This window comes from Halomonas rhizosphaerae, assembly GCF_030010555.1.
GTDB classification, from domain to species: domain Bacteria; phylum Pseudomonadota; class Gammaproteobacteria; order Pseudomonadales; family Halomonadaceae; genus Halomonas; species Halomonas rhizosphaerae.
This window is the reverse complement of sequence record NZ_JASCQP010000031.1, coordinates 1-48,257: the sequence shown is the minus strand read 5'-3', so window position 1 is coordinate 48,257 and position 48,257 is coordinate 1. Positions and strand designations below refer to the sequence as shown.

At 64.3% G+C, this 48,257-nt stretch carries 45 protein-coding genes and 2 pseudogenes; 16 read left to right on the top strand and 31 right to left on the bottom strand.

Annotated elements, in window-relative coordinates; all coding sequences use genetic code 11:
• Window positions 1-60 precede the first annotated feature (60 nt).
• Window positions 61-1,223 (top strand): IS3 family transposase gene (locus QLQ83_RS14990; RefSeq protein ID WP_282734270.1). Its coding sequence is split into 2 segments (ribosomal slippage): window positions 61-319 and window positions 319-1,223, totalling 1,164 coding nucleotides; the frame shifts between segments, so codons are not numbered across the junction.
• A gap of 407 nt (window positions 1,224-1,630) precedes the next feature.
• On the opposite strand, the gene QLQ83_RS14985 is transcribed toward QLQ83_RS14990, so the two are convergent.
• The 7 genes from QLQ83_RS14985 to QLQ83_RS14955 form a co-directional block, all read right to left on the bottom strand.
• Window positions 1,631-2,665, bottom strand: coding sequence for a DEAD/DEAH box helicase family protein (locus QLQ83_RS14985; RefSeq protein ID WP_282736322.1), 1,035 nt, complete (start codon window positions 2,663-2,665; stop codon window positions 1,631-1,633).
• Window positions 2,650-4,215, bottom strand: a complete 1,566-nt coding sequence (locus QLQ83_RS14980; RefSeq protein WP_282736321.1) for an ATP-dependent nuclease — start codon at window positions 4,213-4,215, stop codon at window positions 2,650-2,652. Before QLQ83_RS14980 ends, QLQ83_RS14985 begins: the two co-directional genes overlap by 16 nt.
• Window positions 4,216-4,381: 166 nt before the next feature.
• A complete protein-coding gene (locus QLQ83_RS14975; RefSeq protein WP_282736320.1) occupies window positions 4,382-5,065 on the bottom strand; it encodes a hypothetical protein in 684 nt (227 codons plus the stop codon).
• Window positions 5,066-5,189: 124 nt separating this feature from the next.
• Window positions 5,190-5,738 (bottom strand): hypothetical protein, encoded by a 549-nt coding sequence (locus QLQ83_RS14970; RefSeq protein ID WP_282736319.1) that lies wholly within the window; start codon window positions 5,736-5,738, stop codon window positions 5,190-5,192.
• 785 nt (window positions 5,739-6,523) lie between these two features.
• Complete coding sequence (locus tag QLQ83_RS14965; RefSeq protein ID WP_282736318.1) at window positions 6,524-7,024, bottom strand: VOC family protein; 501 nt, start codon at window positions 7,022-7,024, stop codon at window positions 6,524-6,526.
• 204 nt (window positions 7,025-7,228) lie between these two features.
• The gene (locus QLQ83_RS14960; protein WP_282736317.1) at window positions 7,229-7,930 is read right to left on the bottom strand and encodes an aspartate/glutamate racemase family protein; all 702 of its coding nucleotides are present in this window, start codon (window positions 7,928-7,930) and stop codon (window positions 7,229-7,231) included.
• Between the two features lie 11 nt (window positions 7,931-7,941).
• Entirely contained in the window at window positions 7,942-8,547 is a 606-nt protein-coding gene (locus QLQ83_RS14955) for a LysE family translocator (protein ID WP_282736316.1), read from the bottom strand.
• Between the two features lie 95 nt (window positions 8,548-8,642).
• Between QLQ83_RS14955 and QLQ83_RS14950 the strand changes: the two genes are divergently transcribed.
• Window positions 8,643-10,040, top strand: coding sequence for an aminotransferase-like domain-containing protein (locus tag QLQ83_RS14950; RefSeq protein WP_282736315.1), 1,398 nt, complete (start codon window positions 8,643-8,645; stop codon window positions 10,038-10,040).
• Window positions 10,041-10,169: 129 nt separating this feature from the next.
• Complete coding sequence (locus QLQ83_RS14945; protein ID WP_282736314.1) at window positions 10,170-10,526, top strand: antibiotic biosynthesis monooxygenase family protein; 357 nt, start codon at window positions 10,170-10,172, stop codon at window positions 10,524-10,526.
• A 205-nt stretch (window positions 10,527-10,731) separates the two neighbouring features.
• Here QLQ83_RS14945 and QLQ83_RS14940 read toward each other — a convergent pair whose 3' ends face one another.
• From QLQ83_RS14940 to QLQ83_RS14925, 4 genes and pseudogenes are all read right to left on the bottom strand, one after another.
• Window positions 10,732-11,739 (bottom strand): chemotaxis protein CheB, encoded by a 1,008-nt coding sequence (locus tag QLQ83_RS14940; protein ID WP_282736313.1) that lies wholly within the window; start codon window positions 11,737-11,739, stop codon window positions 10,732-10,734.
• A 348-nt stretch (window positions 11,740-12,087) separates the two neighbouring features.
• A pseudogene (locus tag QLQ83_RS14935) lies at window positions 12,088-12,215 on the bottom strand (LysE family translocator); the annotation flags it as partial.
• A 29-nt stretch (window positions 12,216-12,244) separates the two neighbouring features.
• Entirely contained in the window at window positions 12,245-13,117 is an 873-nt protein-coding gene (locus QLQ83_RS14930; protein WP_282736312.1) for a DMT family transporter, read from the bottom strand.
• Between the two features lie 61 nt (window positions 13,118-13,178).
• On the bottom strand, window positions 13,179-13,661 hold the full coding sequence (locus QLQ83_RS14925; RefSeq protein WP_282736311.1) for a GNAT family N-acetyltransferase: 483 nt from the start codon (window positions 13,659-13,661) through the stop codon (window positions 13,179-13,181).
• Between the two features lie 199 nt (window positions 13,662-13,860).
• Here QLQ83_RS14925 and QLQ83_RS14920 point away from each other — a divergent pair, with 199 nt between their 5' ends.
• The gene (locus QLQ83_RS14920) at window positions 13,861-14,808 is read left to right on the top strand and encodes a threonine ammonia-lyase (RefSeq protein ID WP_282736310.1); all 948 of its coding nucleotides are present in this window, start codon (window positions 13,861-13,863) and stop codon (window positions 14,806-14,808) included.
• Window positions 14,809-14,991: 183 nt separating this feature from the next.
• Here the strand turns inward: QLQ83_RS14920 and QLQ83_RS14915 are convergent, their stop codons facing one another.
• Entirely contained in the window at window positions 14,992-15,360 is a 369-nt protein-coding gene (locus tag QLQ83_RS14915) for a truncated hemoglobin (protein ID WP_282736309.1), read from the bottom strand.
• 103 nt (window positions 15,361-15,463) lie between these two features.
• On the opposite strand from QLQ83_RS14915, the gene QLQ83_RS14910 reads away from it, so the two are divergent.
• Window positions 15,464-17,509 carry an ATP-binding protein gene (locus QLQ83_RS14910; protein WP_282736308.1) on the top strand — a complete coding sequence of 682 codons (2,046 nt, stop codon included), beginning with the start codon at window positions 15,464-15,466 and terminating at the stop codon, window positions 17,507-17,509.
• 46 nt (window positions 17,510-17,555) lie between these two features.
• Here QLQ83_RS14910 and QLQ83_RS14905 read toward each other — a convergent pair whose 3' ends face one another.
• The 4 genes from QLQ83_RS14905 to QLQ83_RS14890 all read right to left on the bottom strand — a co-directional run bounded on the left by QLQ83_RS14905 (window position 17,556) and on the right by QLQ83_RS14890 (window position 21,301).
• Window positions 17,556-19,784, bottom strand: coding sequence for an OsmC domain/YcaO domain-containing protein (locus QLQ83_RS14905; RefSeq protein WP_282736307.1), 2,229 nt, complete (start codon window positions 19,782-19,784; stop codon window positions 17,556-17,558).
• 245 nt (window positions 19,785-20,029) lie between these two features.
• On the bottom strand, window positions 20,030-20,608 hold the full coding sequence (locus QLQ83_RS14900; RefSeq protein WP_282736306.1) for an acyloxyacyl hydrolase: 579 nt from the start codon (window positions 20,606-20,608) through the stop codon (window positions 20,030-20,032).
• Window positions 20,609-20,798: 190 nt separating this feature from the next.
• Window positions 20,799-21,062 carry a Txe/YoeB family addiction module toxin gene (locus tag QLQ83_RS14895; RefSeq protein WP_282736305.1) on the bottom strand — a complete coding sequence of 88 codons (264 nt, stop codon included), beginning with the start codon at window positions 21,060-21,062 and terminating at the stop codon, window positions 20,799-20,801.
• Window positions 21,059-21,301 carry a type II toxin-antitoxin system Phd/YefM family antitoxin gene (locus QLQ83_RS14890; RefSeq protein WP_282736304.1) on the bottom strand — a complete coding sequence of 81 codons (243 nt, stop codon included), beginning with the start codon at window positions 21,299-21,301 and terminating at the stop codon, window positions 21,059-21,061. Before QLQ83_RS14890 ends, QLQ83_RS14895 begins: the two co-directional genes overlap by 4 nt.
• Before the next feature lie 173 nt (window positions 21,302-21,474).
• On the opposite strand from QLQ83_RS14890, the gene QLQ83_RS14885 reads away from it, so the two are divergent.
• Window positions 21,475-21,897: a DCC1-like thiol-disulfide oxidoreductase family protein gene (locus QLQ83_RS14885; RefSeq protein WP_282736303.1), complete on the top strand. Its 423-nt coding sequence runs from the start codon at window positions 21,475-21,477 to the stop codon at window positions 21,895-21,897.
• A gap of 85 nt (window positions 21,898-21,982) precedes the next feature.
• Here the strand turns inward: QLQ83_RS14885 and QLQ83_RS14880 are convergent, their stop codons facing one another.
• From QLQ83_RS14880 to QLQ83_RS14860, 5 genes are all read right to left on the bottom strand, one after another.
• Window positions 21,983-22,948, bottom strand: a complete 966-nt coding sequence (locus QLQ83_RS14880) for a universal stress protein (RefSeq protein WP_282736302.1) — start codon at window positions 22,946-22,948, stop codon at window positions 21,983-21,985.
• Window positions 22,945-24,609 carry a cation:proton antiporter gene (locus QLQ83_RS14875; protein ID WP_282736301.1) on the bottom strand — a complete coding sequence of 555 codons (1,665 nt, stop codon included), beginning with the start codon at window positions 24,607-24,609 and terminating at the stop codon, window positions 22,945-22,947. The genes QLQ83_RS14880 and QLQ83_RS14875 overlap by 4 nt, the downstream gene beginning before the upstream one ends.
• Before the next feature lie 282 nt (window positions 24,610-24,891).
• A complete protein-coding gene (locus QLQ83_RS14870; RefSeq protein WP_282736300.1) occupies window positions 24,892-25,689 on the bottom strand; it encodes an alpha/beta fold hydrolase in 798 nt (265 codons plus the stop codon).
• A gap of 114 nt (window positions 25,690-25,803) precedes the next feature.
• Window positions 25,804-26,592, bottom strand: coding sequence for a CPBP family intramembrane glutamic endopeptidase (locus QLQ83_RS14865; protein ID WP_282736299.1), 789 nt, complete (start codon window positions 26,590-26,592; stop codon window positions 25,804-25,806).
• On the bottom strand, window positions 26,592-27,620 hold the full coding sequence (locus QLQ83_RS14860) for an Acg family FMN-binding oxidoreductase (protein ID WP_282736298.1): 1,029 nt from the start codon (window positions 27,618-27,620) through the stop codon (window positions 26,592-26,594). Before QLQ83_RS14860 ends, QLQ83_RS14865 begins: the two co-directional genes overlap by 1 nt.
• A gap of 127 nt (window positions 27,621-27,747) precedes the next feature.
• On the opposite strand from QLQ83_RS14860, the gene QLQ83_RS14855 reads away from it, so the two are divergent.
• Both QLQ83_RS14855 and QLQ83_RS14850 read left to right on the top strand, forming a co-directional pair.
• Window positions 27,748-28,248: a CIA30 family protein gene (locus QLQ83_RS14855; RefSeq protein ID WP_282736297.1), complete on the top strand. Its 501-nt coding sequence runs from the start codon at window positions 27,748-27,750 to the stop codon at window positions 28,246-28,248.
• 105 nt (window positions 28,249-28,353) lie between these two features.
• A complete protein-coding gene (locus tag QLQ83_RS14850) occupies window positions 28,354-29,661 on the top strand; it encodes a peptidoglycan-binding protein (RefSeq protein WP_282736296.1) in 1,308 nt (435 codons plus the stop codon).
• Window positions 29,662-30,032: 371 nt separating this feature from the next.
• Here QLQ83_RS14850 and QLQ83_RS14845 read toward each other — a convergent pair whose 3' ends face one another.
• A complete protein-coding gene (locus QLQ83_RS14845; RefSeq protein ID WP_282736295.1) occupies window positions 30,033-30,731 on the bottom strand; it encodes a TVP38/TMEM64 family protein in 699 nt (232 codons plus the stop codon).
• A 635-nt stretch (window positions 30,732-31,366) separates the two neighbouring features.
• Between QLQ83_RS14845 and QLQ83_RS14840 the strand changes: the two genes are divergently transcribed.
• From QLQ83_RS14840 to QLQ83_RS14820, 4 genes are all read left to right on the top strand, one after another.
• Window positions 31,367-31,525 (top strand): DUF3309 family protein, encoded by a 159-nt coding sequence (locus QLQ83_RS14840; protein ID WP_282736294.1) that lies wholly within the window; start codon window positions 31,367-31,369, stop codon window positions 31,523-31,525.
• Between the two features lie 609 nt (window positions 31,526-32,134).
• On the top strand, window positions 32,135-33,724 hold the full coding sequence (locus QLQ83_RS14835) for a BCCT family transporter (protein WP_282736293.1): 1,590 nt from the start codon (window positions 32,135-32,137) through the stop codon (window positions 33,722-33,724).
• 122 nt (window positions 33,725-33,846) lie between these two features.
• Window positions 33,847-34,557, top strand: coding sequence for an SIMPL domain-containing protein (locus tag QLQ83_RS14830; protein WP_282736292.1), 711 nt, complete (start codon window positions 33,847-33,849; stop codon window positions 34,555-34,557).
• A 586-nt stretch (window positions 34,558-35,143) separates the two neighbouring features.
• The gene (locus QLQ83_RS14820) at window positions 35,144-36,295 is read left to right on the top strand and encodes a YncE family protein (RefSeq protein WP_282736323.1); all 1,152 of its coding nucleotides are present in this window, start codon (window positions 35,144-35,146) and stop codon (window positions 36,293-36,295) included.
• Between the two features lie 439 nt (window positions 36,296-36,734).
• Here QLQ83_RS14820 and QLQ83_RS14815 read toward each other — a convergent pair whose 3' ends face one another.
• Together QLQ83_RS14815 and QLQ83_RS14810 are read right to left on the bottom strand one after the other, a co-directional pair.
• Complete coding sequence (locus QLQ83_RS14815; RefSeq protein WP_282736291.1) at window positions 36,735-37,715, bottom strand: AraC family transcriptional regulator; 981 nt, start codon at window positions 37,713-37,715, stop codon at window positions 36,735-36,737.
• A 136-nt stretch (window positions 37,716-37,851) separates the two neighbouring features.
• Window positions 37,852-38,120, bottom strand: a pseudogene (locus tag QLQ83_RS14810) (transposase); the annotation flags it as partial.
• Between the two features lie 277 nt (window positions 38,121-38,397).
• Here QLQ83_RS14810 and QLQ83_RS14805 point away from each other — a divergent pair.
• On the top strand, window positions 38,398-39,768 hold the full coding sequence (locus tag QLQ83_RS14805) for a tetratricopeptide repeat protein (RefSeq protein ID WP_282736290.1): 1,371 nt from the start codon (window positions 38,398-38,400) through the stop codon (window positions 39,766-39,768).
• Window positions 39,769-39,869: 101 nt separating this feature from the next.
• On the top strand, window positions 39,870-40,775 hold the full coding sequence (locus tag QLQ83_RS14800) for a cation diffusion facilitator family transporter (RefSeq protein ID WP_282736289.1): 906 nt from the start codon (window positions 39,870-39,872) through the stop codon (window positions 40,773-40,775).
• Window positions 40,776-40,817: 42 nt separating this feature from the next.
• Here QLQ83_RS14800 and QLQ83_RS14795 read toward each other — a convergent pair whose 3' ends face one another.
• The 6 genes from QLQ83_RS14795 to QLQ83_RS14770 form a co-directional block, all read right to left on the bottom strand.
• Window positions 40,818-42,461 (bottom strand): MBL fold metallo-hydrolase, encoded by a 1,644-nt coding sequence (locus QLQ83_RS14795; RefSeq protein WP_282736288.1) that lies wholly within the window; start codon window positions 42,459-42,461, stop codon window positions 40,818-40,820.
• Between the two features lie 14 nt (window positions 42,462-42,475).
• Window positions 42,476-42,922, bottom strand: coding sequence for a PaaI family thioesterase (locus QLQ83_RS14790; protein ID WP_282736287.1), 447 nt, complete (start codon window positions 42,920-42,922; stop codon window positions 42,476-42,478).
• 141 nt (window positions 42,923-43,063) lie between these two features.
• The gene (locus tag QLQ83_RS14785) at window positions 43,064-43,417 is read right to left on the bottom strand and encodes a DUF1428 domain-containing protein (RefSeq protein WP_282736286.1); all 354 of its coding nucleotides are present in this window, start codon (window positions 43,415-43,417) and stop codon (window positions 43,064-43,066) included.
• Window positions 43,414-43,788, bottom strand: a complete 375-nt coding sequence (locus QLQ83_RS14780) for a YciI family protein (RefSeq protein ID WP_282736285.1) — start codon at window positions 43,786-43,788, stop codon at window positions 43,414-43,416. Before QLQ83_RS14780 ends, QLQ83_RS14785 begins: the two co-directional genes overlap by 4 nt.
• Window positions 43,785-44,030, bottom strand: coding sequence for a hypothetical protein (locus QLQ83_RS14775; protein WP_282736284.1), 246 nt, complete (start codon window positions 44,028-44,030; stop codon window positions 43,785-43,787). The genes QLQ83_RS14780 and QLQ83_RS14775 overlap by 4 nt, the downstream gene beginning before the upstream one ends.
• Before the next feature lie 79 nt (window positions 44,031-44,109).
• Window positions 44,110-45,339, bottom strand: coding sequence for an RNA polymerase sigma factor (locus QLQ83_RS14770; RefSeq protein WP_282736283.1), 1,230 nt, complete (start codon window positions 45,337-45,339; stop codon window positions 44,110-44,112).
• A 225-nt stretch (window positions 45,340-45,564) separates the two neighbouring features.
• Here QLQ83_RS14770 and QLQ83_RS14765 point away from each other — a divergent pair, with 225 nt between their 5' ends.
• Window positions 45,565-45,981: a RidA family protein gene (locus QLQ83_RS14765; RefSeq protein WP_282736282.1), complete on the top strand. Its 417-nt coding sequence runs from the start codon at window positions 45,565-45,567 to the stop codon at window positions 45,979-45,981.
• 15 nt (window positions 45,982-45,996) lie between these two features.
• On the opposite strand, the gene QLQ83_RS14760 is transcribed toward QLQ83_RS14765, so the two are convergent.
• Window positions 45,997-47,019 carry a GlxA family transcriptional regulator gene (locus QLQ83_RS14760; RefSeq protein WP_282736281.1) on the bottom strand — a complete coding sequence of 341 codons (1,023 nt, stop codon included), beginning with the start codon at window positions 47,017-47,019 and terminating at the stop codon, window positions 45,997-45,999.
• A 108-nt stretch (window positions 47,020-47,127) separates the two neighbouring features.
• Here QLQ83_RS14760 and QLQ83_RS14755 point away from each other — a divergent pair, with 108 nt between their 5' ends.
• Window positions 47,128-48,213, top strand: coding sequence for a methyltransferase domain-containing protein (locus QLQ83_RS14755; RefSeq protein ID WP_282736280.1), 1,086 nt, complete (start codon window positions 47,128-47,130; stop codon window positions 48,211-48,213).
• The last annotated feature ends 44 nt before the right edge of the window (window positions 48,214-48,257 follow it).

Genomic DNA, 48,257 nt, shown 5'->3' with positions numbered 1-48,257 from the left:
TGATCTTGCCCAGCAACAGTGGACACCCCGTTAAGGCAGTACACTGAACGAGGTGACCCCATGGCAAGGCAAGCAGCGGCGATGAAGAAGACCCGTACCCGTTACTCCCAGGCCTACAAGGACGAGGCCCTGGCACTCGCTGATCGTGTTGGCACCAGTGCCGCCGCTCGCGAGCTGGGGCTTCAGTCCAGCCAGCTCTATCAATGGCGAGCCAAGGCCCAGCAGCAGCAAACCGTCTCGGCTCGCGAGCAGGCCTTGGCTGACGAGAATGCGCGGCTCAAGCGTCAGCTGGCTGAGAAGTCGGAAGAGCTTGAAATCGCAAAAAAAGCCGCGGTGTACTTCGCGAAGAGCCTGAAGTGAAGTACGCCTTCATCGAGCAGCACCGTCAGGCCTTCAGCGTTCATCGGATGTGCGCGTTTCTCGGTGTCGCCCGCAGCGGCTACTACGCCTGGCGACAGCGTGGTGGTGAACCGTCTTCCCGCCGCCGCCGACAAACGATCACGGATCAGCGCGTGGCTCAGGCCTTCGAACAGGGCAAGGGGCGCTCAGGCGCCCCCAGGCTGACCCGCGACCTGAACGATGCTGGCGTACCCATCTGCCGTAATACTGTGGCCGCCAGCCTCCGTCGGCAAAACCTGCGGGCGAAAGCCGCTCGCAAGTTCAAGGCCACCACGAATTCACGGCATGGCCTGCCAGTCGCACCGAACCTGATGGAGCAGGACTTCACCGCTACGGCACCGAATCAGAAATGGGTCGGCGACATCACCTACCTGGCAACGGGTGAAGGCTGGCTCTATCTGGCGGTGCTGATTGATCTGTACTCACGCAAGGTGATCGGCTGGGCGATGAGCGAACGCATGACGGCTGACCTGGTCAGCGATGCCCTGAAAATGGCCCTGTGGAGCCGGAAGATGCCCAAAGGCGTAATTGTCCATTCAGACCGCGGGAGCCAGTACTGCTCGACGCTGTACCAGTCGCTGCTGATGCGTCACGGTCTCAAGTGCAGCATGAGCGCCAAGGGCAACTGTTACGACAATGCCTGCGCTGAGAGCTTCTTTCACAGCCTCAAGGTCGAAGCCATCCACGGCGAGCGGTTCGTGACCCGTGAGGCGATGCGTCGGCAGGTATTCGAATACATTGAGTTGGACTACAACCGGCAACGCCGACACAGTGCAATCGGGATGATCAGTCCAGAGGCCTTTGAGGCCCAAATGATCGCTTAGACCGGTGTCCACCAATGCTGGGTAAGATCAAAAGCTGCCACTCCAATTTAACTTTTCGACTCGATGACCGTTTCGCGGAAAAATGCCGATGCCGCGACTTTTTGACTCGCCCACCCACAGGTAAGAACCGGCCCACTCTCTATATTCGGGGGTCGACAGCGCAGGATCTTCACATTCCTGAACCACCAAGACATCAGCTCGCAAGCTATCTGCTTCTGCAAGCTTTCGTCTGAGTGCGCCATTACAGTTCCAGGTTACGACTTTCATTGATAGAGACAGTTAACGCCGCGCTCTGCGGCAGATTTGGAGCGCAGCGGAAAATTTGTCCGACAGCAGCGCCTTGTTATACGGGACGTATGTAATGACCTTATCCATTCATTGTCTATCAAAATATAGCGATCACAAAATCACACCCTGTACTTCTTTAACATTTTTTCGCTTACAAAGTACAAGTTACCTTTAGCTCTGGTACAGGCTACATAAAGCTTATTTCTAGTAGTTGGAGGCAACTGAGCTAGCTGACCAGACTCAAAGGCTCTAAAAGTCGTTGGGTTAAGTACCACACATACGTCCTGAAAGTGATCAAGACCTTTAGTATTCCCCCAATTTTCATTGTACCCATAGTAGGAATTGCTTTTCTGATAAAACAGCTTAACTATGGAATCATTAAAATAGATATCTTCAACCTCCTGACTGTCGTCAACGAGGCGGACTTCTACTTGATCTTTACGATTAGACTGAATTTCAATTTCCAACTCGCTTTCCACAAAAGAACATACGCTTGGGCTACAACGATAACTGTGAGACAGTGATTCCAAGTCAACAGAAAATCCGGCATTAGATATCTTTTTACAATATTTACGGAAGCAGCCGTGTAGATTTTTTTGAGTATTTCCGTCTCTGCTGGTATCGAATGTGTGTTGAAAGAAATCCCCTACAAGAAGCATCTCAACATTTATATTAGCTAGAGTACATATAAAGTTAAAATCGTTAGCTGCAAAATCCTGAACTTCGTCGATGCATACGAGATCAAAAAATGTCTCTATTCGTTCTATCACTTCAGGAACAACGTCAAATTCGATTAACAATTTGGCTACACGGCTTGCAAAAAGTCGATCGTTTTTGTCAAAGTAGTGTTTCCTAGTATCTTTGGCGCTTCGCTGAGAATCCATTGGCAATGGATAGTTAAAGTTGATCCCTTTTGTTTTCACTTCGTAGCCGCATAAGGGCCTATAGCAAAATGAGTACAAAAATGTAAAATAAGAATATACTCGAACTCCTGCCGGAATTTTTCCTAACTTTTGAATTATTCTGTTTCTAAGGTGCTTAGTATTATTGTCGGTATACGTCACAATGAGACATCGACTGTCTTCTTCTACTCTATCAATGATGCTTGATGTTTTACCTGAACCAGCGACAGCAAAGATTACTCGTTTATCCATGCAATGGCCTGCTTAATATATCTTGGTATATCTAAATTTTCTTCATAATGGTCTACAAGTCTAAATGCAGCCTCAGCCTTATTGTCTAGCATAAACTCAAGAGGTTGCTTTTTTATGTTTCCTCCTGAAAACAATTTATCGCAAATGGATTTATTGTCTTGATACATGCAGACCTCAAATGTGTATCGGGTATTGTCTGCATCTGAAAATACCTTGATATGGTCAGCAACATGATCCTCATAATTGTCTACACAATTGGATTGATAATCTTCGTCATTATCACGAATCACTGCGACTCTTATCCCCAACGTTTTTGCTAACTCCATGTACCGTTTAAAACTAGTCCCGCCAACAGAAATTACATGAACAGAGTCTTCATCGAGACTTCTACCCGTTTCTCGAGAATATAGTGTATCCAACAGCATGTATTCGGCATCGCCTTCTACCAGGATAACCTTGGCTGAAAGAACAAACTCTAGAATATTGTTGTCAGGGGCCTTCATAAAAAACTTGGCTGTTGACGATGAAAGGTTTTTAAGCATTAGAGGGCTATCACTAGAGCTATTGAGTAGTATCGAATATCGCAAATCTAGGCGTGTGCTGATTAGGCTATTGTGTGTAGCAATAATGATTTGATTTTGGTGAGAGTCCGATATTTTTGAGATCAGCCTCTTCATGTTGGAATGGCTTAAATGATTTTCAGGCTCTTCTAACAACAGAGTGTCTATAGATTTCTTGTCTGCATTTCTACTTAACGCGAACTCGGTTTTTATGAAGCATTGCTGACCCTTTCCTCTTTCATCTATCGGAATTTGATCTTGAATAAGAGCTATATCAGTCTCTAAATTAAACTTTGACCCAGAGCGAACTGAAAATTCATAGTCCCCTAGCCTATCGTTAACTTCTTTTAAATTGTTTTCTTTAAACTGAGTCTTATGATGGCGGTATTCGTTTTTTAGCCTAACTCTAGTTGCATGATCAACAGTTGAATCATATACGGACTTTGTATATTCCCTGTTTGCATATTCGCTATTGATTTGTGAGCCATCAATAGTTAAACACTTTAGGAAACGGCGATATCCAGAATAGGCCTCTCCATTAAATGTCACAAACTTGACCACATAATATTCAAACGGAAAATTTTCGTTTTCTTCAGCAAGGACCTGATTTATCTCGGCAGCAAGATCTTCACTCGGATGGCAAATCATGTGCAATCCGCTTAAGCTAGCATTATCTGAATTGTGCTTTCCCACGAGATCGGGATTGCCATCATTACTTAAATAAATTTCTACATGTATTTCTGGAAGCTTTTCAAAAGACTTGTCGGTAGTAAAAAATTCAGCGATAGCATCTTTATTTAGGATTGATTCAATGCCAATGGTCTCTACCTTGTTTCGACTACCACTCGCCACTAGCTCTATCGCTTGAAGAATCGAGCTTTTTCCTGACTCATTATCACCAATTATCGTATTAGTCTCAGAGCTAAACTCAACCTCAAATTGTCTAAATCTTTTAAAGTTGAAAAGCTTGAGCTTTTTAATATATTGCATTTCTCACTTCCTCATGAGTCATCAAGGCAATACACGCACATGTTTCGGTTGCCCGTATAACAGGCATTAGGCAACGTGCCTTCACTCGCGCATTTTGTTCGCCGCCGCTCCAAATCCTGAATGGGGCAGCGAACAGGTCTAGGACGATGCAGGATTAACCGCGACTTCACGAGCGCGCGGAGATGCAGAACGGTTCAATGTGAGATCCTAGATAGCGTCGGTACTCCTCTTCGATGACCGCCTTGGCTTCAGACAGTTCCCCCTCTATTTGATTGAACAGGCGTTGCAGCTCTGGCGCAGGTTCGCCTCCATCAAAGCGTGCGCCGTTCTGCCACAAGACGCGCGCCTCAGTCAGGGCATTGAACACCTCTAAGAGATACCCGGTAACCTTTTGAGCCGTTTCTTTCGTGATGTAGATTTTGTTCCGATCGAAGTGAGCCTTGTACTCGTCGAACTTAGGCAAGGCGGCCTCGTAGGCTTCTTTAGTGCCAAGCTTCTTCCGCCCGAAGTAGTCGGGCTCCAGAGTGTCTCTACAGGCTTTGTACAGAGCCACGAGCAGCTTGTAGTTCTCGTCGATGATCTCGCCTCGGCGCTTTATGAGCTGCTCGAACAACGCCTTGTCCTTGTCAGCCAAGCTGGCAAGTAGTAGCTCGCTTTCCTTCCTCTTATGAGCAACCTCTGACTTTGCAAGGTCAAGTTGATGTTGCAAAACGGCGGATTGTCGTTCGAACGAGTGCTGATCCCGCAATTTGATCCGGTTTTGCCAGACAGCGGCTAGAATGCCTGCGAGACCCCATACGGCCCCCTTCACTCCAACGTACTGGTCGAAGAATACGGTAAACCACTCCATCAATCCCTCCCCTGCCTAACGCCCGCTTCAGCTGCGCCAAAGCCGAAGCTTTTTTGTGTTATTGTTTGAGCGCAGCGAGTAACACAAAAACGCGTAGGTTTTGGCGTCAGTCTGGAAGCGCTTGTTAGCCATACCCAATCATCCGAGTAATTACATTTACCGCCGTACTTGCCGCAACTTGCAGGGAGGTATCTGATGATTTTTCAAATATCGTTTTCAGAATGGCTATATTCGATCTTCTATCGTCAGATATTTTACCGCTCTCGAACACCATGTTCAGATGGGAGAATCCCTTTGATGTCAGTTGATAGCCTCCGGATTCGAGCTCTCTCAATAGTTGTTCAGAGATCAGGAATTCGAGAGTCCCTTCGTATATTGCTTCTTGGCGGTGCCTGTCGTAGCGCTGCTCATTCTCTAATACATTAATTTTTTCTTTAACAGCCGGAATTTGTTGCCTAACCCTGCTTTTCAACTCTTCGTCATCTGTCATTTCGACGATATCGGCGAAGTCGTTCTTCATTTTGAGATTCTTCAACTCTTCGCTCTGATCAAAAGTAAGATATTCAGAGATTATTGAATTCCTATCGAGTCGAGCTGAAATTGGAAACGAGTCATAGAGAACCTCAAAAATCTTGGCTGCGTATATTGCGAATTGATCTATATGTACTGACATCTCGATACTCTTTCTTCTGGCTAACAGGTATTAGACAGCTCGCACGTTTATTGACTTGAACGAGCATGCGTGTTCAACAATCTTATCAGCGCAACCTTTCCTCAGCTAACCCTTTGATTTCATGAAACCCAAAGGAAACCTTGGCCACCTATACAGAATTCGCACGCTTGCGCGTTTTGCCAGTGCCAATAATACTGTATGTACATCCATGCATCGAGAGGATAGGAGTATGGATACGCACAGCAAACCGACGAAGCTGATGGACAGGGTCAAGACCACCTTGCGGGTGAAACGCTAAACCCTCACAACGAAGAACAAATTGTGATTGGATACATAAGTAACGAAGTGAGCTTCGGTGGTAAGATCGCCCGATAAATCGGGCTCCTACCAGAGTGCAAATGCCCCAGTGTTATCGTCAGGCAGAATGGCTCGAGCAATTGCGGCAACAAGAGTGGCCATCGGGCACGCTACCGCCCCTACCAGGCAAGCCATGATGGCTCCCTGCCATCCCTGCGGTAGTCCCTGCGCTGCTTGTTGGTGGCATATCGCCTGATCGTCTAAGCGACCTTAAACACTCAGCGTATGCGAGAGTGCCGATGGATGCCACACCGCGATTGGTCGCAGGTGAGGCTCAACTGGTGTCGGCATCCATACCGGCCGCCGAAGCATCAGGCGCCCAAACGCAAGGCCCCCGAGCCAGGTGACTGACTCGGGGGCTTGGTGTGTGAGCGGTTTAACACTCAGCCTCAGCGGCGGCACGCAGCCCCTTCCCCAGCATGTAGGGGTTAGCCCGCCGGCTTCTCGCCACGAACCGCCGCTTCGATCACGGCGATGTCGATTTTCTTCATCGTCATCATGGCATCGAACGCCCGCTTGGCGGCGGCGCGGTCGGGGCTGGTGTAGGCCCTGGTCAACGCGATGGGGGTAATCTGCCAGGAGATGCCCCACTTGTCCTTGCACCAGCCGCACTCGCTTTCCTGGCCGCCGTTTCCGACGATCGCCTTCCAGTAGCGGTCGGTCTCGGCCTGGTCCTCGGTGGCCACCTGGAACGAGAACGCCTCGTTGTGCTGGATGCCTGGCCCACCGTTCAGCCCCAGGCAGGGTATGCCCATCACGGTGAACTCGACGGTCAGGACATCACCCTGCTTGCCCGCCGGGTAGTCTCCCGGTGCGCGATGGACCGCACCGACGGCGGAGTCGGGAAAGGTGCTGGCGTAGAACCTCGCCGCCTCCTCGGCATCGCGCTCGTACCACAGGCAAATCGTGTTCTTGGCAATCGTCGTCATGGTTTCCTCCCTCATGGCTGCAGGTCGAGTATTGCCCGGTGGCTTTCCTCCAGGCACAGGGCCACTGCCAAGTGGCCGACGCCGATTCACCCTGGTGCGCTACCGGGACCTCTCACCCTCTAGTCGCGCGACGACGGCCCAGATCGACAGCCGGCGAGGATTTTTTCCATGGAGGCCGATCCGACGGGGCTTCGCCGGCATGCGCTATGGCTCCGGGGTAGCCAGTGCGGCCTCTACCGTCTGCTCGGCGTGGATGGCGGTGGTGTCGAAGAGGGGCACGTCCGTATCGCCTGCCTGGATCAGCAGCCCGATTTCCGTACAGCCGAGGATCACGCCCTGGGCGCCCTGCCCGGCCAGCGAGGCCACGATCTCCAGATAGGCGGCTCTGGAATCTGCCCGGATCTCACCGCGGCACAGTTCGTCGAAGATGACGGCGTGCACCCGCTCGCGCTGGGGAGCATCGGGAATCAGCACCTGGATGCCCTGCGCCTCCAGGCGCTCCCGATAGAAGGCCTGCTCCATGGTGAAGCGGGTGCCCAGCAGTCCCACCTGGGTCACGCCCTGCCGGTGCAGCGCGTTGGCGGTGGCATCGGCGATGTGCAGCAGGGGAATCGCCACGGCCTGCTCGAGCTGCGGGGCGACCTTGTGCATGGTGTTGGTGCACAGCACCAGGAAGTCGGCGCCGGCCGCCGCCAGGGACCGGGCCGCCTCGCCGAGAATCTGCGCCGTTGCCGCCCAGTCGCCGCGGCGCTGGAGCGCCTCGATCTCGGCGAAGTCCACGCTGTAGAGCACCAGCCGGGCGGAGTGCAGCCCGCCCAGACGCACCTTCACCCCCTGGTTGATGAGCCGGTAGTAGGTCTGGGTCGATTCCCAGCTCATGCCGCCGATCAGCCCTATCGTCTTCATCTTCCCTCCTCTTATCCCAGGATAAAGATCACGCAGGCGGCGGTGAGCGCCCCCATCACGCCGTTGAAAACCCGCCAGGCGCGCGGCGTGTCGATCCAGCGGCCGATGGCCATGCCGAAGCCCGCCCAGAGCGCGATGCAGGGCAGCGCCACCAGCTCGGCGAAACCGGCCAGCAGCAGGGCGTTGACCAGGGTGTTGCCGTCGCCGGGCAGGAAGCCCGCCATCAGCGCCAGCCCCATGACCCAGGCCTTGGGGTTGGCGAACTGGAAGGCCGCCGCCTGCCAGAAGCCTAGCGGCCGCCCCTCGCCGCGCCTGCGCAGGTCCGGCGGCGGCGCCGTGGCGATGCGCCAGGCCAGGTAGAGCAGGTAGCCGCTGCCCACCACCCGCAGGAGGGTCTGCACCAGCGGGTAGCGCTCGAAGAGCAGGCCCAGCCCCAGGGCGATACCGGCGAAGAGCAGGAAGCAGCCCCCCAGGATGCCCAGCATGTGCGGCAGGGTCCGCAGGAAGCCGAAGTTGGCCCCGGAGGCGGTGAGCATCACGTTGTTGGGGCCCGGGGTGATGGTCATGGAGATCATGTAGAGGGCCGCCGGCCCCAGGAACGCCACCGCTTCCAGCATATTGCACCCATACAATTTCGGGGTTATTGTCGATATAGCCTGTGAGTTTTCAGCTTAACGGGCACAATCCTGGCGTCAAAGGTTTTATTGTCACCATGACAATCTGGACTCCCCATCTCGCGGAGACGGGCCCCCGCTACCGCGCCATCGCCGAGGCGATCGCCCGGGCCATCCAGGCCGGCGAGCTGCCCGCGGGCCGCAAGCTGCCGCCCCAGCGCCACCTGGCCGATGCCCTGGGCGTGACCGTGGGCACGGTGTCACGCGCCTACGCCGAGGCCGAGCGTCAGGGCTGGGTCTCGGCGCGGGTGGGCAGCGGGACCTATGTGCGCGGCGCCGAGCAAGGCTCGGCCGCCCCCTTCCTGGCCGCCGCCTCGGCGGAGGACGACGGCCTGGTCGACCTCAGCCTGAGCCTGCCGCCGCCCCACGCGTTGCGTGCCTCGCTGCTGGGCCAGGCGCTCGCCGGGATCGCCGAGGATCGCGCGGTGCTGGAGCGCGCCGTGGCCTACCAGCCGGAGCGCGGCCTGGCGGGGCACCGCGAGCGCCTCGCCACCTGGATGACCCGCCTGGGCATGCCGGTCTCGCCGGAGGCGCTGGTGATCACCCAGGGGGGCCAGCACGGCATCGACCTGACGCTGCGGGCGCTGACGCGCCCCGGCGAGCGGATCACCGCCGACGCCCTCACCTACCCCGGGCTGATCGGCGCCGCCCGCCAGGCGCACCTCAAGACCCTGGCCGTGCCCCTGGACGACGCGGGCATGGACGTGGAGGCCCTGGCACGGCTGTGTGCCCAGCAGCCGCCGCGGCTGGTCTACGTCACGCCGGACCAGAACAACCCCACCGGCGCCGTGCTCAGCGAGGCGCGGCGCGAACGCCTGGCCGAGCTTGCCCGGCAGCATGAGTTCTGGATCCTGGAGGATGGGGTGCAGTACCTGCCGGTGGCCGAGCGCGGCACCCCGCTCTACCGGCTGGCCCCGGAGCGCACCCTGTTCGCCTTCAGCACCGCCAAGGTGCTGGCGGGGGGCTTGCGCATCGGCGCCCTGCGGGTGCCGGAGGCGCTGCAGGAGCCGCTGGGTGCGGCAGTGCGCGCCCAGAGCTGGATGGTCCCGCCGCTGATGGTGGAGGCGGTGTGCCGCTGCGTGGAGAGCGCCGATGCCGAGCGCCTGCTGGCCTGGCAGATCGACGAACAAGCCGAGCGCCAGCGCCTGGCGCGCCGGTGGCTGGCGGACTATGCCCCGTCCGGGCGGCCCCACGGCAACAACCTCTGGCTGACGCTTCCGGAGGGGCTGCGGGCCGCCGAGCTGCTCGCCGCCCTGGAGAAGCGCGGCGTGCGCCTGACCGGCCCGGAGCCCTTCTGCGTGGGCAGCGAGCCGGCGCCCCAGGCGGTGCGGCTCTGCCTGGGCGGGGCGCGCTCGCGGGAGGCGCTGACCCAGGCCCTGCGGGCAGTGAAGGAGACCCTGCAGGCGCCCCCGCCGATCCCCTGGCGCACACTCTGACCCCCGACGGATGGGTGACGCGGGGGCCGTTTGGCCTTACGTTCAGGGGGAGTGCTCGCCATAAGCCGCGTCGGCATCGCCGCCGTCACCCGCCCTGGCGAGATGCGCATCCATTCACCAGGAGCCGCCATGATCGCCGTCATCTTCGAAGTCGTGCCTCATCCTGACCAGCGCGACCATTATCTCGATATCGCCGCCGGCCTGCGCCCGCTGCTGGAGGAGATCGAGGGCTTCATCTCCATCGAACGCTTCGAGAGCCTGGCCCAGCCGGGCAAGCTGCTCTCGCTCTCCTTCTGGCGCGACGAGGCGGCCATCGCCGAATGGCGCCGGGTGGAACGCCACCGCGCCGCCCAGTCCCTGGGCCGCGAGGTGGTCTTCGCGGACTACCGCCTGCGCGTGGCCGGGGTGATCCGCGACTACGGGATGCGCGACCGCGACCAGGCGCCGGCGGACAGCCGCGAGCGGCACGGCCCGGCGACGCGCTGATCCATCAGGGAACGTGGGGCGGCGCCGCCGCCGGGGCGGTATGGTTGAGCCCGATGATATAGAGAATGAATGACAGGGCTGCGCCAAGCAAAAAAAGGAGTCAGCCCCTTTTCTCAACTTTACTTAAGCATTGGTTTAAGGCTTCACATCTTGTGCGCTATTCCAACCAAAGGCGTCAATTTCAGTTTTCCGTTCGATGAAACGTTCACGTAGTTTCTTCACTATGAGAATCTTTGTCGGTAGCCCTCAACATCGCACGAATGCGGTCAATGTGGACTTGCGAGTCTTTGGCTCGCTGGGAAATTGATGTGAGAGATTTTTCGCCTTCCTTTTTGCTCATGGTCACGAGCAGATTCTGGCGCTCCTCAAACATTCTCAGCGCAACCCAGAGAGTTTCTTCTATCTTGACTGTTTGCTGAGCAAGCAGCACCGAGGAGGTGAAGGCATGACCCGTATGACAGCGGTACCTTAGGAATTGTCCATCCTCCACTTTCCATAACACGCCACCACAGTCAGGACAATTAAATGGCACCTGATCGCCGAGCGCCTCGACAGACGGCAGATCGCTCAAGACCCGCTGTGCGATCTTTGCCTCGATCACAATGTCCTCTGGAGCCGGCTTGTTCTTAGGCAGTTCCCTACTGACGAGCTCGGATAACACCGCCCCCATCCCGGCTACCGGCAAACAATAATCGGCTCCAACATTCGCTATGACGGATTGCGGCATATCCGGATAAGACGCATCCTCAGGATCCTGTGCAATGCAGATGCCCCCGCATCTTTTGATCGCCATCATGCCACTGGTGCCATCATCCAGGTACCCTGTAAGGATAATTCCTACTACACGGTTGCCATAGGACACTGCTGCGGAACGAAACAAGGGATCAATAGCTGGACGCGAACGGTTTTCCCGGGCACCTTTGGTGACGAGAATCTTACCTTTCGCGATCAGCATATGTTGATCGGATGGTGCCAGATAAATATGACCGCTTTTGAATGGTTGTTTATCGTGCGCATGTACACAGGGCAGACTGCCGCTCTCATTCAAGCCCCTGACAAGCGCTTCTCCGGTGGTATCTGCGCTCATGTGGTTGACTATAAAGACTGGAGCCGGAAAATCTTTCGGTAATTGAGCTACCAGCTTCTTCAATGCTGCCATGCCACCGGCGGACGCTCCAATAACAATGAGCATTGGACTTCTGATTTTATTCATCACAACCTCTATCGATGAATGTGCTGGGCCAGGGCTTCGCCGGTGTCCGCCCCGCTCGGAAAGCGGCGATAGATGAGATTCGGGCACGCCACCACCCCTGCCTGGGCATATGGCGATGATCACCCGTCATCCATGAGATAGTCGCTGCGCGCCGCGAAGGGTGACTCTCATGGCCCGGTAGCGGAGGCTTGATGATTGAGCCTATGCGAGGCCTTGCAGGGTTGCAAAGTCGAGTTTGAGCGTAAACCAGAACGTCGGCCGGATTGGCGGTGCGGTCAATCAGCCCAGGATGGAGATCACGCAGGCGGCGGAGAGAGCGCCTATCACGCCATTGAAGATCCGCCGACACAGTTCCGGCGGCGGAGCCGTGGCGATGCGCCAGGCCAGATAGAGGAGATAGCCGCTGCCCACTACCCGCAGGTGGTCTGCACCAGCGGATAGTGCTCGAAGAGCACTCCCGGCCCCAGGGCGATGGCAGTCCTGGTGCCATCGAGGCGAAAGAGGCTTACCGCGAGCTCGAGGAGACGCTCAACGCCGTCACCGTGAGCAGGATCAGGCCCATGCCGACCAGCTCGAGCCCGACCAGGCGCTCATCGAGCACCAGGACGCCGAACAGCGAGGCCGTGACCGGCTCGACCATGGCCACGATGGCGGCCACCGCCGGGGCGGTATCGTTGAGCCCGACGACATAGAGGATGAACGACACGCCGGCGCCGAGCACGCCCAGCGTGACGAAGAGCGGCCAGCTCGGGGTGCCCAACGCCGAGAGGGTCTGGCCGGTATCGCCCAGCGGGAAGAGGATGAGCGAGAGTAGCGCGAAGGCGATGACGAGCGTGGCCTGGGGGCTGCCGTGGGGGGCGGCGTACTTGAAGCCGAAGATGAAGAGCGCATAGGAGAGCCCGGCGAGCAGCCCGGCGATGACGCCGATGGGGGTCACCCCACCCGGCTGGACGTCGTAGATACGCGTCAGCAGCACGATCCCCAGCATGACCATGACGATGGCGGCCCACTTGAGCGGCGTGGGCCGTTCGAGCTTGAGGGCGAAGGAGACGAGAAAGACGAACACCGGGGCGCAGTACATCAGCGTCGCCGCCACCGAGACGCTGCCCTCGGAGATGCTCACGAAGTAGAAGGTGAAGTTGCCGGCAACCCCCAGGCCGGCCAGCAGCGACCAGCCCCATAGCCGAGGGTTGGCCAGCCCGCTGCTGCCCGGGCGCAGCGCCAGCCAGGCGAGCACGAACACCAGGCCGATCGCGCCGCGGTAGAACGAGACGACGAGCGGCTCCCAGCCGTCGGCCATGAGCACGCCGCCGATGCCACCGGAGAGCCCCCAGAACAGTGCGGCCAGCACCACGTACAGCGTACTCAATGTCGCCATCTGCGCTCCTTCTCGTGGTGTCGGTGTCGGTGAACCCGCGGCGCGCTCGGCGGCCAGCGGCTCAGGGAAGGGAGCCGAGAACGCGGCGCATGATGGTCACCGCCTCGCCGCCGTAGTCTCGCGCCTCGATGTCGCGCCATCCCAGGCGCCGATAGAGCGCCTGCTGATCCGGCGTGTAGAGGTAGAAATGCGCAACCCCATGGGCATGCGCCTCGTCTTCCACGCGCCGGACCAGCCGCGAGGCGATGCCCCGGCCGCGCCACCCGGGCGGCACGAAGACCGAGGCCAGCCAGGGCGTCAGGTCGCGGCGGTCGCTCATGTCGTCGGCCACCAGGCTGGCGGTGCCCACCGGCGTATAGCCCTGCAGGGCGACAAACACCGACGGCACGCCGCCCGGCCCGCACTCCTCGCGCAGCAAGGCAATGGCGGTATCCAGACTTCTCCCCGGGTGCAGATGCCCCCAGGTATCGTGGGTCCACTGAGCCAGGATGGCCACATGGGGCGAGTCGCCCTCGAGGCGGGCAATCCGGATCCGTTCCGGCATCTGGGGGGTCCTCTTGTGGTGCTCCATGATCGCCGCGCTTGCCGGCACCGCCTGGCCATCGCGATGCGTCCGGTACGCTGGCGCTTGCCAACCCTACGATAACAAGGGGCCAGGGTGTAAGGCCTGCCCCTGGCCGCCTCCGCCCCGCCCTGCGCCTCGGGGTTTCGTCCCGGGGCCGGTCAACGGCTACGCTTCAGGCATGATCGCACTGGCAGACATCCAGCGGGCGCAAGCGCGCCTCGCCGACACGCTCGCCCCCACGCCCCTGGTGCTCGACCACGCCTTGAGCGACAGGCTGGCGCGGCGGGTCTGGCTCAAGGGCGAACTCTTCCAGCGCACCGGCTCCTTCAAGGCGCGTGGCGCCCTCAACTGGCTGCGCACCGCCGGCCCGAAGGAACTCGCCGGCGGGCTCGGCGCCGTCTCGGCCGGCAACCACGCCCTGGGCCTGGCCTGGGCGGCCCGCCAGGCCGAGGTGCCGGTCACCATCGTGATGCCCGAGAACGCCAGTCCCTTCAAGGTGGCCGGCAGTCGCGACCTCGGCGCCGAGGTGATCCTGCACGGCGACATCAACGCCGCCTGGGCGCTGATGCATCGGCTGGTCGAGGAGCGCGGCCTGACCCTGGTGCATCCCTACGACGACGAGCGCATCATGGCCGGCCAGGGCACCGTGGGGCTGGAGATCCTCGAGCAGGCGCCCGCGGCCAGCGCCATCCTCTGCCCCATCGGCGGCGGCGGGCTGATCGGCGGCATCGGCGTGGCCACCGCCAGCCTGCGCCCGTCGCTGGCGCTGCTCGGCGTGGAGCCCGCCGGTGCGGCGAGCATGGCCCACGCCTGGGCCAGGGGCGGCATGCACCGGCTCGCGCATGTCGAGACCTGCGCCAAGAGCCTGGCCGCGGCCATCGTCGGCGAACACACCTATCCGCTCAGCCGCCGCCACGTTTGCGAACTGGTCGCGGTGGATGAAACCGCCATCCACCGCGCCATGCGCCACCTCCTCTACCGCGGCAAGCTCGCCGCCGAGCCCGGCGCCGCCGTGGGCGTGGCCGCCCTGCTGGAGGCGGCCGTGACGCTGCCGCCCGAGGGCGACATCGTGGTGGTGATCACCGGCGGCAACCTGGGGCGCGAGGAGCTCGAGGCCTTCCTGTAGGTGCCCAGCGAGCATCGCGGCTCAATGCATCGGCACCAGGTTCGGCAGCCAGGCCGGCCCCACCATCACCGCTCCGCCGAGCAGGATCAGCGCCACTCCTGCGAGGCGCTTGATGCACTCGCCAGCTCGACCAGCGGTCCGTCCAACTTGCCGCCGAAGCCATCCAGCAGGTCGGCGTGCTGCCTATCGATGAACGATCTCCTCCTTGAGCGAATAGGCAACGCCCAGCACTTCGTTGCAGACCGGCGGCGGATACTCCATCTCCTGCATGGCCTGCAGGATGTCGTCGACCACGGCGACGAATTCGGCCGCGCTGACGTTCATCCCGGTGTGCGTCTCGATCATCGAGCGTCCCGTGTACTCCACGGGGCCGCCAGCGCCGGCCGCAAGGAACTCCTTGACCTTCTCGCGGGCGTGGTCGATGGCTTCCTCATCGAGGGCGCGATAGCGGGGTCCGGCAACCTCGTTCTGGAGGTGCAGCTCGACAATGCGATCGACGAGCTTGTCGATACCGGCGAGACCGCCGAGTCTGTCATACAGGGTGTCACTCATGGCAGATGCTCCTCTCTTGGATGGTTTCTCGCCAGGTGCACTGGGCACCTAGCCAAAAGAGCGTGACAATCCGTGTGACAACCGGAACAAGGAGGGCCAAGCGATGACTGCAACAGAGCTATCGCCGATCCGCGCTGCCCTCGACAGCGGCGACTTCGTCCGGGCACGGGAGCTGCTCGCCGGGCTCTCCGCGCCGCCCTCGGCCGAGCTACTGGAGCTGCGCGCCCAGGCGGCGTACGGGGCCGGTGACCTGGAAGGCACACTGACCGCCTATGGCGAGCTCTACCACCTGCACCTGGAAGACCAGCGACGTCACGAGGCGGCGTTCGCTGCGGTCATGGTGGGCATGTACCTGATGATGGACACGGGCCTGATGGCCACCGTGCGTGCCTGGCTGTCGCGGGCGGAACGCCTGGTGGAAGACGCGCCCGACAGCCCGGTCTGGGCGTGGCTCGCCGCAGTGCGCACCTACGAGCGCCTGATGTGTGGTGACATGCCCGGGACGGGGCACTGGGCTCGACGGGCCATGGCGGGAGGGAAACGGCACGCCCTTTCGCCGCCCTCGATCATCGGCCAGGTGGCCCTGGCCCGGGTCCGCATCCATGACGGCGAGCTCGATGAAGGGCTGAGCGCACTGGACGATGTGGCCGTGGCGCTGAGCTCGGGCAACCTCGACCCCCTCACCACCGGGCAGATGTGGTGCGAGCTCATCTGCGCGATGCAGTGGATCGGCCAGCACGACCGCGCGGAAGAGTGGACCGAAGCCATGGAACGCTGGCGCCAGGGCGCCGCGTTCGGGGGCCTCCACGGCCGCTGCCGGGTGCACCAGGCGGAAATCATGCGCCTGCGCGGGCCCTGCGACGCCGCCGAGCAGGAGGCCCTGCTGGCCTGCGAGGAGCTGCGCCCGTGGATGCGCCGGGAATTCGGTTGGCCATTGACCGAACTCGGCAACGTGCGACTGCGCAAGGGCGATTTCGCGGGCGCCGAGGGTGCGTTCCTGGCGGCCCACGAGAATGCCTGGCTGCCGCAGCCGGGGCTGGCGATGCTGCGACTGGCCCAGGGTCGCGTCGAAGACGCCTTCTCGATGATCGAGAGCGCCCTCGCCTCCCCGTTCGACATCCCGTCGAAGGAGCGCCCGCCGACAGGCGGCCTGAGACGGGCACCCCTGCGCGAGGCCCAGGTCGTTATCGCGCTGGCGGCCGGCGACGATAGCACCGCGCGAGAGGCCGCCGCCGACCTCGCCGAGATCGCCCGGACGTACCAGAGCCGCACCTTGCACAACTCGGCGCTCGCCGCGAGGGGGCGCCTGGCGCTGCACGACGGGCGGGAAAGCGAAGCGATCCGGCTGCTGAGCGAGGCCGTCATGGAGTGGGTCTCGCTGCGAATGCCGTTCGAGGCGGCGACCCTGCGGGTCGAGCTCGCCGCGGCGCACCATACCGCGGGCGACAACAGCTCGGCCGAGCTGGAGCTCGACGCCGCCTGTCGCGCGTTCGAGGCGCTCAACGCCGGGCCCTGGGCGGAGATGGCCCGCGAACAGCTGCCGGCGACGCCCGCGCGGCAGGCGGCCAGCCCCGAGCGCTGCGTCTTCCGGCGCGAGGGCGACATGCGAACGATCACCTACGGCGGCGCCACCGTCCACCTGAGGGACCTCAAGGGCATGCGCTACCTGGAGCGCCTGCTGACGGCGCCCGGCCGGGAGTTTCACGTCCTCGACCTGGTCTCGGTGGAGCGCGGGGCGCTCACCATCGGCAAGCCGTCGGAGGCGCTCGGCGTCGCGACCCCGTGCGGACTGGAGGTGTTCGATTCGAAGGCACGCGAGGCCTATCGGCAGCGGCTCGCCGAGACGGAGGAGGATATCGCGGAGGCCGAGGCGAACAACGACCTGCACCGCGCGGAGCTCGCGCGTGCCGATCGCCAGTTTCTGATCGACGAGCTCCGCCGGGGCGTCGGCCTGAACGGTCGGGCCCGCAGCGTCGGGGGTGGCGTGGAGCGCGCACGCACCAGCACGACCCGTTCGCTGCGCTACGCCCTGGACCGGATTGCTCGGCACCATTCGGGCCTCGGCGAGCACCTCGAACGGACGATACGCACCGGCACCTATGTCGCCTACGCGCCGGATCCCCGCGCACCGGTGGAGTGGACGACCTGACCGCTCTATCGCACGCCGCGTGCCGGTGCGCTGACGCTGGGCGCGGTTAGCCCGGCAACCCTTCGGGGCGAGGCACCCGAATCCCACCGGTGGCCTCATGCCGCTTGGCGCGGTGGGCATGGAGCTTCTGGTAGCTCTCGATCAGCCGCTGGTGCTTCTCCAGCCCCTCCAGCGCCATGCTGGTCGGGGTCAGGCCGTGGAAGCGCACGCTGCCGTTCACCGATCCCACCACGGCCTCCATGGTCGCCTCGCCGAACATGCGCCGGAAGTTGTACAGGAAGTCGTCCAGCTCCATCTCGTCATCGAGGAGGACCTCCAGTACCGCACTCACCGCGCGATAGAAGAGGTTGCGCGCCACGGTGTTGTCGTTGTACTGCAGGAAGATGTCGACCCGCTCCAGCGCCTCCTCGTGCTGGCCCAGCGCCAGGTTGATCAGCAGCTTGAGCTCGAGGATGGTGAGCTGGCCCCACTCGGTGTTCTCGTCGAACTCGATGCCGATCAGGGTGATGATGTCCTGGTGGTCGTCGATCTGGCTCTCCTCCAGGCGCTCGAGCAGGTCGGCCAGCTGGGCGTCGCTCAGCTCGTGCAGGTGCAGGATGTCCTCGCGGAACAGCAGCGCCTTGTTGGTGTTGTCCCAGATGAGGTCCTCCACCGGGTAGACCTCGGAGAAGCCGGGCACCAGGATGCGGCACACCGGCGCGCCCAGGTCCTCGTGGACGGCCATGTAGGATTCGAGGCCCAGTTCCTCGAGGATGCCGAACAGCGTCGCCGCCTCGTGGGCGTTGCTGCCGGAGAAGTCCCAGTCGACGAACTCCACGTCCGAACGGGCACTGAAGAAGCGCCAGGAGACCAGCCCCGAGGAGTCGATGAAGTGCTCGACGAAGTTGTTGGGCTCGGTGACGGCCAGCGTATTGAAGGTGGGCGGCGGGAAGTCGTTGAGGCCCTCGAAGCTGCGGCCCTGGAGCAACTCGGTGAGGCTGCGCTCCAGCGCCACCTCGAAGCTCGGGTGGGCGCCGAAGGAGGCGAAGACGCCGCCGGTCTTGGGGTTCATCAGGGTGACGCACATCACCGGGAACTGCCCGCCCAGCGAGGCATCCTTGACCAGCACCGGGAAGCCCTGGGCCTCCAGCGCCTCGATGCCCTCGACGATGGCGGGGTAGCGCGCCAGCACCTCCCGGGGCACGTCCGGCAGCGCCAGCTCCTCCTCGATGATCTGCTTCTTCACCGCCCGCTCGAAGATCTCCGAGAGGCACTGCACCTGCGCCTCGTGCAGGGTGTTGCCGGCGCTCATGCCGTTGCTGAGGTAGAGGTTCTCGATCAGGTTGGAGGGGAAGTAGACCACCTCGCCGTCCGAGTGACGCACGAAGGGCAGCGAGACGATGCCGCGCGCCTCCTGGCCGGAGTTGGTGTCGATCAGGTTCGAGCCGCGAAGCTCCCCCTCCGGGTCATAGATCGCCCGGCAGTACTCGTCGAGGATGCCCGCCGGCAGGGCGTCGTCGGGGCCGGGCTGGAACCACTCCTCGTTCGGGTAGTGGACGAAGGCGCTGCCCGCGATCCGCTCGCCGAAGAACTGGTCGTTGTAGAAGAAGTTGCAGCTCAGCCGCTCGATGAACTCGCCCAGCGCCGAGCAGAGCGCGCTCTCCTTGGTAGCGCCCTTGCCGTTGGTGAAGCACATCGGCGAGGCAGCGTCGCGGATGTGCAGCGACCAGACGTGGGGCACGATGTTGCGCCAGGAGGCGATCTCGATCTTCATGCCCAGATCGGCCAGGATCGCGGTCATGTTGGCGATGGTCTGCTCCAGCGGCAGGTCCTTGCCCTCGATCCAGGTGGCGCCCTCGCCCTGTGCCTTGTCCAGCAGCAGCGCCTGGGCGTCCTCGTCGATGTTGTCGACCGCCTCGACCTGGAACTCGGGTCCGGTCTGCACCACCTTCTTCACCGTGCAGCGGTCGATGGAGCGTAGGATGCCCTGGCGATCCTTGTCGGACAGGTCCGCCGGCAGCTCCACCTGGATCTTGAAGATCTGGTTGTAGCGGTTCTCCGGGTCGACGATGTTGTTCTGCGAGAGCCGGATGTTCTCGGTGGGAATGTCGCGCGCGTTGCAGTAGACCTTGACGAAGTACGCCGCGCACATCGCCGAGGAGGCCAGGAAGTAGTCGTACGGTCCCGGCGCCGAGCCATCCCCCTTGTAGCGGATGGGCTGGTCGGAGATGACCGTGAAGTCGTCGAACTTGGCCTCCAGCCGGAGGTTGTCGAGATAGTTGACCTTGATTTCCATGGACGGGGCACCGGAGCGTTGGGCGAAGCGAGGGTAGCAAACCCGCCATTATCCAGTTTTTTGGGGGCTTCGTCTTGGTCGAGTGGTCAAAAAATCGCCAATCCGAGCGCACCGGGGGCAATGCCCCGCTGGTCCCGAGGCCCTGGGCTCGGCGCGGGAACGGCACGGTGATGGCGGCGCAGGGCGGTGACCGGGTGCCCTGCCCCTTGCGTGGGCGTCGCCGCCGAGCACCATGCCGACGATGCTCAATAACGGTAGCGGAACTCGATCATGTGGAAATCCGCCCCGGTGGTATCCGAGCCATTAACGCCGGCATCGGAATAGTGCAGAAACCGATAGCCGAGCCCCAGCTGTCGATATAGCGGCCCCCCGATGCCCAGGGTCAGGGCGAACTGGAAGGGCCCACCATAATCCTGCGTGCCGAAGCGATGCCGACTGAACAGGGCGCCACCCGCGCCCAGGTCCAGGAGGAAGCGCCCATCTTGGCTCCCGAACGTCAACTCCGGGATGACCGACACGACGAGCGCATTCTCCCCCGCTCCCCGCAACACGCCGGCACTCGCCATCAACCGGGTGCCCGTCCCCCAGCCCGAGGTGGAGTAGTTCTCCCAGGGCAGCGCGACGTTGGCCGACAGGTCATACTCCTCGAAATCCTCCGGTGCCTCATCCCCCAGCAGGGTCTTCTCCGAGAGTCGGGCACGCAGGCTGAGACTCTGCAATTCCAGGTCATCGGCAAAGTTCGGGGGGCTAGCAAGCAGGCAAGCGAGGACGATCGGTAACAGCCCGAAAGATACTGAATGGCGAGGCATCCCGATCACTGGCATCGTAGGCGCTCCTGAAGGAAAGACTTATCGGCCAGGCCCATGTTAGTGGCGGGAAGTGAGCGCAGCGCGTCGATTATTTTCGGGGAACGTCGTTGATGTCCGATCACCGGCGTACCAACGCGAAGCTTTGCGGCAATTTTGAGCCGCGAAACGTTGGAAAAATTGTCCGGCAACAGCGGCTGGTTATGCATTATTCGTAGTGGCTCCAGAGCCTGAGAATTTTCACCACTCGCTCATCCTCGAGCACTTGGTAGACCAGACGATGCTGAATATTGATGCGGCGTGAATAAGCCACCGCAAGATCACCAACGAGCTTCTCAAATGGGGGCGGCTTGCGGTATGGGTCTTCTGCGATCGGTGTCAACAATTCTTGGGCTTTTGGTTTGAGCCCGCTGGAGGCGAGTTTCCTTGCGTCCTTCTGTGCTTGCTTGGTGTAAACCAACTTCCATGTCACCAGCCCAGTTCCTCATCACATTCATCCACAGGAGTATCTATCCCCTCACGAATAGACTCTCGCATACCGGGTACGGAAAGCAGGTAAAGTGTTTCCTGAATTGCCGACCAGTCTTCTTCGGATACCAAGACCGCTTTGTTCCGCTTGCCCATGATGACGATTGGTTGGTGGGACTCAGCGGTTTCGTCGATCAACCGATAGAGGTTGCTGCGCGCCTCAGTTGCTGTGATTCCGGTCATGACGCACCTATTGCGTGTTCAACTTTCCGCCAAGTGTACGCCTTCAGGTACGTACGTCAAGACGAACGTCCTGCATAACAGTGATTAGATGGAAATCTGACCGTCGAAGCTGATGGACCGCGTGAAGGCGACCATGCGAGGCTGGACGGGCACCAGCGCGGAGGAAGCACGCTTTGTCACGATCGAACGATTTCCAGGCGCCCGACGAGGTCCGCCGCCGGCTACGACTGGTCTACGATGGCGACTGCCCGATGTGTCGGCGCTATGTGCGCTGGCAGCGCATTCGCCACGACGTCGGCGAGCTCGAGCTGATCGATGGGCGCCAGGCCAGCAAGGCACGCCGCGAGCTCAGCGCCCGGGGTATCGACCTGGATCAGGGCTTCGCCCTGCAGGTCGGCGATCGCTGGTATCACGGCAGCGAGGCCCTGCATCGCCTCACCCTGCTCGGCACGCGAAGCGGCGTATTCAACCGGCTGATGTATCGCCTGTTCGCCAGCCCCCGGCGCGCCGCCCGCCTCTACCCTTGGCTCAAGGCCTGTCGCAATACCCTTCTGCGCCTGTGCCGCATTCCGCCCATCGACAACCTGCGCCGGTGAGCGGCATGGGCGGCACACGCCTTCACGGGCGGCCGGCGGTCGAGGGCGTCACGGCAATCGACCATGGGTCGCCCCGGGACCAGGATCACTTCAGGGTGACCGGCGAGACGAAACTCGGCGGCTTCAGCGCCAGCACCGAACACTGCAGTTGATGGAGCACCGCCTCGGCGGTGTTGCCGATGATGAAACCAGGGATGCCGGTTCGCGCCACCGTCCCCATCACGACCAGGTCCGCCTTCAGCTTCTCGACCAGTTGGGGAATCTGTTTTCGCGCCGACCCCATGGTCAAGTGGACCCGGGGAGACAGGTAGTCATAGGCTTCCGAACCGATGCGCTCGCGAAGTCGATACGTCAGCCTGTCCATGCCGACCTGGTGACGGGACTGTTCCATCTCGACGATGTGTCGCTCCGTCGTATCGGGATCGTTGGCCCAGATGCCCACGAAACCGGCTTCCGGCGCATCCCAGGCATGCACGAGATGAAGCTCGGCGAAGTCCGACAGGGCCAGAGAGAAGGCAAGGTCCAGGATGCTGTCGTTCAGCACCTGTTCGTCGGGCACGGCACGATGGACATCGACATCGACGGCCGCGACGATGCAGCGGTAGTCGGGCCTTTCCCCCGGCTTCATCAGCCATACCGGACAGGGGCACTTGCGCATCAGGTGCATGTCATCGCTGCCGAACAGCAGCCGGCTCCACTCCGGGTTTTCCGCCGTCTTGATCACGAGATCATGGTCATCCCGCAGCACCGCCCGAATGACCTCGATGAACGTGATCCCGGTCAGCACCTCGATATGGCAGGCGACCCGATCGGCATGGGGGACGATCAGCGACTCGATCCAAGTCCGGCGCTCGGCCATCACCGCGTCCCTGAACTCGACGGCTGATGGTCCACGGGGCACCAGGGAGAGGTCCAGCATCTCCTCGGGGATGACATCGATGAGGGTCAGCATTGCCTGGTTATTCTCCGCCAGCGACACCGCCCGGGCGAGCCCGGCCTCCTGGGAGACGGACGGCTCGACGACATAGAGGATGTTTCGGAAGCGTTTCATGCGTTCTCCCCTCCACGGGATTCGACCGACGCCTGGGGCGCCATCACCCGGATGGCGGCCTCCCTTGCGGCGTCTGCGTAAGGCACCAGCACCAGATCCACGCCCTCCTGCTCGAACCGTTGGGCTTCCCGAGGCTGGGAGACGGAGACCGCCACCTTCCCCGCGAACCCCTGCTGGCGAAGGCCATGCAGCAGCGTGCGGTTGATGACGGGGTCCCGGACGGTGCTGACGACCCAGCGAGCCTGGTGCAGCGGCAGGGTGGCCAGGAACTCCGGATCTTCCGCATCCCCGTAGCACACCCGGTATCGGTCGCGTGCATGTTGCTGGACGGTGGTGGGATCGAAATCCACCGCCAGGAGACGACAGCCCCGCTGCCTGAGGTCTGCCGCAAGGGCCGCGCCATAGCGACCCAGCCCGATCAGCAGGACGTCCACCTCATTGTTGTCACCCACCAGGTCATCGAGTTCCCTGTGCGGTACATGGCGCTCGAAGATCGAGAGCCTGGGCGCCAGGCGCTCATAGAGGGCATGCGAATAGAGGATCATGTAGGTGGACACGCTGATGGTGATCAGGCCAACGAGGGTGATCAGCCCCACCGTCTCCTGTTGCAGGTGACCCAGGGCCAGGCCCATCGCCGCCAGGATCAGGGAGAACTCGCTGATCTGGGCCACGGTGAGGCCGGCGAGGAAGCCCGTACGCTTGCGATAGCCCATGTAGCCCATGATGGCCATGACGATCAGCGGATTGCCGACCAGTACGAACAGCGAAAGGACCGCCGAGGCCCCGAGCTGTGCCCCCAGCGTCCCCAGGTCCAGGGTCGCCCCCAGCTCAATGAAGAAGAACAGTAGCAGGAAATCGCGAAGGCTCACCAGGCGTGACGCCACCTGCTCACGATAGGGTGTCGAGGCGATGGACACACCGGCGAGGAAGGCCCCGACTTCCTTGCTAAACCCGAGGGCCTCCCCTGCCATGGCACCCAGTACCGCCCAGGCGATGGCGAAGAGCATCAAGAGTTCCGACGAGTGGGCCAGTCGATGCAGCAGCCCCGGCAGGACATAGCGCATCAACAGGGCCACCCCCGACAGCATGGCGGCACCTGTCAGCAGGACTTTCAGGGCCTCCCAGCCCATGTTGACGTCGCCGTCGGCCTGGCCGTAGGCGGTCAGGCCGATCATGACCAGGACCACCACGATGTCCTGCACGATCAGGAAGCCGACCGCGATCCGACCATGCAGGGAGTCCACCTCCCGCTTGTCGGACAGCAGCTTGACGATGATGATGGTACTGGAAAAGGTCAGGGCCACGGCCACGTAGAGGGCGGTCACCGGTGACATGCCGAGCCATAGCGCGATGACGTAACCCACCGCCGAGGTGAACACCACCTGGCCCAGGCCGGAGGCGAGCGCCACCGGCCCCACGGTCCGAATGATGTGCAGGTCGAGCTTCAGCCCCACCACGAACAACAACAGGGCAATGCCGAGCCGGGCGAACAGCTCGATCTCGGTGCGTTGCTCCACCAGGCTCAAGCCCGAAGGCCCGAGCAGGATGCCCACGCCGATGAAGGCGACGATCAGCGGCTGGCGCAGCAACTGCGCCAGTGCACCTCCCAACACGGCGAGGCCGAGGACCATCCCGATCTGGGCAAACACGCTCTCGAGCATCTTGACCGCCTTCGCAATTGATAACACAACATGCTGATTATGCTTTCTTTTCAGGCCACGCCTTCGGCCACACCCGAAAGTATAATCTAGCCCGTTGCGCAGGATTTGGCCTGATGCGAACGAGAGGCGGCATAGAGGCCCCAGGCCATGGCGGCCGCTGCTGGCCGCGGCCCTGGGCAGGCACTTGCCCGCTGGCATCGAAGCTGCCCTGCCCAGGTGCTTGTCGAAGATGCCCGGCGCGATGGCCGGTCCGACCGTTCAGGCATAACAGACGGTATCAGCTCACTTCGCCTGGGTCGCCAGAAACCCGGTAATGGCCTCGTTGACCCGTGCCGGCTGCTCGAGGGCCGACAGGTGACCGGCGCCCGGGATCACCTGGAAGGTGGAGTCGGGTAGCCGCTCGTGGATCCGTCGGGAGAGCGCCACCGGCAGGGAGCGATCCTCCTCTCCCACGAGAACGAGCGCCGGCACCTGGATCTCGTGCAGGCGATCGAGGACCGAGTCCCGCCGGATCAGCGCGTCCAGGCACAGCAGCGCGGAGGGGACGTGGTTGCCGGCGAACTGCGCCTTCCACTCCTCGACCAGGGGGCGGTTCTTGTGCCGGGTGGTGGCGCCGAACATCAGCCCCGAGATGGCCGGCAGCAAGGGGCGAAAGCCGATGGCTCGAGCCCCGGCGCCCATGGCACGGTACTTCACCTTGTGCCATGCGGTTTCCGCGCCGGCATCCGTATCCATGAGGATGAGACCGGCCACCCGCTCCGGGTGGCTCAGCGCGGCGCGAAGCGCCACCATCCCCCCGATGGAGAGGCCACACCAGAACGCCCGCTCGATGCCGAGCGCGTCCATCACGGCGATGACGTCGTCGACGGCATCATAGAGGGAGAAGCGATCCGTGAGGTGGCTCGACTGGCCATGCCCCCGGAAGTCGGGGTTGATGACGCGGTAGCGATCGGCCAGCACGGGCACCTGCTCGCGCCACATCTCGCCCGAGCATAGAAAACTGTGGCCGAGGACGACGGGGTGCCCCACCCCTCTGTCCTCGAAGGCGATCTGGATGCCTTGGTGGTCAACCACGGTCATGGGTGTCTCCAATTGGGTGGGAATGAAGGGCATAGGCTGCATCAGGATCCAGCAGATGGCTCGCTCAAGCAGTGAGACGCCGCGGCGGCGGGACGAGGCATGGACAGGGTGCGCTCATTTCGGGACCACCGCCGTGACGGCCCCCTCGCGGCAGAACATGGTCTGGCGGTGGTGCCAGACGACGCCCACGGCCACCGCCAGGAACAGCAGGTTCTCGAGCGGCTGGGCATCCGGCCACAGCGGGTTGATCAGCTGGAAGTGGAACAGGACCGGCAGCAGCAGGCTGCCCCGCGAGGCATTGAACATCGGCGTGACGATGAGGCTGAGCGCCAAGGCGCCGACCAGGAACGGCAGGAAGGACCAGGCCCCCTGCGGCGTTCCACCGAGGAAGAACGCCGGCAGGTGCCAGATGCCCCAGATCAACCCCAGGAGGATCGCGGCCCAGAAGGGCGTGACGCGGCGCTGCAGCAGCGGAAGCGCCACCCCTCGCCAGCCGAGCTCCTCCACGGGCCCCTTGATGACCATCAGCAGCGCGGCCACCAGCCAGGCGGATAGCGACGCGAAGTCGGGCGGGTTGCCGAATCGCCAACCCTGCAGCAGGGCCGCCGCATAGAAGACCAGCGGCACCCCCAGCAACAGGAACGCGTACCAGCCGAGGGAGGCGCGCCACAACAAGAGCCGCGCCAGCAGGCGACGCACGCCGACGGCCCCCTCGCCGTGGAAGACGACGAGCAGCGCCGCGATGGCCGGCGCATAGACCGCCAGATAGAACAGCGGATGATGGCCGGTGATGGGGCCGAACGCACGGCTCATCGGCGCGTTGAGGAACAGGTAGCCGGCGAGGACACCCCAGGCGATCGTGAAGGTGATGACCAGGAAAGGCAGGAGCGCGCGTTCGCGCATCACGCCTCCCCCTGCTGCATCACGCGCTCCACCGGGCGGCGCAACGAGCGCGGCATGGCCGGACCGCGGCCGAAGCGCACCACCAGGTCGGGTCGCCCGCCGGCCAGCCCCAGCGCCCGGGCGAACTCGGGGCGCACGCTCGCCTCCTCCACCGGCTGGTTGACGAAGGCGTTGCGAACGCCCAGCGCCGTGGCCTGCAGGGCGAAGCGCTGGTAGCAGCGGCCGGCCTCGACCCAGTGCGCCCGGTCATCCACCGACGAGACGAACACCGCCAGGCCGGCGGCGCTGCGCACCTGGCGGGCCAGCTTGGCGTTCTCCGGCTTCGGCCGCAACGTGGCACGCATCAGGTACTTCCCCAGCCAGCGCGGCGCCTGGGGGTTGCCGGTGGCCCGGCCGCTCAGGCCATCGCCCCTGGCCACCGCCTCGGCGTCATTGAAGCGGATCCACGCCTCGAGCTCGCGCCGGAAAGCGGGATTCTCCAGTTGCCGGGTGTTGGCGTCCAGGATGAACGCCAGCGCCCGTTCGATGGCCTCGCGCTCGGTGAGCAACACCACCGAGACGCCGTTCCCGCTGCCCGCCGCCTCGAGCATGGCCAGATCCTCGGCGGAGAGCGGCGTGCCGTCGTAGTCGCTGCGCGTGCACTGCCGTGAGGCGATGGCCTCGAACAGCGGCGACGCCTCGGCCTCGCCGGGCGTGAGAGTCACCCGGATCTCGCCGTCGCCGTGCGGCCGGAACTCGGCCTGGGCGGAGAGCCCCCTCGCACGGGCGGCCAGGCAGAGGTTCTCGGTGGCGCAGCCGAGCGACGCATAGAGGTGATGGTCGTCGGGGTCGACCACCGGCGTGCGCCGGGTCAGGTCCGGCTGGATGCGGATGGCGCCCTCCTCTACCCCGAACCGCCAGCATTGGGTGTTGTGGCCCGAGGGCGCCAGGGTGGCGTAGCGGATGAGCGTTTTGAAGTGCTCGGCCTCTTCCTGCGCCGGTCCCTCATCCACGGTCCAGGTGCGTTTCACCGCCTCGTCGTAGGTCATGATGCCCTCGCGATCGTTGACCGATGCTGCGGATGAGTATCGCCCAGGATCCCGCCAGCAGAGAAGACAGCGCGTGGCATGGCAGGCATGCTGGACAACTGGCGACACGCGACCCCGGAGGCCCCCAATGACAGCACGCCTGATCGACTTTCAGCACGCGGATGAGGCGCCGCGCTGGCGAGCCATCAACGACGACGTGATGGGCGGCATCTCCCGCGGCAGCCTGCAGGTGGAAGATGGCATCGGGGTGTTCAGCGGCGAGACCTCGCTTGAAAACAACGGCGGTTTCGCCTCGGTGCGCCGCGAGCCCGAGCCGTTCGACCTGAGCGACGCCGCGGGGGTGACGCTATTCGTCCGCGGTGACGGCCGCCGCCACCAGCTTCGCCTCTATACCGAGCAGCTGCCACAGGGCGCGGCTTACCGGGCGATCTTCGAGCCCGAGGCCGGCGAGTGGCAGCATGTCACCCTGCCCTGGCACGACTTCGAGGCGGTATTCCGCGGCCGGCGGCTGGAGGATGCCCCGCCGCTCGACCCCGCGGCGATCCGGCAGGTGGGGTTTCTCATCGCCGACCGGCGTCCGGGCCCCTTCCGGCTGGAGGTAGTGTGGTTGGGGAGGTTGAACAGCTAAGCCTTTCACCTGACTCGACCGGTCAGCACCATTCGGCCTGCGTCATCACGCATCTTGCCTATCCTGATGTTAGGGATGAAAAGCCCGTTCACTGGAGGCACAACCATGATCATCAAGGGACTCGTACTCAGTCTTATCCTCTTCGGCTCCGTGGGACTGGCCAGCGCCGATTACACCGACGGCATGCGCTACTACGAGCGGCAGGAGTACCGCCAGGCACTGCAGGCGTTCGGCGACGCGGCCAGAAGCGGCGATGCCGATGCCCAGTACATGCTGGGCCGCCTGCACGAGGCCGGCAACGGAACAGCCCAGGATTTCGTCCAGGCCCACAAGTGGTACAACCTGGCCGCGGCCCGCGGCCACCGCCATGCCGCCGAGGCACGCGATTCGCTGGCCGAACGCATGACGGCCGGACAGGTCGCCGAGGCGCAGCAGGCGACACGCGGCTGGCAACCGGAAGAGGCCGCTTCCTCGCAGGCGGGGCAGCGAGCGCGGCCCGACATCGAGACCCTGTCGGATCGGCAAGGCGTAGCCGAGATACAGCGCGAACTCAATCGGCTCGGCTATGACGCCGGTCCGGTGGATGGCGCCATGGGACGCCGCACCCGCAGTGCGATACGCGAGTATCAGGCCGACAGGGACATGGCCCAGGACGGCCGCGCTTCGGCCGACCTGCTGAAGCGCCTGCGCGAGACGCAGAGACAGGACGTGGCGGCCCCCTCCGAGCCGCCACCCGCCGCCGAGTCTCGGGTCGCCCTGCAGGACGACTTCAGCGACGGCGATTACCGTCGCGATCCTCCCTGGACGGTGCTCAGCGGCGACTTCGAGGTCGATGAGAATGGATTGCGCAGCATCGTGGAGACACGGCGCACGACCGATCGAGAATCACGGAGTCTCAGCTCCGATCGGCCGGAGGAGATCGGCCTGGCGATGCTCGCGCTGATCCTCGAGCAGACGGGCAATGCCCGGCAGGACGAGGTGCCTGTCCCCGTGGAACCGGCGCGCATCTTCGTCAATGGGCCGGTCGACAACGCCTTCAGGATGGAACTGGACATCACCTCCCGGCAGCGGCCTGGCAGCCTGGAACTCGGGGTCTTCCAGGGCAACCGGCCCAACGGCACCGGCTATCGCCTGGTCTACACGCCCGGCTCGCGCCCCGGGCTCAGCCTGGTCAGGCTGATGTCCGGAAGCGCAGAGGTGATCGCCCGCCACGAAGCCAGTCTCGACCTCGAGGACGGCCGCTTCCACCGCATCGTCTGGACCCGCGACGATAACGGACAGATGCAGGTTCGCGTGGATGACCAGCGACTGCTGCGTGTGCAGGACAATGGCCTGCGCGACCCCTTCCAGGGCTTCATGCTGGCAAACCAGGGGGGCGACTACACCCTGCGTCGGATCAGGCTGGAGGAGTAGGCGCCTGTATCGACCCGCTCCAGGCGAGGTCGCCCTCACCTGCTCACTGGCGAAACGACCGAATGCCACCCGATTCCACCGGCGGGAAGCGGTGCCATTCGGTCGAGCTCCCCCGCGTTCTGATAGACGCCCGTGAGCGAGGGGCAGCTATCATCGCCCGCGACCGGCGAGAAGCCGCCCCATTCGACGGGATAGACACCGTGCGACGAACACCCCGGCGCAACGACGGCAATGATGAGAACCAGATACCAGGCAGCGCCAGCTGATAGTGTCATAGGCGACTCTTCGCATCCTGGAAATTGGGGTACGTCGCCACGTTCTGACGTTCGTGATCCCTGCACACCCCCTGCCCCAACCGAGGCGCGCTCTCTCTAGCCCAGCGGGTGGCCGTGGGCCTCTACCCGGCGCCTGAGCCAGGCGCCGGTCAGCAGCAGCAGGGTCAGCGCGACCAGCGGCAGGATCACGTCGGGCCTGACAGCCTCCTCCTTCTCCACCGCCTCCAGCGCGCCGAAAATCGCGCTGGAGTAGACCGCCCACTTAACGCTCAGGCCGATGATGGCCGCCAACACGAAGGTCGCCAACGGCAGGCGCAGCAGGCCGGCGGCGAAGTTGACCACGGAGTGGGGGAAACCCGGCAGCACCCGCAGGGCGCACTGGGTCAGGAAATCACTGCGCTTCTCCAGGTTGACCATGACCTTGCGAGTGAGCCCCCTGGGCGTCCAGCGGTCGCTGAAGCGGGAAGAGAGGTAGAAGGCCCCCAGGGCGCCCGCCACGCTGCCGACGGTCAGCATCAGGGTGGCCCCCAGCGGCGGATAGAAGGGCGCGATCAGCCACAGTCCGATGCTGCCGGGCAGGCCGAGCGTCAGGGTCACCGCCATGATCAGGATCACCGAGATGATTACCCCGGGGTGGTGGGAGGCCGCGTCGGCCCATTGCTGGACGTCGGCCAGTTCAGGCGAGTGCCAGATCCACAGATAGCCAGCCATCAGCAGCGTGGCGCCGATCGCCACCCAGCGCCAGGGTCGGCTTGGCGGACTGTCGTTGAACATCAAGGCGTCTCGGTCATCCATCAGGCGCCATCGTGACACGCCCAGTGCGCCGGGTCACGGCTCGCAACACCCGCGAGACAACAGGAGGCCAGAAATCGTGTACGCCCCCGATTGTTCGTTGCCAGGGCAAGATGAAGCAAAAATCGCGCCCTGGTGCCCCAGGGCTTTGACGAGTTCCGCTATCGAGATAGACACATCATCTAGCGCTGCCTACGTGCCGACTTTCCAGACAACACCTGGCCAGAGGGTTTCGGGATAGGCCTGTTGATCCGCGGCGTTCTTTCCTGAAGGATGAGTTTCTTACACTCTGCTGTAATGAATCCTTAGCTGCTTCACACCTTATGATGCTAATGCGGGATGTATCAGAGGATGCCTTCATGACCAGAGACAATCATCTCCAGAAGATGGGTATCATGAATCGTTTACGGCGCAATCGTAAAGACGGTTCTCTTCCTATGGTCTAGTGTCAATGAAGGACATGGCGATAAGTGCCGAACAAGGCACTGGTCACGGTCCCGGTTGGCAATGGCTACCTAAGCATGGGAGCAGTAGCTACCTGACGGGAAGAAGGGGCTGGCGCCCGAGGAAAGCCGTACTGTGGCGCTTTGAGTAGTTGCTTGAACAATGCCCCGCCACTCACTGCTGGGAGACATGACATGTCAACAGGAACAATTTTACTCATCATCGTGATTCTGCTTCTGATCGGCGTGATACCTGCCTGGCCCCACAGCAGGGGATGGGGATATGGCCCAAGCGGGGGTCTCGGGCTGGTGCTGATCATCCTGCTCATCCTGTTGTTGATGGGCAAGATATAGCCTCGAAAACCGGTGGCGAATGGGGCAGCTCCTGGTTAAACGGAGGCATCCCTTTTCATGGCGATGTTTCCTATTCAGCGTCTCGCAGTCGAACGTAAGCCGTGGTGTGCCACGGCGTCTTATCGCTGACTTCGAGTCGCAGGCACCCCGTACAGCAGCAGCCTCATGAAGCAGATCAGCAGGAAAGGAAGGGATGGGGATAGACCCTGTTTAATGATAAATCGAGCGCCTGCAACCCGGCAAAGAGATTTTGCTGAGATGGTCGATTGAGATGTGGAGAGTGACATTTCGAACGCCACTGACCGACCTAGCGTGATGGCGTGCTGACACCTTCCTGCGGTATTCCCTTGATTTCCTGTGCGCACTGTTCCATTTCTGCTGCCCATCGACTCGCCGTCTTTCGCAGCCTTGACGATCCAGGCCATGTAACATTAGATCACTTCGAAAGCATGCACCTACGACGTTGACCCAAGGCTCGGCAAGGGCCACCTCCGGTTGGACTGAGCGCCGCTCGGCTTTAGACCTTGGTCGCATGTTGGTACACTTCCATCGCTCTGGTCGGCGTCGTGTCCCATCGGCGCCCACATCCTCCGCAACTAGAGCATCTCCATGCCTCCGAACAACCCTCCCGCCCCACACGGGACCTCGGCCCTGTCGCGCCTGGGCGATCCCATCGTGCTGCTGCTCACGGTCGGCTTCATCGTCGCCTTCGTCGGCCTGTCGCTTTACGACATCGACCTGGTGGCCGACAGCATCAACGCCGGCTTCGCCTGGACAGCGGCAACCCTGGGCACCTACTTCCAGCTCCTGCTGCTGCTGACCTTCCTGATCGCCATCGGCGTGGCCATCTCGCCGGCGGCCGGGGCCCGGGTCGGCAACCTGGAGAGCCCGCAGATCAGCACCTTCACGTGGCTCTCGATGATCATGTGCACCCTGCTGGCCGGAGGCGGCGTCTTCTTCGCCGCAGGCGAGCCGGTCTATCACTTCGTGGTGACCCCGCCGGCCTTCGATACCGAGGCGGGCACCGCCGAGGCGGTAGCCGGCGCCTTGGCCCAGTCGTTCATGCACTGGGGCTTTCTCGCCTGGGCGGTGCTGGGCTCGCTCTCCGCCATCGTGCTGGCCCACGCCCACTACGTGAACGGCCAGCCGCTGCAGCCGCGCACCCTGCTCTACCCGGTGTTCGGCGAGCGGGTCATGAAGGGCACCCTGGGCAGCCTGGTCGATGCCTGCTGCGTGATCGCGGTGGTCGCGGGCACCGTCGGCCCAATCGGCTTTCTCGCCACCCAGGTGAGCTTCGGCCTGCACGAGCTGCTCGGCGTCAGCGAGGGTTACGCCACCCAGCTCGGCATCCTGCTGCTGCTGGCGGGGGTGTACGTCACCTCGGCGATGACCGGCATCCACAAGGGCATCCAGATCCTGTCGCGCTTCAACGTCTTACTGGCGCTGGGCATCGCCGCGGTGATCCTCGTGGCCGGCCCCACCCTGTTCCTGATCAACGCCTTCAGCCAGGGCTTCGGCGAGTACCTGTCGTCGTTCTTCACCATGGCCACCATGAGCGCCGAGACCGCACCGGCCTGGTGGATGCAATGGTGGACGGTGTTCTTCTTCGCCTGGTTCATCGGCTACGCACCGCTGATGGCGATCTTCGTGGCGCGCATCTCCCGCGGGCGCACCATCCGCGAGATGATCCTCGCCGTGGCGGTGATGGCCCCGGTGGCCACCGCGATCTGGTTCACCCTGCTGGGCGGCTCCGGCATCCACTACCAGCTGACCGGCGCGATCGACCTCGCCGAGGCGCTGAACAACTTCCAGTTCGACGTGGCGACCCTCACGGTGGCCCAGGCGCTGCCGGGCGGCAGCCTGATGGCCCTGGCCATCCTGCTGCTGACCAGCATCTTCGTGGCCACCACCGGCGACTCCATGAGCTACGCCATCGCTGTGGTATGCGCCGGCCACGACGCGCCGAGCCCGCTGGTACGCGCCTTCTGGGGCATCGCCATGGCGCTGATGGCCGGCATCCTGCTCTACATGGGCGCGGGGCAGATCGGCGCACTGCAGCAGTTCATCGTGATCACCGCGATTCCCGTCTCGCTGGTCCTGCTGCCCTCGCTGTGGGCGGGCCCCCGGGCCGCCTATGCCATGGCGCGGGAGCAGGGCAGCATCGCGCCCCATTCGGTGGCCAGCGCCGGGGCCGAGTGAGCCTGCCGGGAATGACGGCCTGACGGCCAGACGCGGCATCCTTGGCGTATCATGGAGGCATCGGGTGCGGTGCCTCCCGCGCCTCCTGGCCGATGGCCGGCCACTCTGCAGAAGGAGCCGTCATGAAAGTCCTCCCCGCCCTGATTCTCGGCATCGCCGCCATCGTGGCGGCGTCGCTGATCGCCGAGGGGCTGACCGACCTGCGCACCGGCGACCGCTACGTCACGGTCAAGGGCCTGGCCGAGCGGGAAGTGCAGGCGGATCTCGCCCTCTGGCCGCTCCATTTCGTGGCCACCGGCGAGACGCTGCAACAGGCCCACGACGCGGCCAGTGCCAGCCGCGAGGCGGTGCTCGCCTTCCTGGAGGACCACGGCATCGACACTGCGCAGGTGGAGCTGCAGCGCCTCAACGTCAACGACACCGCCGCCAACCCCTACCAGGGCGGTGAACGCGAGCAGAAATTCATCATCAACCAGACGCTGACGGTGCGCAGCGAGGAGATCGCGCGCATCCGCGACACCGCCCAGGCGGTGGGCGAACTGCTCGACGCCGGGGTGGTGCTCTCCTCCGACTACGGCCCCGGCGGCCCCCTCTATCTCTTCAGCGGGCTCAACGACATCAAGCCCGAGATGATCGTCGAAGCCACCGCGGCGGCCCGGGAGGCCGCCGAGCAGTTCGCCCGTGACGCCAACGCGGACGTGGGCGACCTGCGCCGCGCCAACCAGGGGGTATTCGAGATCCGCGCGCGGGACCAGGCCATGGGCATCACCGAGGCGCAGCAGCCGGTCAAGAGCGTGCGGGTGGTGACCACCGTGGAGTACTACCTGCGCTGAGACGCCGGCAGCAGGCCAATCGCCAATGGACGGCGGCGATCCAGGAGGAGAGCGTCGAGCACTTCATCCGTGCCTTTCGCCGGCCGCCGAAAAACGCTTGACCCTCGACTTCGTCGCCACCGACGACCCAGTGCATGGCGAGCAGCACGCTCGGCATTTCTCCGGCTTATACGACGGATATTACTTCCTGCCGCTCTACGTATTCTGTGGCCAGCAGTGGCTGGTCGGCCACCTAGGATGCAGCCCTCCATGCCGGCACCATACTCGCCCTGCTGGTGCGCGCCACGCCAAGCCTGCTCACGCTGACCCTCGACTCCTGCTGTTCCGGACGCACGGCAATTTCCCCCGGACGCACGGCAATTCCGGGACTCGCGGCCGGCTCGTATGCTTGCGGCGAGCCCTCGGAAACGGGATCGACGATGGCTCGACGCGCTGGCGGCTGATCACGGAGAAGAACGATGGACGCCTACAGAGACTACGTGACGTACGCCAAGGACGTCGGCCTTCGATGAGAGCGCTTCCCGAGCGGCGCCACGCGCATCGTGCGGCACTGATCCCACCACCTTACCGATGCAGGAGAAACTTCATGCAACGCTACAAGACCACTCTTCTTGCCGCCATGACCAGCGTCCTCACCCTCGCGGCGGGCGGCGCGGCGGCCGAGCAGACCGCCCTCGTCCTTTACGAAACGAAAGGTGCCGATCAAAGCGACCGACAGGAAGGCATCGCCTTCGTCGAACTCGACACAAACGAGCCCGACTACGGCCAGATCCTCGCCCAGATCCCGTTACCGCCAGAATTCCACTCGCACCACATCTTCTACAACCCGGCGCGGGACAAGGCCTACGTCACCTCGCTCGCGACGCACGAGTTGCGGGTCTTCGACGTCAGCAAGTTTCCCTACCGGTGGAACTCGGTGGAGGTCGCGGATTGCGAGGTGGGCGAGGACGTCTCGTTCTCCGAGGCGCAGAGCAAATGGTACCTCACCTGCATGGGCTCGTCGGTGGTCATCGTCGGGGATGCCGAAACGGACGAGGTACTGGATACTGTCGCGATGCCCGCGCCTTGGCCGCACGGGATCGCGACGAACGACGCGATCGACCGGCAACTGGTGACCAGTACTGCCAACCCCTCCGACCCGAATGAATGGGGCGAGGAAATCGTCGTCCTGCAACACAGCAACGGCGAAATTCTGTCGACTCACAAGACGTCGAACGCGCCGTCGCCTTCGGGCGCAGGGCCGGTCGAAGCATTTTTCGTGCCAGGCGTCGAGCCGCCGCTGGCCTACATCACCAACATGGAGGGCAGCCTGTGGCTCGCCGAGTGGCAGACGGAGACCGAAGAATTTGCCTTCCGCGAGGAGTTCCGATTCGACGAGTTGGGCCAAGGCATGACACTCGAGGTCTACTTCAATGCCGAGGGTGACCGGGCCTATGTGACGTCGGCAATGCCCGGGCATCTCAACGCCTTCGACATCACGAATCCTCGGGCGCCCGAGCATCTTTGGGCAACAGAGGCCGCGGGCGGCGCACACCACCTGGTGTTCTCGCACGACGGCAGCCGGGCCTATGTGCAGAACAGCCTGCTCAACATCGAAGGCATGAACGATGGCTCGATCTCGGTCATCGACCTCGAGACCGGCGAGAAGATCGACAGCATCGACACGTTCAAGGACGCGGGGCTTACGATCAACACCATCGCACTGACCCCCGAGGCCGAGGACTTCCACAGCCACTGAGACAGACGGTGACGGCGGAAATATACGCCGTCACCGCTCGCCTGAACGTGCGATATCCAATAAGAGATGAGGCAGTGGTCGCGCCGACGAAGCGACGACGCGGCTCTGGGTCGTCGAAGCTGGGGAAGGTGCTCGCTACACGTCGGCGATCTTGTTGGTGAATCTGGCGATTTGCACGGCCACCGGATCAACGTGCGCCGCCTCGATCCGATCCGCGCGGGCGTGCCTGCGCGCTTTCCCTGGACCGTCCCAAGGGACGGCATACCGGTGACTGGCCGGAGTCCCTTCCTCGATGCTCCCTTGCACCTGGCCGGGGTCAAGGACGATCTGAGCCAATGTCTGCACGAGCACGGCAACAGGGTTCTGGTTATGCGGTTCTCCGTCTGAGTCCAGCAGCCCGAAGCCGCATCCTTAATCAGTACTGATCACCGCCGACCGCCTAACGATTCCGTTCCGAGCGCCAGATGCCGGGGGAAAGGCCCGTGGCGCGGCGGAAGGCACGGCTGAAGGAAGCTTCGGATTCGTAGCCTACGGCTTCGGAGATGCTGTAGACGGGCGTGTCGGTGTCGGCCAGCAGGCCGGCCGCGATCTGCATGCGCCAGCTGGTGAGATAGCTCATCGGCGGGACGCCGAGCGTCTCCTTGAATGTCGACGCAAGCACGGAGCGCGACACGCCGCTGGCCCGCGCCAGCGACGACAGCGTCCAGGCCCGCGCCGGGTTGTCATGGAGCAGCGCGATGGCACGGGCGACATGCGGGATGCGCAGCGCCGCGAGCCAGCCGCGGGCGTCCTGCGGCAGGCGTTCGGCATGAATGCGTACAGCCTCGATGAAGATCAGCTCGCTCAAGCGTGACAGCACGTTGCGGCCGCCGTCCCGACTGTCCCGCCCCTCGGCCGCGGCGGCCCGGATCAGGCTGGCGAGCCATCCGTCCCTTTCGGAATACCCGTCCGTGATGACCAGCATGCTCGGCAGCGAGTTCAACAAGGGATTGAACGGCAGCACGTCACAGCCGAGAAAGCCACAGATCAGGCGGACCGTCTCGGGACCATCGCCATTCCGTGTCAGCATGAGCGGCTTGATGTCCTCGGGCGGGGGCTCGTCGAAGATGGCCGGGTCGAACGTCGCCCTGAGGCCCGGCTCGCTCGAGAGCACGTGCGGCAGCCCCTGCGGAAATACGATCACGCTTCCCGCTGTCAAGCAGACCGGTTCGGCATCGCCGTCGAGCAATCTTGCCCAGCACACACCGTTCGCGACCACGTGATAGTTGATGACGTGCTGCGCGCGCGGCATGATCAGTGCCTTCAACTCGCGGGAGGGCGGCGCCTCGGCGACCCAAGGCGCACATCCCTCTACGTCGAAGAAGAGCGCACCTGACAGGTGCACCTCCTTCAACACGTCCGACAGGATGTCCGCAGCCATTCCAATTCCTTCGAATATTCGTCTGTGAGACTAAAGGAAACCGGCTTCTGATGTGATTACTAGGGTCAGGGCTCACAACCAGAACATGACGGTTGCTGCGATGCAGATGGCGAAGAGAAGCAGTTGGCCACACCTGTCGTAGCGAGCTGAGATGCGTGCTGTCGATCATGATCGTGTTGCCGTTGGCCTCCGGTTGCGTCGGCGTAACGCAGATACGCGCGAGCACGCCCATGCGCGACCAACGGACGAACCGGTTGTAGAGCGGCCTGGGTGGAGCATAGACGGAAGGCGCTTACTTCCGCCCTAACCCTTCTTCTCAATATAGATTATCCCTCTCGGCACATGCCGGTCATCGATCCGCGGCTTGCCTCTGGGCTTGGAAAAGTCCGGCCGCAATCGCTCCATCCGCTCGTCGGTCAATCAAAAACTCCCGCGCCTCTCGCCCCCTCTGTTCGGGAGCTCGAATCAAGCAGCCCGCCCAGCCTCAAGCGGATTTATGGGTCCCGATCCTCAGGTCCTGCGACGGGACACTGCGCATCCGGACGATCAGCCATGACACCAGGACGGGCGGCCGTGGGGCGGGAGCGGATAGCGCCATAGGATAAGGATGCCATCGGCGCTGACTCGCGCGTCGAGGCGAACCCGACACGCGCCGAGGTGGCGCTCACCTATGGAGAAGACCATGTTGACCGACTGGAGAGGCTTGCCGGTGACGGCGAGCGGAAACGCCACTGTCGAGGCCATCGACACCTTCGTCGAGGGGTTGCTCGGCTACGAGAACAGGGCAGCAGTTATCGTCGCCGCGGCCGACGCCGACGGAGAGAGTACGCTGGCCAACGCCTACGCCGCCATGTTCAGCATGTTTCTGGAAAGCCGTGAAGCGCCAGGGATGGCCGCAGGCTATATCGCCCGGGCCGAGGCCGCGGCGAAACACGCGACCGTGCGCGAGCGACTGGTGCTGGACGCGGCCCGGGCCTGGGCCGAAGGAGACATACCTCGAGCAATCGCTGTCGGCGAGGAGTTGGCCGCCAGCCACCCGCGCGAGATCGCGACGGCGAAGACCACGCAGTACCACTACTTCAATCTCGGCGACGCGGCGGGGATGCTGCGGATCTCGGAGAAGATCGGCGCGATGAACGACGACCTCCCCTATGCCCATGGCATGGCCGCCTTCGCCTACGAGCAGGCGCACCTGCTGGAAGACGCCGAAGCAGCCGCCCGCCGCGCGATCAAGCTCAAGCGCAAGGAGCCGTGGGCCCACCACGCGCTGTCCCACGTCTTCCTGGCACAGGGCCGCACCAGCGAGGCGCGCGGCTTCCTGGAAGACGTCAAGGAGACCTGGACCGATCTGAACTCGTTCATGTTCAGCCATAACTGGTGGCACATGGCGCTGGTGATGATCGACCAGGGCGACAGCGAGGCGATCCTTGGCTTCTACGACCGCAATATCTGGGGCATCTGGAAGGAATACTCGCAGGATCAGGTCGGCGCGGTATCACTTCTGGCGCGACTCGAACTCGTCGGCATGGACGTCGGCGATCGCTGGTCCGATCTCGGGCAGTACTTGAAGGCACGCGTCGACGATCACGTACAGCCGTTCCTGAGCGCACAGTATCTCTACGGTCTCGCCCGCGCCGGCCTTCCCGAGGCGGACGCGATGATGACCAGCGTCCGCGCGCATGCCACAACGGCGCCTGCTTTCATCCAGCCGGTCTGGACGGAGGTCGCGGTGCCCCTGTGCGAGGCGCTTCTTGCCCATGCTCGCGGCGATGTCGAAACCACGGTGCGCAGGCTCGGACCGGTCCTGCCGCGTCTGGTCGAGATCGGCGGAAGCCACGCGCAGCGTGACCTGTTCGAGCAGATCTGGCTTGACGCGCTGATCCGGACCAACCGTCTGGGGGCCGCGCAGCGCATCCTCGAACAGCGCCGCGAAGCAAGTCCGGAAGCCAAGCCCACCTACGGCAAACTCGCGCTGATCTACGACCGGCTCGACCTGCCGACCGAGGCCGGGCGAATGATGGTCCGCGCCCGCGCCGCCGCGCTCATGCACTGAGGTCGTCAGGCATCTCGCCATGAGAGGCACGTACGGTGAAGTTTCTCTCGATGAACGGGCTCGGCTAGTATGGGGAATCCCTGATACACCGAGCCCTGTCCATGCAAGCCACCCTCGAGCAGCGCGCGCTGAAGCTCTCCATCCTCGTGACCCTGGGGGTCTCCAGCCTGGGGGTCACTTTCGGCCTGCTGGCCGGCTCGCAGTCGATCCTCTTCGACGGCGTCTTTTCCACCATCGACGCCGCCATGTCGGGGCTGGCGCTGCTGGTGGCGCGGCTCGCCGTGCGCGATGCCAGCGAGCGCTTCCAGCATGGCTACTGGCACCTGGAGCCGCTGGTCGCGGCGCTCAACGGCAGCATCCTGATGCTGCTCTGCTTCTATGCCTTCCTCACCGCCCTGCTCGACCTGCGCGAGGGCGGCCGCGAGCTCGCCTTCGACCTGGCGATCGGCTACGCCGTGGTGGTGGCCAGCGTCTGCTTCGCCATGACCGCCTACCAGCGGCGCATCAATCGCACGGCGGACTCCGAGTTCGTGCGCATCGACATGCAGGGCTGGCTGATGGCAGCGCTGATCACCACCTCGCTGCTGGTGGCCTTCGTCATCGCCCGCTTCCTGCAGGGCACCGCCTGGGCGCACTACACCCCCTACGTGGACTCGGTGCTGCTGATGGTGCTGACGGCCAGCTTCATGCCGGTGCCCATCGGCATCGTGCGGCGCGCCATGAAGGAGGTGCTGCTGATCGCGCCGAGCGAGATCGACCGCGAGGTGCATGCGGCCATGGCCCCGGTGATGGCGCGCGAGGGGCTGCTGCGCTACTACAGCCACGTGGCCAAGGCCGGCCGCGGCCACTACATCGAGATCCATATCGTCACCACGCCCGAGTACGGTCAGGGCCAGGGCATCGCCGTGCTCGACGAGATCCGCGAAGAGATCAGCGCCGGACTGAGCCCGCCGCCGCAGCGGCGCTGGTTCACCGTGGCCTTTACCGCCGACGAGCGCTGGGCCTAGGCCAGGTGACTCGCCCTGAAGGCCAGCCGGCCACGAATGCCTTCAGCCCTCCCGGGAAACCCACTGCCCCGCCTGCTGTTCGGCGCGCCCCTCGGCCTCCAGCTTGAGCAGGTGGGCCAGCGCCGAGCGCGCCGCCACCCCCAACTTCTCCGCCGGCACGTCGTCGTAGGCGTGGCGCGTCAGCGCCTCGAGGCTCACCGGAGCGTGGCGCACCAGGGCCCGGCGCACCTTGTGCTCCCGGGCCAGGCGATGGGTGACCAGGAAGTCGATGGCGGCGTGGGCCTGGCCGATCAGGAAGCCGTGGCCCGGGGCGATGGTATCGAAGGGCTCCTCGCCCAGGGCCTGCAGGGCGGCCAGGTAGGCGGCCATGTCGCCGTCCGGCGGGTTGATCACCACCGTGGAGCCCTGCATCACCTGGTCGCCGGCGAACAGCAGCCGCGCGGGCTCCAGCAGGTAGCAGAGGTGGTTGGAGGCGTGCCCCGGCGTATGCAGCACCTTGAGCGGGCCGACGGGCGTCTCGAGGCGCTCGCCGTGGGCCGGCCGTTGGTCGGGCGCGAAGCCGGCGTCCTGGCTGGGTCCCGCCGGCGACGGCAGGCCCACCAGCCGGGCGCCGGTGCGCGCCTTGAGCCAGGCCGCCCCCGGCGAGTGGTCGACATGGGTGTGGGTCACCAGCACCCGGGAGATCCTGCCCCCGCACAGCGCCAGCAGCCGCTCCAGGTGGGCTTGTTCCGCGGGGCCGGGGTCGATCACCAGATGGTCATCGCCGTTGCCCAGCAGGTAGCTGTTGGTGCCGGGGCCGGTCATCGCGCCGGGATTGGGGGCGGTCACCCGGATCACCCCCGGCGCCAGTTCCACCGCCCGGCCGGGTTCGATCTCGGCGCGGGCCGTGCCCCGCCGCTGGGGGTCCAGGCGGCGCACCTCCGCATAGGCCGGGGCATCCGGCTCCACCTGCCAGGCGACCCCGCCCTTGCGGGCCGGCCAGGGGCGGCTTGGGCGTGGCGTCGGCGGGTTGGCATGGGCGTGGCGCAGCAGCCCCTCGGCGGTAGCGAAGTCGGCGAGCAGGCGAAGGGTGCGCAGGGTGGGGTAGCCCAGCGCCATGCGGCCCTGGCGATGCGCTGCCAGGGCCTCGGCGGGGGTGAGCCAGGCGTGGTCGATGGTCTCGCTGCCATCGTGTGCCGCCCGCTGGCCCGGCGGCGCCAGGGCCACGAAGAAGCGCGTATCGAATCGCCGCGGTGCGCCCCGGGGCGTGACCCAGTGGCCCAGGTAGGCCAGCCGGTCGAGCGGCAGGCCGAGGCCATGGCGCTCGCACAGCGCGCGGAAGCTCGTCTGCTCGCGTCGCAGCGCCTCGCGCCCCTCGCTCAGCACCGGATGGTCACCCGCCGGCAGGCGCCCCTGGCCGTCCACGGCCAGCAGCAGGCCCGCCTCCTCGAGGCACTCGCGGAGGGCCGCGATCATGTAGTCGGCCCCGCCCTCGTCGAGGCTCAGGGTCTGGCCGATGGCGGCGTCACCGCGACCGGAGGTGAAGGCGCGCACGTCCGGGTCCTGGGGGTCCACGGCCCCGCCGGGAAAGACGAAGTGGCCGGGCAGGAAGGCCGCCTGCCAGGTGCGCTGCAGCAGCAGGACCTCCAGCCCCCGGTCGCCGTCGCGCACCAGGGCGAGGGTCGCGGCGGGACGAACCTCGGTCATGCGCTCCCCCACCATCAGCGCGGCGTGACCACCGCCAGGGTCACCATGGCCTTGGCCACCAGGGTGGCGCCCTCCTCGCCGGTGTAGACCTCGGACTCGGCGACGATCAGAGTGCGCCCGGGCTTGAGCACCCGCCCCACGCAGCGCAGTTCACGCCCGCGGGCCGAGCGCAGCAGGTTGATCTTGAACTCGGCGGTGAGCACGATCGCGCCGGCCGGGATCAGGGAGGCACCCGCGGCGCCGGCGGTGTGGTCGGCGAGGGTGGCCAGCACGCCGGCATGCACGAAGCCATCCTGCTGCTGGTGGTCCTCGCGTACCGCCAGACGCGTCACGCACCGGCCCGGGGCGATCTCATCGGCCTCGACGCCGAGCGCGCGGATGAAGGGCGCCGCCTGGAGGATACGCTCCACCTCGGTGCGGTAGTCGGGGTTGGCCGGCGGGAAGTCGGGGGCCTGGGGCATCACGGGGTCCTAGTGGTGATTGGCTTGGCCACCAGCAATACCATGCCCGAGGCGCCCGTCCCATTGGCCGATGGCAGGGGGCAGCCCCGCCGCTCTCGTCCGAACGGCCGGCCTGTCCCCCACTCCGCCATGCATCCTGCTCTATTCGTCCACCACCACCTCGAAACCACCGTAGATCAGCCGCTTGCCATCGAAGGGCATGGGGTTCGCCTCGGGCTGCAGGCGCGGGTCCTCCATGACCTTGGCCATCCCTCGGTCGCGCACCTCACGGGAGGGCCAGGTGATCCAGGAGAAGATCACAGTTTCGTCCGGCTGGCACTTCACCGCCATGGGGAAGGAGGTGACCTTCCCCTCCGGCACGTCATCTCCCCAGCACTCCACCAACGAAAGGGCGCCGTGCTCCTTGAACACCACGGCGGCGTCGCGGGCGTGCCGGATATATCTCTCGCGGTTGGCGGTGGGGACCGCGGCAACGAATCCATCGACATAGGTCATGAGGGGTCTCCCGTATCTCTTGGGGGCAGTTCCCGCACCGGGCGCACCTCGATGGTGCCGAACCGGGCGGGGGGAATGCGGCTGGCGAGCTGCAGGGCCTCGTTGAGGTCGCGGGCGTCCAGCAGGTAGAAGCCGGCCAGCTGCTCCTTGGTCTCGGCAAAGGGGCCATCGGAGATCAGCACCTCGCCATCGCGCACCCGCACGCTGGCGGCGCACTCCACCGGCTGCAGGGCCTGGCCGGCGAGGTAGTGTCCCTGGTCGGTCAAGCGCTCCACCCCGGCCAGGCACTCCTGGTTGAGGTCGTGCCATTCCTGCTCGTTCATGGCCTGGATGAGGCGCTCCTGGTAGTAGACCAGTGCGGCGTATTTCATGGTTGGCTCTCCTTGTCGCTCATCGGACATTGGCCGGTCCGGCAGCCGATCATCCAGGGGACACCGAAGCGGTCGGTGAGCATGCCGAACCCCTGCGCCCAGAAGGTGGCGCCGAAGGGCATGATGACCCCGGCCTCGAGCAGCCGGTTGTTGTCGTCGGCCATGGCCTCGAGCACGCCCTGGGCGGGCAGCTCGCCGGCCTCGGTGACCGGGTCGGCCTTGCGCATCAGCATGTAGCGCATGAGTTCCACCTCCGTTGGCTGGTTGCCTCCCTGAGTCGTGCGACGGCCGTGCGGATCGACATCACCGCGCGATTTTTTTTTATCGCGACGAGGTGGTCAGTTCGGCCAGCCGGCGTTGCAGGAAGCGGCGTTCCGGCTGCTGGGAAGTCAGCGCCAGGGCCTGCTCATAGGCGAGCCGGGCCTCCCGAGAGTGGCCGGCACGGCGATGCAGGTCGGCCCGGGCGGCATGGAAGAGGTGGTAGTTGACGATCGCCTTGTGGGCTTCCAGCGCCTCCAGCAGGCGCAGGCCTGCCTCCGGACCGTCGCGCATGGCCACCGCCGCCGCCCGGTTGAGGGCGATCACCGGCGAGGGCTGCTGGCGATACAGCGCCTCGTAGAGCATCACGATCCGTCGCCCGTCGGTCGCCTCGGCGCTGGATGCGCGGACATGCTCGGCGGCGATCGAGGCCTGCAGCGTGTAGGGGCCAGTGGGCGTCAGCGCCAGCGCCTGGCCGAGATGCGCCATGCCATCGCGGATACGTAGCCGGTCCCAGCGGCCACGGTCCTGCTCCTCCAGGGGGACCAGTTCCCCGTCCGGGCCCTGGCGGGCGTCGCGCCGGGCGTCATGGAGCCACATCAGCGCCAGCAGGCCGTACACCTCCCCCTCGGGCAGCAGTCGCACCAGCGCCCCCGCCAGTTCCATGGCCTCGGCCGAGAGGCTGACGTCGACCAGGGCATCGCCGGCACTCTGCGAGTACCCCTCGTTGAACACCAGGTAGATTACCCGCAGGACAGCGGGCAGGCGCCCCGGCAGGGCCCTGGCATCCGGCACCTCGTAGGGAATGCCGGCGTCGCGGATCCGGCGCTTGGCCCGCACGATGCGCTGGGCCAGGGTGGCAGGCCTTTGCAGCAGCGCCCTGGCCACCTGCTCGGTGGTCAGCCCGCACATCTCGCGCAGGGTCAGGGCCACCCGCTCATCCAGGGCCAGGCCGGGATGACAGCAGGTGAAGAGCAGCCTCAGCGGGTCGTGCTGGATGCTGCGCTCGTCGAGGCTCGCCGCCGGTTCATCGGGCGCCACGAGGTGGGCATGCCGGCGGGAGGTCTGGCGGCGGCGAATCTGGTCGATGCCGCGCTGCTGGCCGGTGCGGATCAGCCAGGCGGCGGGATGCTCGGGTACGCCCTGCGACGGCCACTGCTGCACGGCGGCCATGAAGGCCTCCTGGAGCCCCTCCTCCGCCAGCTCGAAGTCGCCGAGCAGGCGAATCAGGGTCGCCAGCACCCGGCGCGAGTGCTGCCGATAGAGTCGTTCGATGGCGGCATCGTGGTTCATGACGCTGGCTGGCTCGGCCGGAATCTTCAAGGAAAGCTTAGCCGCGGGGCGGGAAAACGCCGACTTCCGAGCGGCACGAGTTCAACGCGGGCTTCACCACGGGTGGCCGCGGCGCATTGTGCACCGGGATGGGAACTGGCATGAAAACCGTTCAGGGATGGAAAACCGTGTACGCCTGGACGACGCTTCACGAGATGCCGATCCACCTGCCCCGAGGGCTCCACCATGCCGCAATACCACAACGATGCCACCCTGCCCCTGCCGCTCTTCCCCGGCAGCCATATGGTGATCGACGACGACTATGTCTTCCTCTCGGGGCTGACCGCCGAGGATATCCAGGGCGGCGAGACGGTGCTCGGCGACATGGCCGAGGAGACCCGCCTGGTGATGCGCAGCCTCCAGCGCATGCTGGCCTCGGCCGGCTGCGACATGGCAGACGTGGTGCGGGTCGACGTGCACATCACCGACCTCGACCTGATCCGCGACATGGACGCCGCCTACGCCGAGTTCTTCGACGCCCATCGCTACCCGGCACGCACCTGCACCCAGTCGCCCCGCCTCTACGGCGGCGCCCACGTGGAGGTCACCGTGATGGCGCGCCGCCCCGCCGGGCGCAATGAGCCCCCGGCCTCGGGCGCCTGAAGAGCGGCACGTGAGTCACTGCAGGGTCAGGCGCAGGCCGCGGAAGCGCCGGCGATACGCCCGCGGGGTGAGCCCCACGCGCCGGCCGAACAGCCGCCGGAAGAAGCTCGGGTCGGCATAGCCCACCTGCTCGGCCACCGCCTCGATGGGCTCGTCGCCGCTCTCCAGGATCTGCTTGGCCTCCTCGAGGCGCAGGGTATGCACGTAGTCCATGGGCGTCATGCCGGTAGCGGCCTTGAAGCGGCGCTTGAAGGAGCGCTCGGTCAGTCCGCTGCGGCGGACCATGCCGGCCACCGGCGAGTGGGTATCATAGTGCAGCGCGACCCATACCTGGGCCTCGCTGATCAGGGCATCCTCCACCTGTCGGGCGGCGGTCAGGGCCGCGTAGGGCTGCTGGCCCTCGTGGTGCCAGTCGATCAGGAAGATCCGCGCCAGGTGCATCGCCTCGTCCACCCCCACCAGTCGCGCCACCAGGAACAGCGCCAGGTCGATCCAGGTGGTGCCACCGCCGGCCATGATCAGGCGCCCGCCCTCGCCGCTGACCACCAGGGCGCGATGGGCATGCACGCATACCTCCGGATGCTGGCGGGCCAGGGCATCGCAGTAGGCCCAGTGGGTGGTGGCATCCTGCCCGGCGAGCAGCCCCGTCTCGGCGAGCAGCAGCGAGCCGGTGCAGGCCGCGGCCAGCAGTGCCCCGCGTCCATGGCAGTCCAGCAGCCAGGCCAGTTCCGGGTCGTAGTGCCCCTCCAGTGCGGCGCCGGGCACCACCAGCAGATCGGGAATGCAGACGGCCGTCGGCGCCTTGCAGTCGGCCAGCGATGCATCCGGCTCGATCCAGGCCCCGTTGCGGGTGCGAAAGCCGCGTCCGTCACGGGAGACGATCAGCGGTTGCAGCAGCGGCGTCCCGGTACGACCGTGCATCAGCAGCTCCCAGTCGCGGCCGGCCGACCCGAACAGGTCGAACATGCCATACAGGGTGCTGGCGGTGGTCTCGGGCGCCGCCAGGATGGCGACTTGCGTGGCGGTTACCGTGTTCATGGCAGAAAACACCCCTTTGCGGCGCAATCCCCTTTCGTTCCGATGCCGATCCGGCCGTAGGGTTCTCCTGCACGCCCTCCACAATCCCAGAACAACAGGAGAACCATCATGTGCAACGTCCATACCCTTCCCGCCACCGAGGCCGACAGCGGCGCCTTCGAGGACCGGCTGGTCAATGCCCTCAACGAGAGCGGGCTGATGCTGCTCACCGCCATCGGCCACCGCACCGGGCTCTTCGAGACCCTGGCCGGCCAGCCGCCCCTCACCAGCCGGCAGCTGGCCGAGCGCGCCGGCCTCGACGAGCGCTACGTGCGCGAATGGCTCGGCGGCATGGTCGCCGGCGGTGTGATCGATACCGAGCCGGCCGCCGGCACCTATCGCCTCCCCGACGTCCATGCCGATCTGCTCACCGACCGGGGCCCGGCCAACCTCGCCGTCTATGCTCAGTTTATCTCGCTGCTGGGCAGCGTGGAGGATGACGTGGTCCGCTGCTTCCGCGAGGGCGGTGGCGTGCCCTACTCCTGCTATCCGCGCTTCCAGGAGGTGATGGCCAGCGACAGCGGCCAGACCGTGCTGCCGGCACTGTTCGACGCCATCCTGCCGCTGGCACCGGGCCTGGCCGAGCGGCTCGAGGCCGGCATCCGGGTGCTGGACTGCGCCTGCGGCCGCGGCCGTGCCCTGCTGGCCATGGCCGAGCGCTACCCGGCCAGCCGCTTCGTCGGCTACGACCTCTCCGAGCAGGCCATCGCCTGGGCACGGGAACAGGCGCGAGCGGCCGGGCTCGACAACCTGGCCTTCGAGGTGCGTGACCTGAGCGACTTCGATGTCACCGCCGAGCCCGGCGCCTTCGACCTGGTGACCACCTTCGACGGCATCCACGACCAGGCCCAACCGCGCCGCCTGCTCGCGGGTATCCACCGCAGCCTGGCGCCGGACGGCGTCTACCTGGTGCAGGACATCCACGCCTCGAGCCACCACCACCTGGACCGCGACCACCCGCTGGGGACGATGCTCTACGCCGTTTCGGTGAGCCACTGCATGACGGTCTCGCTGTCCCAGGGCGGCGAGGGGCTCGGCACCATGTGGGGACGCGAACGGGCGCTGGCCTACCTGGAGGAGGCAGGCTTCCGCGACATCCGGGTCCATCAGCTGGAGCACGACATCCAGAACGACTACTTCGTCTGCCGGCCATGACGAGGCGTCAAGACAGGTGACAGCAAGAGGGCCGTCCGGCAGGC

Bases quoted from the DNA above. Each gene is read 5' to 3' on its own strand.
- QLQ83_RS14985 (WP_282736322.1), bottom strand. From the start codon at position 2,665: ATGGATAAACGAGTAATCTTTGCTGTCGCTGGTTCAGGTAAAACATCA.
- QLQ83_RS14980 (WP_282736321.1), bottom strand. From the start codon at position 4,215: ATGCAATATATTAAAAAGCTCAAGCTTTTCAACTTTAAAAGATTTAGA.
- QLQ83_RS14975 (WP_282736320.1), bottom strand. From the start codon at position 5,065: ATGGAGTGGTTTACCGTATTCTTCGACCAGTACGTTGGAGTGAAGGGG.
- QLQ83_RS14970 (WP_282736319.1), bottom strand. From the start codon at position 5,738: ATGTCAGTACATATAGATCAATTCGCAATATACGCAGCCAAGATTTTT.
- QLQ83_RS14965 (WP_282736318.1), bottom strand. From the start codon at position 7,024: ATGACGACGATTGCCAAGAACACGATTTGCCTGTGGTACGAGCGCGAT.
- QLQ83_RS14960 (WP_282736317.1), bottom strand. From the start codon at position 7,930: ATGAAGACGATAGGGCTGATCGGCGGCATGAGCTGGGAATCGACCCAG.
- QLQ83_RS14955 (WP_282736316.1), bottom strand. From the start codon at position 8,547: ATGCTGGAAGCGGTGGCGTTCCTGGGGCCGGCGGCCCTCTACATGATC.
- QLQ83_RS14950 (WP_282736315.1), top strand. From the start codon at position 8,643: ATGACAATCTGGACTCCCCATCTCGCGGAGACGGGCCCCCGCTACCGC.
- QLQ83_RS14945 (WP_282736314.1), top strand. From the start codon at position 10,170: ATGATCGCCGTCATCTTCGAAGTCGTGCCTCATCCTGACCAGCGCGAC.
- QLQ83_RS14940 (WP_282736313.1), bottom strand. From the start codon at position 11,739: ATGAATAAAATCAGAAGTCCAATGCTCATTGTTATTGGAGCGTCCGCC.
- QLQ83_RS14930 (WP_282736312.1), bottom strand. From the start codon at position 13,117: ATGGCGACATTGAGTACGCTGTACGTGGTGCTGGCCGCACTGTTCTGG.
- QLQ83_RS14925 (WP_282736311.1), bottom strand. From the start codon at position 13,661: ATGCCGGAACGGATCCGGATTGCCCGCCTCGAGGGCGACTCGCCCCAT.
- QLQ83_RS14920 (WP_282736310.1), top strand. From the start codon at position 13,861: ATGATCGCACTGGCAGACATCCAGCGGGCGCAAGCGCGCCTCGCCGAC.
- QLQ83_RS14915 (WP_282736309.1), bottom strand. From the start codon at position 15,360: ATGAGTGACACCCTGTATGACAGACTCGGCGGTCTCGCCGGTATCGAC.
- QLQ83_RS14910 (WP_282736308.1), top strand. From the start codon at position 15,464: ATGACTGCAACAGAGCTATCGCCGATCCGCGCTGCCCTCGACAGCGGC.
- QLQ83_RS14905 (WP_282736307.1), bottom strand. From the start codon at position 19,784: ATGGAAATCAAGGTCAACTATCTCGACAACCTCCGGCTGGAGGCCAAG.
- QLQ83_RS14900 (WP_282736306.1), bottom strand. From the start codon at position 20,608: ATGCCAGTGATCGGGATGCCTCGCCATTCAGTATCTTTCGGGCTGTTA.
- QLQ83_RS14890 (WP_282736304.1), bottom strand. From the start codon at position 21,301: ATGACCGGAATCACAGCAACTGAGGCGCGCAGCAACCTCTATCGGTTG.
- QLQ83_RS14880 (WP_282736302.1), bottom strand. From the start codon at position 22,948: ATGAAACGCTTCCGAAACATCCTCTATGTCGTCGAGCCGTCCGTCTCC.
- QLQ83_RS14875 (WP_282736301.1), bottom strand. From the start codon at position 24,609: ATGCTCGAGAGCGTGTTTGCCCAGATCGGGATGGTCCTCGGCCTCGCC.
- QLQ83_RS14870 (WP_282736300.1), bottom strand. From the start codon at position 25,689: ATGACCGTGGTTGACCACCAAGGCATCCAGATCGCCTTCGAGGACAGA.
- QLQ83_RS14865 (WP_282736299.1), bottom strand. From the start codon at position 26,592: ATGCGCGAACGCGCGCTCCTGCCTTTCCTGGTCATCACCTTCACGATC.
- QLQ83_RS14860 (WP_282736298.1), bottom strand. From the start codon at position 27,620: ATGACCTACGACGAGGCGGTGAAACGCACCTGGACCGTGGATGAGGGA.
- QLQ83_RS14855 (WP_282736297.1), top strand. From the start codon at position 27,748: ATGACAGCACGCCTGATCGACTTTCAGCACGCGGATGAGGCGCCGCGC.
- QLQ83_RS14850 (WP_282736296.1), top strand. From the start codon at position 28,354: ATGATCATCAAGGGACTCGTACTCAGTCTTATCCTCTTCGGCTCCGTG.
- QLQ83_RS14845 (WP_282736295.1), bottom strand. From the start codon at position 30,731: ATGGATGACCGAGACGCCTTGATGTTCAACGACAGTCCGCCAAGCCGA.
- QLQ83_RS14840 (WP_282736294.1), top strand. From the start codon at position 31,367: ATGTCAACAGGAACAATTTTACTCATCATCGTGATTCTGCTTCTGATC.
- QLQ83_RS14835 (WP_282736293.1), top strand. From the start codon at position 32,135: ATGCCTCCGAACAACCCTCCCGCCCCACACGGGACCTCGGCCCTGTCG.
- QLQ83_RS14830 (WP_282736292.1), top strand. From the start codon at position 33,847: ATGAAAGTCCTCCCCGCCCTGATTCTCGGCATCGCCGCCATCGTGGCG.
- QLQ83_RS14820 (WP_282736323.1), top strand. From the start codon at position 35,144: ATGCAACGCTACAAGACCACTCTTCTTGCCGCCATGACCAGCGTCCTC.
- QLQ83_RS14815 (WP_282736291.1), bottom strand. From the start codon at position 37,715: ATGGCTGCGGACATCCTGTCGGACGTGTTGAAGGAGGTGCACCTGTCA.
- QLQ83_RS14805 (WP_282736290.1), top strand. From the start codon at position 38,398: ATGTTGACCGACTGGAGAGGCTTGCCGGTGACGGCGAGCGGAAACGCC.
- QLQ83_RS14800 (WP_282736289.1), top strand. From the start codon at position 39,870: ATGCAAGCCACCCTCGAGCAGCGCGCGCTGAAGCTCTCCATCCTCGTG.
- QLQ83_RS14795 (WP_282736288.1), bottom strand. From the start codon at position 42,461: ATGACCGAGGTTCGTCCCGCCGCGACCCTCGCCCTGGTGCGCGACGGC.
- QLQ83_RS14790 (WP_282736287.1), bottom strand. From the start codon at position 42,922: ATGCCCCAGGCCCCCGACTTCCCGCCGGCCAACCCCGACTACCGCACC.
- QLQ83_RS14785 (WP_282736286.1), bottom strand. From the start codon at position 43,417: ATGACCTATGTCGATGGATTCGTTGCCGCGGTCCCCACCGCCAACCGC.
- QLQ83_RS14780 (WP_282736285.1), bottom strand. From the start codon at position 43,788: ATGAAATACGCCGCACTGGTCTACTACCAGGAGCGCCTCATCCAGGCC.
- QLQ83_RS14775 (WP_282736284.1), bottom strand. From the start codon at position 44,030: ATGCGCTACATGCTGATGCGCAAGGCCGACCCGGTCACCGAGGCCGGC.
- QLQ83_RS14770 (WP_282736283.1), bottom strand. From the start codon at position 45,339: ATGAACCACGATGCCGCCATCGAACGACTCTATCGGCAGCACTCGCGC.
- QLQ83_RS14765 (WP_282736282.1), top strand. From the start codon at position 45,565: ATGCCGCAATACCACAACGATGCCACCCTGCCCCTGCCGCTCTTCCCC.
- QLQ83_RS14760 (WP_282736281.1), bottom strand. From the start codon at position 47,019: ATGAACACGGTAACCGCCACGCAAGTCGCCATCCTGGCGGCGCCCGAG.
- QLQ83_RS14755 (WP_282736280.1), top strand. From the start codon at position 47,128: ATGTGCAACGTCCATACCCTTCCCGCCACCGAGGCCGACAGCGGCGCC.